We start from the raw sequence: 56,078 nt of genomic DNA, 5'->3' as shown, positions 1-56,078 counted from the left end.
GAGCGGCGCGAATCCTCAATTCGATCGCCGACCGCCAGGCGTTCTCCCTGCAGTCGCACAGCGCCTTCACCACATTCGGCGTCCATTCCTGATCGTTTTCTCCTTTGGAGGGTTGCATGACCTTGTTCGTACCGGCCGAGCTGAACGAGGAGAACTGGCGCGTCGCCGGCCGTGAGCTGCTGGCGAAGTCGCTCGGCGAGTTGTCCTACGAACAGCTCCTCGAACCCGAGGAAGTCGAACCGGGCAGGTACCGCGTCGGTTTCCCGGGACCGGTGACCTACACGTTCGGAGCTCGCCGCGGGAAGTTCCTGGACTGGCGAGTCGACCCGAACTCGATCCGGCGCGAAGAGTCCGATGTGGACATAGCTGCGAACGATCCGGTGAGGTTCTTCCTCGACGCCTACGAGTCGTTGGGTATGAGCGGCGAAACGTGTGGACACCTCATTCGCGAACTGACGGCGACCCTGGCGGCCGATGCGCGGCTCCTCGAAACCGGTAGTACCGCCGCCGAACTGGCGGATGCGTCCTACGCGGAACTGGAGGGGCACCAGACCGGGCATCCGTGGCTGATCCCGAACAAGGGCCGAATGGGCTTTTCGGCCTCGGACGCGGCTGAGTACGCGCCGGAATCGCGGCGGACCCACCGCCTGCCCTGGATGGCGGTGCACCACACGCTCGCCGACTACCGCGCGGTCGACGGGCTGCCCGCGGCGCGACTACTGGCGACCGAGCTGGGCGAGCGCGAGCGGGCCGAATTCACCAGGATCCTCGTCGACCAGGGGCTCGATCCGGAGTCCTACGTGTGGATGCCGGTGCACCCGTGGCAGTGGGACGAGATCGTGCTACCGGTGTTCGCGCCCGACGTGGCCGCGCGCCGGATCGTGCCGCTCGGCGAGGGACCGGACCTGTACTCCGCCCAGCAGTCGATCCGCACCTTCGCCAACGTCGACGATCACCAACGGCATTACGTGAAGCTTCCGCTGTCGATCCTGAACACCCTGGTGTGGCGAGGACTGCCCACCGAGCGGACTGTGGCGGCTCCGGACGTGACCGCGTGGATGCTCGGTATCGCCGAATCCGACCCGTTCCTCCGGGACGAGATCTCGGCCGTGCTGCTCGGTGAAGTCGCCTCGGTCACCGTGCGCCACCAGGCGCTCGAGTCGGTCAAGGGGGTGCCCTACCAGTACAAGGAGCTGCTGGGGGCGATCTGGCGAGAGCCGCTGAGCAGCAAGCTGCGCCCGAACGAGCGGGCCCGAACACTGGCTTCGCTGCTGCACGTCGATCGCAACGGGGACGCGTTCGTCGCCGAGCTCGTCCGGCGTTCGGGGCTCGATCCGGAGGTGTGGTTGCAGCGGTTGTTCAACGCGCTGCTCCCCGGACTCCTGCACTTCCTGTATCAGTACGGCGTGGTGTTCTCCCCGCACGGCGAGAACACCATCGTCGTGTTCGACGAGCACGACGTGCCCACCCGGTTGGCGGTCAAGGACTTCGTGGACGACGTCAACATCAGCGAAGCGTCGTTGCCCGAACTGGATGGGTTGTCACCGGAGGTGGATGACGCGCTACTGCGGGAGCCTCCTGAGTTCTTGCGCCAGTTCATCCAGACCGGACTGTTCGTCTGCCACTTCCGCTACCTCGCCCCGTTGGTGGCAGAGCAACTGGGAGTGCCGGAGGACACCTTCTGGTCATTGGTGCGGGACGAGGTGTTGGCGTACCAGAAACGCTTCCCCGAACTTTCCGAGCGGTTCGAGCTCTTCGACCTGTTCACCCCGGAGATCGAGCGGTTGTGCCTGAACCGCAACCGGCTGCTGTTGGATGCGTACCGGGATCGACCGGAACGGCCGCACGCGGCGGTTCACGGGACCGTCCCGAACCCACTCCACGCGGGCTGAGGAGCCGACGTCCCGTCTCCTTCCGGGCTCCGCGCGGATGCGCCCGGAAGGCGACGGGATCGTGCCGCGGCGAAGTTGAACACGAGTGAGCCGATCAGCAGCACGAACGGTGTGAGGAACTCCAGTCGCCAGGGTTCGAACGCGAACCACCGGAACTTCTCGGGGACCTGGGACGTCCGGTCGCTGCGGATCCGCACGTCAGCGTTCATGCTTTCGAACACCTGGCCGTAGATGCTCGCGGTGTAGAGCAGTGCTCCGAGGAGATAACAGGCTTCCGCGAACAGCGACATCCGGTGGTGTCCCCCGAAGAGCTGTGGCATCAGTGAGCCCGCCACTCCGGCGATGAACAGCGCGGATCGATCACGAACACCACGGCGACCCACCAGGCGAGCCTGTCCGGTGCCCAAAACCGGAGCCAGGGGCTTTTCCCGGATTCCGGGATGCCCCGTTCGGACGGCTCGGTGGCCGCTCAGGACGGCGTTGTGGGTCCACGGACCGGAGCGCTTGTGCTGACGGCGGGATTCCCAGACGTAACGCGACCGGTCCGGAAGCAGGTAGGAAGCCCACGACGTGAAGGGAGACGGTCCACCGGTTCCGGTGAGTTCCCATTCCTGGGGTACCTCGGGTCCGGCTCGTGTGCGGTTGTTCCTCCGGTGCAAGGGCTCCTCCAACCGGACCTGTGCCACCTGCCCTGGTATCACTCGTGCGCGTCGCCGACGAGTGTGCACCGCATTCCTCCGGTCGCCTGCGAGCCGGGCGGTGGTGCGCCATGTTGGTGGGGTGGCCGTGCGACGGCTCCGCTTTCCGCACCGAATCCGCCGGAGGTGTTATGTCCGAAATCGAGCTCGTGACCGTGGGCCACGGCACGCTCTCGTCGGCGGACCTGCTCACCCTGCTCGACGATGCCGGCGTCAAGGTCGTGGTCGACGTTCGCACCGTACCGGGCAGCCGCCGCAACCCGCAGTTCGGCCACAGCGCGCTCCGACGAACGTTCCATGCGCATGGGACGGACTATCGCTGGGACGAGAGGTTGGGCGGGTTTCGGAAGCTGCCCGCCGATTCGCCCGATACGAGCTGGCGGAACGCATCGTTTCGCGCCTACGCCGCACACATGCGGACCGACGAATTCCTGGCGGGCATCGAAGACCTGCTGGCCGATGCCGGGCGGTGCACGACCGCAGTCATGTGCGGAGAAGCCGTCTGGTGGCGTTGCCACCGAAGGATGATCGCCGACTTCGCGGAGATCGCCAGAGGAGTCCGGGTGTCACACCTGATGCACAACGGAAAGCTCGTCCCGAACCGTCCGATCGAAGGCCTCCGGCTCGGTAACGACGGGTTGCTCGTCTACGACGGTGGTCAACAGCAGCTCGCATGAGTCGGCGCGGTAGTTCGGCCCTGGACGGGCGCCGACCCAGCGAGCGGCGTCCTCAGTTGTAACCGAGTGCGATGGCGCTGTCGTCGTCGGCCTCGACCTCGACGGTTTCCTCATCCGCCACGTTCTCGTCCCGGACGAGATCGGTGGCTTCTTCTGCATCGGATGTTGGCCGCGTACTGGGCGCGCACATCGGTGATCACTCCTTCGGCTGTGGGCGCGGGCTGCACACCAAGCGGATTCCCGAAGTGACATACGGCAAACGTGCCAAGCACGCAGCGAAGTTCTCCCCGCGCAACTGATCCGGCACGGCGCGCGAGGGCTTGCCCCGTTCTCCAGCAGCGCTCCCGGAGAAGAATCGCACCAGGCACCGTCGCTACCGTGTTCGACGGTGAGATCGTCCTGGCGACGGATCCGCCCGGAATCCTCGATCAGGCGCGAAACGGATTCGCGGGTCGGTCGTGGTGCTCAATCCTGAGCGCTCAGCTGCGGGAGCAGCGTGGCACAAGCGTCCTCGCACCTCCGGCAGGCGTTCGCGCAGGCGCTGCAATGCTCGTGGTGTTCGGCGTGGCGTTCGCACTCGGCGGCGCACGCGCGGCAAGCTTCCCGGCACGCTTCGACAGCGGCGCGCACGGTCGTCAGGTTGTTCCCGGTGTGCCGGGACAGAAGCCGTCCCGCCGTCTCGCACAGATCCGCGCAGTCCAGGTTCTTCCGGATGCACGCCGTGAGCGCGGCCACCCCGTCTTCGGCCAAGCACGCGTCCGCACACGCCACGCAGGCCTGCGCGCACACGAGACATTCCTCGATGCACGCCGTCAGGTCTTCGCGGTCCATGGTCCCGACCGAACGCGGGTACGTTTCGAGCATGCGCATCGCCTGCGTCATATCGTTTCCTCTCGTGGTGGGCCAATCGCTTCCGGTACCAACAGGTTCCCAGCCGAACGCTCCGGCAATCGGACGCGAGCCGGTATGTGGGGCGAACGGGTGATGGCTCCGTGCTCGAGTTGTTCGGACGTTTTCCCCGGACGTGGGCGGGTATGCCCAACGAGTCACAGCCAGGGAGTTCGAGGGGGATGCGTTGTTCCACGAGGTTGCCGGTCAATCGCATGACGAATTCGGCGGTGCGCGCGGAACCGGACGTACTCCGGGCGCGGTCCTGTTTATCGGTTCGTCGCGGCCCCTTCTCGTGCTTCGATCGTTGGCGCGGGAGCGGGGTTTCGCGATCGTGGACGAGCCGGCTGCCGAGGTGTCCGTGGCGGTCGCCGACGAGGACGTGCTCGATGGGTTGTGCACGGCGGAGCAGGGCAGGATGCTGGCGGCGTGCTGGGCGCTCGGGATCACCTGCCTGCCTCCGGATCTCGCCCGCACCTGGATGAGTGAACGATCCGGCACAGCGCTGTTCTCCGAGACCGGGGCGTTTCGGGTGGAGTCCCACGCGGAGTCCGTGCATGCGCCGACGGATTCGTGACGGCGACGGCTCGCCTGGGGACGGGTCGTCGTCGGGACGGATGCTACTGGCGACCCTGCGTAGCGGGTCCGTCGGAGGTTTCAGCAGCACGGTGGATGGGCAATTTCAACTGTGGGAGCTCGGCATGGCACGGAGGTTTCCGCGATGAGTGGAACGCGTGTGCACTGGGTACATCGAGTTCAACGAATCAGTGCGGCAGTACTGGGCGCCGGACTGCTGGTCTTCGCGGCGCTCGGGTTCAGTGGCAGGCCACCGTTCTTCTCGACAACCGGGCAGACCGTCCTGGGCCTGTCGAACAACGGCGCTTTGTCCGCGTTGTCGGTGGCGGCCGGGATTCTTCTGCTCGCAGGCGCCGCGGTGGGCGGCAAGCCGGCCTCGACGGTCAGCATCGGTATGGGCGCCGCCTTCCTGGTTTCGGGGTTGGTCCACCTCGCGATCCTGCACACCAGCTGGAACATCTTCGCTTTCCGGTTGTCGAACGTGTTCTTCAGCCTTGTTGCCGGACTTCTGTTGCTCATCTTCGGTTTCTACGGACGCGTTACCGGTGGACTACCACCGGACAACCCGTATCGCCGCGCTCATCCGGTGCGCCACGACCGGCCCGACCCGGACGAGCAGTTGCGTGCTAACGGGTCTCAGAGCTACCCGGAGGACCAATCGCTCCTGGATGCCGAGTTGGCGATGGGCGAGGGGCGCGCGACACCGGGCCAGGAAGCCATGGTGCGTCGTGACCACGCTCGGAAGCAGGCCGAGGAGCGTTCTCGTGCCTACCGGGCGGTCCAGCGGCGAGTACGCGAAGAGCCGGAATAGGAAGAGCCGGAGTAGCGGGGCTCCGCAGCACACGGGGGCAGCACACGGGGGCAGCAAACGGGCCGACCCGATGGCGGGTGCGGAGCTCGTAGCCGTGGTGATCGAAATCCGGCCGCTCTCACTGCAGCAACAGCGTCCACTGCAGCAACAGCGTCCCCCTGCAGAAGAATAGCGTCCCCACGGCGGCAACGGTCGTCATCACGGCAGCAAGCCGGCCATCGATGCGAAGAACAGCGCGACGAGCAGGACCACGACGAAGATCGCTGCCAGCCAGATGTACTTCGCCGGACGTGCGGTCGCGCGTTGTCGGTGCGCGAGCCCCTCGGTGGCAGAGGCCGCCTCGGGCGGAGTTTCCCCAGGAGGTACCGACCCGCCTGGTTCCAGGCCGGGAGTGCGGTCCGGGTCGGGGCCGGGAGAGTCCTCGGGTTCGCGGCTGGTCATCATGTTCGGAGTAGCCCGGTTCGCTCGGTTCCAAACACCCCGGCGTGACCGGGTGCGCGGTCGGCGAAGCGCGCCGAGGGGGTGATGAGTTCCGCGTTCGCTCCGGAACGCCCCGTCGAGGAAATCCCGTTGATCGGATTGATCCATTGAGGACGTCAAGTCTTTCGCCAAGTGGAGCCGATTCGGCCAAGGGCAAAATCGTGGTGAGCTGATATGGGTCGCACCTGACTGATCGCACCCGTTGCCATCACGGTGTTTCAGGTGCGTAATCCATCCATATTGGATTTCCATTGCATGTGGCAACCGAATGGGTTCATTGCTGAGGCCAGACGATCTCCATAGTGTGGGGAAGTGGCCGGTGCGGACCGGTCGACACACGGTTCGTGCCCGAGCTGATGGCCGCATGAGGTGCCCACCTTGACGGTTGGTACCCGGGTCATGCGCCGAACCGTTCGGCGGTGAACTTTCGAGGAGGGCAGCAATGACCCAACAGCAAGTGAGTTCCCCCCGCTCGCCCCAGTTCTCCGGGGGGGCCTGCACGCGAGCGCCGGCAACGGTTCCTCCCGAGTCCGTTGCGGCCTCGCCCCTCGAACTGGGCGTATCCCGCACCCGCAACGACACCGTGGTGATCCGCGTCGTGGGCGAGGTTGACCTCCTGACCGCCGCGCGGCTCGACGACGAACTCCGGAACCAGCTGGACTCCGATGCGGAGGTGGTCGTCGACCTCTCCTCGGTGGAGTTCATCGCGGTCACCGGGCTCGAAGTGCTCGCCCGCGCGGCGCGGCAGCCCGGATCCGCTGATCTGCGACTGGTGGCGGACTCCCATCCCGTGATCCGAGCCCTCCGGATCGGTGGGCTCGACGAGACCGTCGAGTGTTTCCGCACGGTGGGTGAGGCGGTCGATCGTGCTGTTACGCAGACCGCCTGACCGCGAACCGGCGCACGCGTTCCGCACCGGAGGCGCGGACGCTCGTGGCCGCGAACGGTAGTTGATCGCGGTTCGGTCACCTCGCCCGGGATTCGAAGTCCACCCGCGCAGGTACCCGAGGAGGGACGGGGATCCGGCGGGGGAGAAGACGGTGGAACGGTCCGAGGCGTTCGCGGGGGTGGATGTCGGCGGCACTTTCACGGATGTCGTGGTGCATGCGGGCGAGCGCGGACCGCGCACGCTCAAGGTCCCGACTACGCGCGAGAACCAAGCCGTGGGGGTCGAGCGCGGAGTGGTCGAGGGGTTGCGGTCGGCGACCCCGCGGCTGCTCGCGCATGGCAGCACCACCGCCACGAACGCGGTCCTGGAACGCCACTTGGCGCGATCGGTCCTGGTCACCACCGAAGGGTTCACCGATGTGCTGCAGATCGGGCGACAGGATCGTCCGGCGCTCTACGACCTTTCGGTGACCCGCCCGGAACAGCTGGTGCCGAGCGAGCTCGTGGTGACGGTGCGGGAACGGATCGATTCGAGCGGGAAGGTCGTCGTCCGGCTGACGGACGCGGAGATCGAGGAGGTCGTCCGGCGGGTCGCCGACCTCCGTCCGGAGTCCGTCGCGGTCAGCCTGCTGTTCGCCTACGCGGGACCTGGCCACGAACAGCGCATCTGTGCAGCGCTGGGCGATCTCGGCGTACCGGTCACGCGTTCTTCGGCACTGCTCCCCGAGTTCCGGGAGTACGAGCGGGCCTCGACCTGCGTGCTCAACGCGGCGATCGAACCGGTCATGCGCCGGTACCTGGCCGACCTGACCACCCGACTACCTGGGCCGGCTATCACCGTGATGACCTCCAGCGGAGGAACGGCCGGCGTGGACTTCGCCGCGTCCGCCCCCGTGCACACCCTGTTGTCGGGGCCCGCGGCGGGTGTGGTCGCCGCCGGCGCGGTCGCACGGTCCGCCGGGTTCAGCGATGCCATCGCGTTCGACATGGGCGGTACATCGACCGATGTCTGCCTGATCAGAGGTGGCCATCCCGAGGTGTCGACATCCTCGGAGATCGCGGGGTTGCCGTTCCGGACCCCGGCAGTCGGCATCCACACCGTTGGGGCCGGTGGAGGCTCGCTGGCCTGGGTCGACAGGGGAGGGGCGTTGCGGGTGGGCCCGGCATCGGCCGGTGCCGAACCGGGACCTGCCTGCTACGGGCTGGGAGGCGACGAACCGACCGTGACCGACGCGCACTGCGCGCTGGGACACCTCGATCCGGGACGTGAACTGGGTGGAGGACTCCGGCTCGACATCCAGGCTGCCCGGCAGGCGCTGGACAGGCTGCCACCCGCCGCTGGCGGGGCGTGCGGAGTACTTGCCGTGGTCCGGGCGACCATGACGCGCGCTCTGCGCCGGGTCAGCACGGAGCGAGGCGTCGACCCGTCCGGACTGGCTCTGGTGGCCTACGGAGGCGCGGGACCGCTGCACGCGACCGCCCTCGCTCGGGAACTCGGTTGCTCGGCGGTGGTGGTGCCACCGGTTCCCGGGGTGCTCAGCGCACTGGGGTTGCTGCTCGCTCCCGCTCGGCACGAGGCGTCGAGGACGGTCATGGCTCGCGCCGGCGAGGATCTTGCAGGCGCGTGGGCGGAGCTCGAGGTGGCGGCCCGCCGAGAGCTGGAAGCGCAGGGATTCCCGGGCGAGGTAGTGCTCTCGCGGGTGGTGGATGCCCGGTACGCGGGGCAAGCCCACGAACTGCGGATCGCGGTGAGCGGGGACGCGGACGTCGCCGAATTGCTGCACCAAGCGCATCGTGAATCCTACGGCTACGCCATGTTGGACGAGACGGTCGAAGTGGTCACCCTCCGCGTCATCGCCAGGGCGCAGCCGATCCTGCCGGCGGTCCCCGTCGAGTGGGAGCGGGGAGAACCGGCGGAAGAAAGCTCCAGGAAGATCGACTTGGGCGACGGCGAGGTCACGGCACGGGTGATACCGCGCGCAGCGTTGCACGTGGGCCAGGAAATCGTCGGTCCTGCGCTCGTCGAGCAACCCGACACCACGGTGCTGCTGGGGCCACGGGAAGTGGCGGTCATGGACGACTCGGGCAATCTGGTGGTGCGCCTGCATGGTTGAGCACGAACTCTCGGCAGTGGAGCTGGAAGTATTCCGGCACGCCTTGGCCGGTGTCGCCGAGGAGATGGGCACCGCGCTGCGGCGGGCCGCGTACTCGCCCAATATCAAGGAACGGGCCGACTGCTCCGCGGCCGTCTTCGACCGGGACGGGGAGATGGTCGCCCAGGCCGAGCACATCCCGGTACACCTCGGGGCCATGCCCGCCAGCGTTCGCGCGGTGCTCGACTCCCGCGGAGAACTGGCACCCGGCGAGCAGGTGTGCCTCAACGATCCTTACCTGGGCGGTACCCACCTGCCGGACCTCACGCTGGTAGCGGGTGTCGGCTACGGCGACCGCCTCCTGGGCTACGTGGCCAACCGCGCACACCACGCCGATGTGGGAGGCGCCGCTCCGGGGTCGATGCCCGCCGACGCCACCGAGATCGCGATGGAAGGCCTCCGCATCCCTCCCGTTCTGATCGCGACCGCCAGCGGGATACGTCACGACCTGGTCCACCTCATCGCCGCGAACTCGCGCACGCCGGGAGAACGCCGTGGTGATCTGCGGGCGCAATTCGCGGCCAACCACGTCGGTGCCGTCCGCCTCCGCGAGATCGCCGGACGGTTCTGCTCCGCCCGATTGCGGCGGGCGATGGCGGCGGTGTGCGACTATTCGGACCGCCGGGTTCGGGCAGCGGTGCGGGAAATGCCCGATGGGTGTTATCGCAACTCGGACGAGCTGGAGATCGGTGACGGTGTGACCATCCGGGCGGCTGTGACGATCGCGGGCGACGAAGTGGTGATCGACTTCGACGGGAGTGATCCGCAGATACCGGTGAACTGCAACGCGGTGTACGCGGTGACGCTGTCGGCTTCGATGTTCGCCTTCCGCATGCTGACCGATCCGGGAGCGCCGCCGAACGCGGGCTGCTACCGGTCGCTCCGGGTGTCGGCGCCACCAGGCACGGTCGTCAACCCGGTGTTTCCGGCACCCACTGCCGCGGGCAACGTGGAGACCAGCCAGCGAGTGGTCGACGTCGTGCTGGGGGCATTCGCGAAGGCGGTTCCGGAGCGAGTGCCCGCCTCGAGCCAGGGAACGATGAACAACGTGCTCATCGGATCCGGGCGCGAAGCCGCGTTCAGCTATTACGAGACGTTGGGTGGCGGTGAAGGCGGAACTCCCGAGCGAGCCGGGATGTCCGGGGTGCACACCGGCATGACGAACACGCGCAACACTCCGGCCGAGGCCGTGGAACTCGATTACCCGCTGCGGGTGTGGCGCTACGAGCTGCGCCCCTGTTCGGGAGGTGCTGGACTACACCCGGGTGGTGACGGGCTCGTGCGCGAGATCGAGGTCCTTGCCGAGTGCACGCTCACCGTGCAGTCCGAGCGACGCAGCCACCCCCCGGCCGGGGTCGGGGGTGGGGAGGCCGGAGCGGTCGGTCGCAACACGGTCGTCCGCGCCGACGGAACCGTGGAGAACCTGCCGGGCAAGGGAACCTGGCACCTTCGTCGTGGGGACAGGGTGCGAATCGAAACGCCCGGTGGCGGCGGTTGGGGTTCCCGACCGGCCGACGCCACGCGCAGCTGACGGTGATTCCGGGCAGCTGTTGTGGGGCCGCACCGGCCGGGAAACAGCCTGCTGGACCGATCAGCACCGGTCCTTCATACCCCGGTCAGCGAGCCGACTCGGCACCCGTGGCGTAGAACAGCGCCATGGCGAGCGCCCCCGGATCGGCGACGCCGCGACCGACCTCGCCGACGTAACTGGCCCGGCCCTTGCTGGCGAGGATCCCGGAGGTGGCCTCGGCAGCGGACTGCGCCCGTTCTGCAGCCCGTTCGAACGCCGTGGTGACCGGCAAACCGTCTCGAACCGCTTCCTCCAGAGCTTGGCGGGCGGGATCCAGCGCGTCCACCAGCGTCTTGTCACCGACCTGGGCGCCCCCGAGGGATTGGATCTTGGCCATCCCGTCGGTCGTCGCGGCGAGCAGCTCCCGAGTACCCAACGGCAGGTCCGGGGTGGTGGCACGGGCGAAATGTCGGAACCACATCCCGAACAGCGCACCGCTGGTTCCGCCGGAATGGCCGAGGAAGGACTCGGAGACGACCGTGAACACCTCGGAGGGTGTGTTCGGCTCGGAAGTGTCCAATGCCGAGCGTGCGTGGTCGAGGGCGCCGATGATGTTGTCGCCGAAGTCGCCGTCACCCGCAGCCCGGTCAAGTTCGGTGAACTCGTCGACCCGGTCACCGATCCTGCCGTGGTAGCGGTCGATCCAGGACAGCGTGTCCTTGGTGGTGAGTGCGTCCACCTGGCTCATCGGGATTCCTTTCGGAGAGACTAGCGCGGGACGTGCCCGCGAGTGGATCGGACTCGGTGTGGTCGCGGCGAATTCGTCACCGGGAACCGAGCTGACTCGGCCATCCCGGTGCCGTCGCCGGGGCGTCCCAGTACCGGAGCATCTCGTCGTCGGCGCGGACCAGGGTGATCGAGACGCCCGCCATGTCCAGGGCGCTCACCATCGTGCCGACGAGATTGCGTTCCACGTCGATCCCGTGTCCGCCGAGTAGCGCCTGCAGCTGACCGAACAACAGGTTCAGTTCGAGCTGGTGCGTCGAGCCGAGGCCGTTGACGATGGCGATGACCCGCTCACCCCCGGTAAGGCCGAGCGATTCGATCACCGGAGCGCTCAGCTGTTCCACGAGTTCGCTCGCGGGTGCCATCGGGATGCGTTTGCGTCCACGCTCCCCGTGGATGCCGACACCGAACTCGACCTCGCCATCGGGCAAGTCGAAGGAGGGGCGGTCCCGTCCGGGGTGGGTGCAGGCATGCAGCGCGAGCGCCATGCTCCGGGAGGACTCGGCCACCCGCTGACCGAGCGCGGCGAGCTCGGTCAGCTCCATCCCGGCCTCGGCGGCCGCACCACAGATCTTCTCGACGGCGACCACGGCGCCGGTTCCGCGACGACCAGGCCCCTGATCACCGGTGTCGGTAGCCACGTCGTCGGCCACGAGCACCGATTCGACCGGAATGCCGTCTTCGGACACCAGGTCGGCGGCGATCCGGAAGTTCAGGACGTCGCCGGTGTAGTTCTTCACCACGTGCAGGACACCCGCGTCCGAGTGCACGGCACGAGTGGCGCCCCGGATCTGCAGTGCGTTCGGGGAGGCGAAGACGGCTCCGGGGCAGGCCGCGTCCAACAGCCCGCTGCCGACGAAGCCCGTGTGCAGTGGTTCGTGGCCGCTGCCCCCGCCGGAGACGAGTCCGACCTTGCCGGACGTGGGGGCGTCCGTCCGAACCAGGTAACCCGGAGACGGGACCCAGCGGAGGTGTCGGGGATGCGCGGCGGCCATGCCTTCCAATGCCTCGGCCACCAGCGTTTTCGGCTGGTTGAAGAACTGTTGCGCTGCCAAAGCGGTCCCTCTCCTGTGGGGTGGCGGGGCCAGGCAACTCTAGGTGACGCGAACGACCTACCGCGGTCGGGGAGGGCACCACCGGTAGCGACGTTTGGCACCAACACGCCCGGTGTGGGTAAGAACGGCTGTTTGAAACCGGCTGGTGCCGGGTACCGAGAGCGTAGGCCCGATGTCGGCTCGCCGGGCAGCGCTGCAGGCGGCCCACCGGCCTCTGCGCCGGGGCCTCCGGCCTGCCGACCAGGGAGAACAGCAACATGGTCGCCACGACGACGTAAGGTGACGTCTGAGATGAAACTCGATTTCCTACAGGACCTCTACGGACAGCCAGGCCCTTTCGCGACCGTGTACCTCGACACCTCGGGTGATGCGGAGGACGCGGCCAAGGCGATCGAGCTCCGCTGGAGGTCCGCAAGGGAGCAACTGAGCGGTCAGGGCGCCGACGCCGCCACCCTGCAGGCGATCGAAGACAGGATCGGCGAGCACGACTGGAGGACGGGACGTCACGGCCAGGTGATCGTGGCAACCCGGGGAGAGGTGGTCTTCTCGGACGAGCTGCCCCAACCGCCGACCGAGTTCTCGGACGACGAACTCGCCCAGTACGGCCCGTTGCCGCACCTGATGCCTTACCTGCGGCTCCGGAAGGCCCACGTGCCGTACGTGGTAGCCGTGATCGATCGCATCGGCGCCGACATCCGAGTGGCCAACGTGTCCGGCGAGACCGGTGCCACCAGCGTCGAAGGCGACGACCACCCCGTGCACAAGGCCCGCACCGGCCCAGAGGGCAGCGAGCAGCGGCACCGCAACATCGTCGAGGAGAAGCGGGAGGAGAACGCGAGTGAGGTAGCCCAGGAATTGGGCAAGCAGGCTTCGCGGGTCGGCGCCGACATGGTGGTGTTGGCAGGTGACGTGCAACAGCGGCAGCTCGTTCGCAAGCAGTTGAGCAAGGGCTGGCAGGACCGGGTCGTCGAGATCGAAGCGGGACATCGGGACAGCAACGCCTCCAAGGACACCTTCGAAGCGGAGCTCGGGGAACAGATCCGCGCCGCGATCGATGGCCGGGTGCGGGAGACGATGCAGACGTTCCAGCGCGAACGCGGGCAGCACGACCGCGCCGTCGAGGGATGGCGCGGAACCATCGGAGCCTTCCAGCGCGAGCAGGCGCAGACCGTGCTGTGGACGGTCTTTCCCGGGCGAGCCGAGACAGAGGTGCCGGTGGGTCCCTCGGGCGGCCAGATCGCCCTGGACGAGCAGGAACTGTCCGATATGGGGGTCGAGCAGGTGTCCCGGGTAGCCGCCAGCGACGCCGTCGTGCGAGCGGCGGCCACGAGCAATGCCGATCTCGTGCTCGTCGACGCGGACAGCATGGAACTCTCCGAAGGGGTCGGTGCGGTGTTGCGCTACACCGACTCCTGAGCGTCGTGGCACCCATACCGAGCGGAGTTCCACCGGATCCGGGGGACGCGCTCGGGTGGGTATCGCGCCGATCAAACCGCGGTAACGGAGGAATTATGTCCACCGATCGGGAAACTCTGAAGGCTTCGCTGTCCGGGATGGATTTTCCGGCGAGCAAGGAACAAATCGTTTCCTACGCGGAGAACCACGGTGTCGACCAGGCGACCGTCCGTGCCCTGCGGGCGATGCCACCGGCGGATTACGAGAACGTCGCGGAAGTCCAGCGTTCGGTTCCGATGGACAAGGGCACCGAGGAAGGGCAGTCGGATTCGGACAAGGCGCAGCAGCAACGCCAGGACACGAAGGCCGGACTTGCCGAGCACCAGACCCGGACCCCGGACAACCCGATCGTTGAGGAATTGGGAGAGAACAGGGGGAGCTGATCGCACGCCGACCGCCCGTGCCCAGCGCCCGGGCGGTAGGCACAGACGCGGGGACAGCACGCACGGCCGGGCCACGAGGCCGGGCTCGTGGTCGGCCGGTGGCAACATGTGCACCTGATGCTCTCCGTCCCCGAACTTCCCGACCTGCCGGTGCGTGCGGTCCTCGGCGATGTCACCGACGCCCTGGCCGAACACGGCAACGCTGTCTTGGTCGCACCCCCGGGTACCGGGAAAACGACCCTCCTCCCCCTGGATCTCGCCGCGCGCGGATCACGCGTCGTCGTGGCCGAACCGCGTAGGCTCGCCGCCCGCGCCGCGGCCGAACGGATGGCCGAACTCCTCGGCGAAGAGGTCGGTCGTAGCGTCGGCTATTCGGTACGTGGCGAACGCCGTCGTAGCCGGGGAACGGTGGTCGAAGTCGTGACCTCGGGGCTGCTCGTGCGGCGACTGCAGTCCGATCCCGAGCTCGCGGGCGTGGATGCGGTCATCGTCGACGAATGCCACGAACGGCAGCTCGACGCCGACCTCCTGCTGGCGTTGCTGCTGGACGCGAAGGAAGGCCTGCGCCCGGACCTGCGGGTACTGGCCACTTCCGCGACCGTGGCGGCGGACCGGGCCGCCGAACTGCTCGGTGACGCACCGGTGCTGCGCGCAGAGGTTCGGTCTCATCCCGTCCGGACCGAACACGTGCCCCCGGCCCGGGGCGAGCGGGTCGAAGCGTGCGTGGCGCGAGCGGTCTCGAAGGCGCTGTCCGACCAGGACGGGGACGTGTTGGCATTCCTGCCCGGAGCCGCGGAGATCCGGCGGGTCACCGAACGTCTGAACGGGCTGGACGAGATCGACGTGCTGCCACTGCACGGCAGGCTTCCCGCCCGGCAGCAGGATTCGGCCCTGCGCCGGGGTGAACCGCGCAGGGGTGACCGGCGTCGGGTGGTGCTGGCGACCGCGGTGGCCGAATCCAGCTTGACTGTTCCCGGCGTGCATGCGGTGGTCGATTCGGGGTTGTCCAGGATCTCGCGCGTGGACAACCGGAGAGGGCTTTCCGGGCTGGCCACGGTCCGTTCTTCCGCTGCGGTCGCCGAGCAGCGGTCCGGGCGAGCAGGCAGGCAGGGCCCCGGCATCGCCTACCGCTGCTGGCCGGAACACGAGCACAGCACCCTTCCGGCCTTCCCTGAACCGGAGATCCGGACTGCCGAGCTGACCCGGCTCGCACTGGAGCTCGCATGCTGGGGGACCCCGGATGGCTCGTCCCTTACCTGGTGGGACGTCCCACCGGAAGGTGCGTTGTCCGCAGGGCACGCGGTCTTGCGGGGCCTGGGAGCGCTGGACTCGGCGGGCGGAGTGACCGACCGCGGACGTGAGATGGCCCGGACGGGACTGCACCCGCGACTCGGCCGAGCGATGCTCGACGGTTCCGCTGCGGTCGGTGCCGGTCCCGCTGCCGAGGTGATCGGTCTGCTCGACGACGACACCCTGACGACGGAGAGCGACGTGTCCACCGCGCTGACCCGGCTCCGCGACGGCGCTGCCGGTAGTCAACGCTGGAAGTGGGAGGTGCGCAGGTTGCGGGCGTTGCTTCCTGAGCTGGACGGGGCCGGCGTAACCGTCGAACCCGATGTCGCGCTTGTCGTTGCCCTGGCTCACCCCGAACGGTTGGCGCGCCGGCGGGCGGACGGCTCCCCGGTCTACCTGATGGCTTCCGGGACCGCCGTCGAGGTACCGACCACGTCCGGGTTGGCACGGTCGGAATGGCTCGCCGTTGCGGTCGCCGACCGCTCACCCGGGCGCACGCACGGCGTCGTCCGGCTGGCGACACCGGCAGACGAGGAACTCGCCAGACGTGCTGCCCCGGCGCTGCTGTCCACGGCTCGGGAAGTCGGATGGTTCGAGGGCGACGTGCGGGCGAGTGAAGTGGAGCGGCTGGGAGCGATCGTCCTGTCGGAACGACCGATCCTCGAACCCGCTCCGAACGCGCTTCGCCGGGCACTGCTGGACGGTCTGCAGCGAGAAGGACCCGGATTGCTGTGCTGGGACGAAGACGCGCGTCGGCTGCGGCAACGCCTCGGGTTCCTGCATCGGACGCTCGGTGACCCGTGGCCCGATGTGGCGACGCCCGCTCTGCTATCGGCGGCCGACCAGTGGCTCGAACCGGAGCTCTCGCGAGCCGAAAGACGCGCGGACCTCGGAAAGATCCAGGCGGGCCGTGCGCTGGAGCGCCTCCTACCGTGGCCGCAAGCGCGACACGTGGACGAACTCGCTCCGGACCGGATCGAGGTGCCATCCGGCTCTCGTATTCGGGTCGACTACTCCGAGGAGCACCCCGCGCTGCCGGTGAAGTTGCAGGAGGTCTTCGGCTGGCAACACGTACCGCTGGTCGCCGAAGGACGGGTACCGGTGCGATTGCACCTGCTTTCTCCTGCCGGGCGCCCGGCGGCGGTCACTTCTGACCTCGCCTCGTTCTGGCGGAACGGCTACCCGGATGTGCGCGCGGAACTCCGCGGTCGCTACCCGAAGCATCCGTGGCCGGCCGACCCCGTGACGGCGCCCCCGACCCGCCGGCCGACAGGAGCTCGCGGATCACCGGGTCATCGCGGCCGCCCCTGACCCGGGTACGTCCAGTCCGGCGGTGGCGGCTCGTCTTCCTGCCAGACCAGGTCGGCACCACCCGGAATGGTGATATTCAACCCTCTGGCGGCCACCACGCGGCTGATGTCGGAGGGTGAAACCACGCCGACCACTCGTTCCGGACCGTGCACGACGAGTCTTCCTCCGGCAGCACCGGACAGGCGGGGAAGCACTTCCGCAAGCTGGTCATCGGGGTCGGCGGTAGGAACGTCCGTCGCCGGGCAGGCGACATCGATCAAGGCGGTCCGATCCCGCACCTGCTGCGGAACCGCCCGGAGTTGCCCGAGCGTCACGAGCCCCGAGAACTCTCCCGCGGGGTTCAACAAGGGGAACGAAGAATGATTCCGATCGAGGGCCTCGAAGCGCAGGAAGTGCTCGACCGAGAGCCGCCCGTCCACGGTAGAAACCGGCCCGGACATCACGTCGCGCACGCGAATTCCCGTCAGCTTCGCCCCGACTCGTGCCTGCCGTTCCTCGGCGGAGGCCACGCTCACGACGAACAAGCCCAGCAGGATCCACCACAGACCCTCGTTGTTCTGGTTGAACAGCAGGAGAACGCCGCCCGCGATCAGCACGAAACCGAGTCCACGGCCCGCTCGGGAACTCCACACCGCCGCCCGGTATCGATCACCGTTCCACGACCACAGCACCGCCCGCAGTACTCGGCCACCGTCCAGTGGAGCCGCGGGCAGTAGATTGAACACGGCCAGGACCGTGTTGAGCAGGGCGAGGTAACCCAGTACCACCACCACGAGCTGGTTCATGTTCAGTGCGCCCGCCCCCACGGCCAGGCCACCGAAAGCGATCGCGATGACGAAGCTCGCCGCCGGGCCGACCACCGCGATTCGGAACTCGGCCGCGGGAGTACGAGCTTCCCCACGCAGTCTCGCCACTCCACCCAGCAGCCACAGCGTGATTCCGTCGACGGCGACCCCGTTTCGCCTGGCCACGATCGCGTGCGCCAGTTCGTGGCCGAGCAGCGATACGACCAGCAACCCGGCGGCGGTCAACCCGCTGAGCACGTATCCGATGTGCGAATGCCCGGGAAGGACGGTCGGCAGCTGGTAGACGGCCAGTCCCACCGAAATGAGCAGCACGATACCGAGGAGGCTCCAGTGCACCCCCACTCGCACGCCGGCGATCCGTCCCAGCCGAACCGATTCGTTCAATGCGCCTGCCTATCGTGGCCGCGTGGTTCCCGCAGGGGGTGACTTCAGTCCACCTGCAAGTCGAATCCGCACTTCCGGATCGTGATCAGAATAGCCGTGAGCATCCCAGCTAGGGCGAAACCGGCGCCTTCGGCGAGAATCAGGCACAAACCGGCGGTACCTCCGGTGGCCACCTCGAGCATCACGCGCGGGGGCATGGTGCGCAGCGACCACCACCGGTTCGCGCTCGTGTCGGTCAACCGGCGGGCGAACTCGGGGTCATCGTTCAGGAGCCGGTCCTCGATCTTCTCGAGGCGGCGTCGTTCGTGTCTTGGCAACATGGGAGACCTCCGGGGGCGGTGGCCGGTTGAAGCGCCACAGGGGAAGACTCACTCAACGGAGTACCCCACCAGAAGAACCGAAATACCCTGAATCCCCGTTTTTCCGCTGCCGCTTCCCCGGCGCCGCCCCGTGGGTCCGCCACGGGGCGGATGGTCACTGTTCGGAAGCGCGTACCACCATCACCGGACACCGCGCGTGGTGTACGCAGTGTTGACTGACCGAGCCCAGCAGTGCCCGGGTGAATCCGCCGTGGCCGCGGTTGCCCACCACCAACAAGCGGGCCTCGGTCGCTTCGGCGGCGTCCAGCAGCGCTCTCGCCGGGTGGCCTTGGGCGACTTCCTTGCGCACCTCGACGGGACCGCCCTCGCCGACGACTTCGTCGAGCACCGTGTTGAGCGCTTTGGCTGTCGTGTTCGCGAAGTCTTCGAGACCGGGGACTTTCCAGTCGTAGATCAACGGGCTGTCCCAGGCCATGAGCGCCGTGAGGCTCCCACCTGTGAGCGTCGCCTGCCGGTGCGCCCAGCGCAACGCCGTTCGAGAGGCGGGCGATCCATCTACGCCGACCACGATGGGGTAGGGCTGCGATCCGTCCATGTCCACCCTCCGGAGTGTTCTTGGGGGCGGTGGCGTCGACCACTGAACGGTGTGGTCGCCACCCGGTCCGCGCTGCGCTCACCATTCCGGTAGGGGCGGATCGGGCAGCGTTCACCGTGCTTCGAGCTATGATCACTTGCCGGTGCGCGCCACCGGGATCTCCCGCCCGGTCTCGACCTCCTTGCGCGGCATGTGGATCGTGAGAATGCCGGATTCGTACTCCGCCTTGATGTCGTCGGGACTGCAGCTGTTGGGCAGCATGAGCGTTCGGCTGAAGGAACCGTAGTGGAACTCGCTGTGCCGGTCGGTTCGTTCTGCGCTCCGGCGCTCCGCGGTAATCTTGAGCTGGTTTCCCTCGACGTTGATGTGGATGTCTTCGTCGGGATCCATGCCAGGAAGCTCGCAGCGGACGATGAACTCGTTGGCTTCGCTGTAGCTCTCGATCCGCATGGGGTGGCGTTCGCCGAAGGGCCACTCGTTCTCGAACCACTGAAGGAGGTCCGGGAAAGCGGAACCCGGTCGTGGGATCAAGTTGGTCATCTCGCGCTCCTCGCTTGTAGGTTCGCCGGATACCAGGAGGATTCCGCGGACGACGCAGCGCGAAACGAGTTTTCGCTCGTCGGAACCGGGAGGAACCGTTCTCCGGGGAACAGGGCGTACCCGCACGCGCCGCTGCGGTCACTCGGGAGACCTGCTGCCGAGCCGTCCGGAGCCGAAGGTGCCGTCGGAATCGGGGAGTGCGGTGATCCCTCGGGGCGGTGCTCTCGCGGCGGGACGCTCGGTTGCCCGGCGGTGCGCGGGAGCGTGGAGGCGGATATGGGATGTCGACGGGTGTACCGCGTTGTCGTGGGCGTGGACGGGTCCGAACCGTCCCGGGCGGCGCTGCGCTGGGCGGTGTGGCACGCGGGATTGCTCGACGGTGGTGTCACCGCGCTGACCGCGTGGAACTTCGAGTCCGTCCACAGTCCCGACGTGCCCCCGGGTACGGACTTTACCCACGCCGTCGAGCACGCCCTGTCCGCTGCTGTGGAGAGTTCCTTGCCCGCGGGCAGCACGACGGAGGTGTGGGAGCGGGTGGAGCGCGGGCATGCCGCGACCGCGCTGCTGGATGCCGCTCGCGACGCGGACGTGCTGGTTGTGGGAAGTCGTGGTCACGGGGGTTTCATGGGCGCGCTGCTCGGGTCGGTGAGTCAGTACTGCGTGACGCACGCGAGCTGTCCGGTGGTGGTGGTCCGTTGACGCGTTCCGGCGGCCTTTCGAGAGTGTTCCGCGCGTGGTCTCGATCGAACGGGGGTTATCGATTTGCGTGCTTGATGAACCGCATTCACTATGGCGTCGAGATGGCTTCGAGGAATCGGGTCGGGGGTGATCACCGGTGAACGACCATGTCGCCTTGCGCTCGCGCATTCACGAGGCTCGAGCAGCTTTGGTGCAGGCCGAAGAAGCGGGGCTCGAACACGAAGTCCAATTGCACAGTCTGAGAATGCAAGGATTGTTGGAACGTGCCGCCGAAATCGGGGCGGACGTTTCCGAGTGGAGTTCGTCGGGGTAGGGCGCGGTGGAGCCCTCCTCGTACAGGCGAAGGGGTGGCCCTTCGCGTTCGCTCGGCAACGGTGCTTGCTGACGGGACGGGACGGACGCGGAGCGCATCATCCGGGAGGACCGTTCGCCGCGGTAGGTTTCGACCGGGCGCTTGTGGCCGAGTCGACGATTCGATTGTCCCATTCCGGTGTGCGAGCGGAGCAGGTACGGAAAACTGTGCGGTCATGTTCAAGAAGATGATGGCCGCTGTCGGGGTCGGAGGCGCCGAGGTCGAGACGGTCCTGCACACGCCGGGTGTCCAGCCAGGTGGAGTGGTTCAGGGGGTGATCCGACTTCGCGGGGGAGACGTTCCGCAGGACATCCGTGGGGTCTACGTCGAGTTCGTGACCCGCGTGGAGCACGAGGGTGACGACGCGGAAGTGAACCTGATGCGCGGGTTCGGGCGGACCGACGTGCACCGCGATCTCGCACTTCCACCCGGGCAAGTGGTGGAGGTTCCGTTCAACCTGCCCGTACCGCTCGAAACGCCGGTCACGCACTACAAGGATCAGCCACTCCGCGGGCCGGTGGTAGCCGTGCGCACGACTTTGGAGATCAGTGGTGCGTTCGACGCGACCGATACCGACCCGATCGGGATCGGCGCGTTGCCTGCGCAGCACGTGCTGCTGGATGCTCTCGAACGTCTCGGGTTCCGGTTGAATTCGGCGGACGTGGAGGCAGGCAGCCTGCGAGGAACCAGGCAAGGGCTGCCCTACTACCAGGAGATCGAGTTCCTCGGTTCTCCGCGGTATCCGCGGCTCACGCAATTGGAAGTGACTTTCATCGCGGCCCCGGACGGCATGGACGTGGTGTTGGAGGCGGACAAGAAGGCGGGATTGCTCACCAACGGCCGGGATTTGCGCAATGTTCTCCGGATCGATTATTCCCGGGTCGGCCAGATCGACTGGGCAGCCGAATTGCACCCTCGCCTGGAGTCGATGGCAAGCGGCTGGCTGTGAGTCGTTTCGTCGGTGCGGACAATCGCGTTGACCGCACCGAGGGCCGGCCGTCGAACTCCCGCGCGCCACAGGAATTCGACGGCCGGCCCTCTGCCTTCCGTGGTCTCGCCGCGACCGGTCGACGATGTACTCGCCCGAAGGTCGTGGAGCGGGAGTAGCGGCGGTGTGCGCAACGCGGATGATCTCCGTGATGCTTGTGGGTGAGAGCACCGGGCAGCCTTGTGCTCCATTCGGCCGTGCGCGTTCGCTACAGGTGGTTCGGCGCACATCTGGGGAATGGACGCGGTTCGATCGTAGGGGTCGTGCTGCCGGGGACGGTTCATGCGTTCGCCCGCGCGAGCTGTCTGCAGTGCTACCAGGTCGAACGGATCGATCTGGTAGCACGGCTCGGTGCGATCGCCGAACTCGTTCCGGAGTTGCCTGCGATGGGGGAGGAAAGGGCGCATGGCTGAGATCCGGTTTCGTGCCGGATTTCGACGTTCCGTCGGGTGGCACGAGCACCTCGGGGGAGGTTTCACCGACATCCGCTCGAAAAGTACGAGCGGGGTTGGAAAGCCACGATCGTCGTCAACTCGGGAGAGTGGGTCCGGGTCGCGGGCGTTCGGGGAGTCCACCGGCGAGTTCACGTACCACTACACATTCTCGACCACGAAGATGAGGGGATGATGCGTCCACCTGCACCGGGACGAGAACTCGCGTCCTGCGAAAGGCGGTTACCGACCCGAGTGAGTCAACGGACGACGGCGATCGGGCAGGGTGCGTAGTGCACGACAGCGTGGCTCACGGACCCCAGCAACGCAGCCTGGATGGTGCCGCGTCCGCGGGTGCCCACCACGAGCAGATCCGCACTCTCCGCAGCGTGAATCAGTGCCTCGGCCGGGGACTGGGTGGTGGTTACCTCGTGGTGGATCACCAGCTCCGGATACCGTTCGGCCGCTCCGGCCAGTGACTCGGCCAGCTCGCGGCGGCACGTATTGGTGATGTCCGCCCAGTCGACCCGCCAGCCCTGATGAGGGGGAATGGCGTCGGTGGGCAGCTCGTTCCAGGCGAGAACAGCTTTCAACTCAGCCCCGTGCCTGGCGGCGAAGTCCAGTGCGAAGTCGATCGCCCGGACACTGTGCCGCGATCCGTCCACGCCCACGACCACATGTTCGATCGGCGAGTCGACCGACTTGTCGCGATGATCGAGCTCCTCTCGCACCACGACCAGCGGTGCCGGTGACTTTCGGACGAGCTCCGCCGCGGTGGAACCGAGCAGGACGCTCCTCGTGCGGCTCCGTGTCGGCGCACCCAGCACCAGCAGCTCCGCGTCCGCGGCGGCGCCTGCCAGCACCTGGGTGGGATGGCCCATGTGGACCTCGGTAGCCACGTCGGTGTCCGGGAACCGACGCCGGCAGTCGGTGACCAGCGAGTCCATCTCCTGCTCGGCGGTGCTGCGCAAAGTCTCCAGATCCAAGGCTTCGCTGGGGAGATGAACGCGGGTGAGCTCCTCCAGCGGGACGGAGTACGCGTGTACGACGTGTAGGGGGCGCCCCCTGCTCACTGCCTCGGCCATGGCCCACCACACCGCCCTGCGAGATTCGGGCGATCCATCGAATCCGACGACTACCGACTCGGTGCGTGGTACCGGCATTCGCGCTCTCCCCAGGGCCTGTGCCAGCGTTCGATCCAGGATGGCGTCGTTCGGCTCCTCGTGCAGTTCGGACTCGCCGACGCGGGTGAGCGGCCCCACACGGCATCGTGGGACTAAAGACCTCGCCGATATCGGCAGGTGCAGGGCATCCTGGGGTTGGTCGCGCAAGGTGACCGGGTGTGCACGTAATGAATCCGAACTATCGGGGAGAAGCGATGACGAGTGAGGCCCGTTTCGTCACGTCGACGTTGAGCGACGAGCGGCGTGTGGAAGAGCCGAGCCGGACGCGGGATGGGATTGCGATTCCCGCTGCACGTGGAACGGGAGTCGTGCCACACCCGAGGGAAACGGTCGAATCCCAGGCTTACCTGCTCGTGAGTCGCGGGCCCGAAGCAGGGCACCGCTTCGTCCTCACCCAGGAGCCCATCTCGTTCGGGCGGCACCGCGAGAGCGACGTGTTCCTCGACGATGTCACGGTATCGCGCCACCACGCCCAGATCCTTCGCGAAGAGGAACGCTACGTCCTGGTAGACGTCGGATCGCTCAACGGCACGTACCTCAACCGCGAGCCGATCGAGCGTGCCGAGCTGACCGATGGGGACGAGATCTGGATCGGAAAGGCGCGGTTCGTCTTCCGCGCCGAGGGCTGAGAAGCACCGCCGACAGTCGGCGAATCGGAGCACACACGCGGGCCCGACCCGGTCGGGCCCGCGTGTCCCGGTGCGTCCGGGCGGGTACTCCTTCAGGCACAGGCACAGGCACAGGCACAGGCACAGGCACAGGCACAGGCACAGGCACGCAGAGACGAGACGTCGAGGTGCTGTCATGAGCGGTGAGGAGTCGGTAGGGGCCACCAATGGCGGTGCCCATGCCGCGGAGAATCGAGCGTGGTCCGCCGAGGAGCGGGACACGATCGAGCGTGCCGTAGCGCAGGCACCGTCCGTGCACAGCATGCAGCCCTGGTCGCTGGAGTTGACCGGCAGAGCAGTGACGGTGCACCAACGGCGGGACCGGGAGTTGGTCCGGCACGATCCGGACGGGCGGGATCGGCGCATCTCGTGCGGTGCGGCGGTGGCGAATCTCGTCGTGTCCCTGCGTGCGATCGGGAGCCTTGCCGACGTTCGGTGGGCCGTTGGTGAGCAAACCGACGTGGTGGCCACGGTCGTCGAAGTGGGCCCGCACGAGCCGACGACGCACGATTCGTCGTTGCACCGTGCGATCGAGCAGCGCACGAGCTACCGGCGGCGATTCGCCCGGGACGGATTGAGCGATCCCGAGCGAGCCTCGTTGCAGCGGGCGACATCGTCGCCGGACGTCGACGCCCGGTGGTTGGCTGGTGCCGAGGAGGCGTTGGTGCTAGCTCGGCTACTCGATTACGCCGCGCGGATTCGTCGGGGCGACTCGCGGTACCAGCGTGAGCTGGCCATGTGGACTTCGGGATCCACGGACGGTGGCGCGGGTGGCGGGATACGGCGGGATGCGTTCGGCGAGGCAGGGCTCCCGGCAGTGGGATTGGTCTCGTCGGAGGCCAGGCTTCCCGATGAAGCGCGGTTGGCCTCGTGGATCCAGGAGGAAGCGGTCCTGGTGCTGTGCACCCCGGCCGACGATGCGCACGCGCACTTCCGGGTGGGTGAAGTGGCCGAACGGGTCTGGCTGGAAGCGGTCGCTGCGGATCTCGCCGCGTCGGTGATGACGCAACCACTGCAGCTCACGGAGGTGAGGTCGTCGCTGGTTCGCCAGCTCGAGCTTTCCGGGACGCCGCACTTGCTGATGCGGTTCGGTCGTCCCGCCGAGGCCTGACCACGAGTACCACTGAACGTGCTCGTGGAAGAGTCGGCGCTTCCGCTCCGCGGTGATGCCTCCGCAGAAGTTTTACGCGATGAGGATGACGCTGACGAAGAACGTAGCGTGCGCCCAGCAGTAGGTCCGGGGGCGAGCGCGTGGTGGCGGCGTCCGTGCTTAGCGACGCCTTTGATCGTGTTGTGGTAGCCGTGTACCTCGAGTGCTGTGTGATGTGCGCGAGCGCGTCGTCGACGACGCCACCGATGGGTAGAGCGAGCGGAACAGCCGTTGCCAGCGCTCGCGGAGGAACTGCGAGTGCTTCTCGACGCTCTCGCGTGCCGGCCGGAACCGTGCTCGGAATGCTCGAAGAGCGCAGGCCATCGGGCCGGGTTTCACGAGCCGAAAACATGATCAACCGGTACCGGAGATGCTGAACTCCGTTCGGTCCGTGCTGGTGGAGGAGGTAGATTGATCGAGGGTGGTGCTCCCCGCACGGCGCGGCGAGTGCCGGGGGCACGGACGGGCGCGGCCGGCCCTACGAGTGCGGCTGGCGAGCGTCACGACGTGCACCGACCGTGAAGCGAGAGGTTGATGATGAGCGAAGGGGAGCGACTGCGGCCCAACCCGCTGTGGTGGATCTGGTACGCCTTCGGCGGAAGCCTGCCGGATCGCCATCGCGAATGGGTGCTGCACGACATCACCACGCGAACGTGGGTCCTGCGGCACATCGCGCGCACGCTGGTGCAGATCTCCCCGGGCCTGTTGATCCTCCTCGCGCCCGGGCCGCTGTGGATCGTGCTCATGTCGCTGCTGGGCGGCGTCATCCTGTCCGTTTGGTACTCGCTCTCGTACATGGAGCACACCAGCGAATACCGGCTGGCCAAACACGGGTACGCGCTCGGCACGGGTAAAGCCGTCCGCAAGCGGAGCAAGGCCGCCTTGCACGCCGAGCAGGCGGCGCGTTATTCGGCCATCTACCGGAGCGGGGACACGACCTGAGGCATATCACGGGCATGCAGCTCACGCGCGAAACCGGGGAGCGGTGATCGGTCCGGTGGGCACGTAGCGCTGCGGACCGGCGCTGTCGCACCTCCCGAGCGGCCCCTCCCGGCGGGATGACCGCTGCGGGATCGCCGTTTCGTCCCCGAGTGCGGTTCCGCCGAAACAGCCCTTTCCGCTGGATCGCGGCTTGCCCCGGGCTTACAGTCGAGTCCTGGACGGCGGAAGGAGCGGTGTGGTGGGTGATCCGGTCGATGGCGTCACCAACGCGGAGTTCCCGCGTCTGGCCGATTCGTACCGGCGTGAACTCCTGGCCCACTGCTATCGGATGTCGGGATCGGTGCACGATGCCGAGGACCTCGTGCAGGAGACCTACCTGCGCGCCTGGCGCGCGTACGACCGGTTCGAAGGGCGGTCGACGCTGCGCACCTGGCTGTACCGAATCGCGACGACGGTATGCCTGACGGCGCTCGAGAACCGCAAGCGACGCCCGATGCCCACCGGTTTGGGCAGCTCCGGTTCCGATCCGGCCGATGATCTCGTGGAGCGGCGGGAAGTACCGTGGCTCGAGCCGATGCCGGACGTACTCGTCGATGACGACCGAACGGATCCGGCAACGATCGTCACATCTCGGGAGAGCACGCGATTGGCCTTCGTGGCCGCTCTTCAGCATCTCCCTCCCAGGCAACGCGCCGTGCTGCTCCTGCGCGAAGTCTTGAAGTGGCGCGCCTCGGAGGTCGCCGAGTTCCTCGGAACCACCGTCGCAGCGGTCAACAGCGCGATGCAGCGTGCCCGCGCGCAGATCGACGAGGCGGTACCGAACGAGGACGAGATCGTCGAACCGGCCGAGCCGGATCAGCGAGAACTGCTCGACCGCTACGTCGCCGCCTTCGAGGCCAAGAACATCCCCGCTCTCGTGGAGCTGTTCGCTGCCGACGCGGTGTGGGAAATGCCGCCGTTCGACGGCTGGTACCAGGGGCCGTCGGATATCGGGCGCCTGGTCGACACCCGGTGTCCGGCTGGGCCCGGTGATCTCCGATTGATGCCGACGAAGGCGAACGGACAACCGGCCTTCGGGGTGTACATGCGGAGCGCGGACGGTGGTTACGAACCTTTTCACCTGCAGGTGGTGACGTTGTCGCCTGCTGGCGTCGGTCACGTGGCCGCGTTCTTCGACTCGCGGTTGTTCGACAAGTGCGGCTTGCCGCCCTGGTTGGTTTCCGGTCTCCACCCGGTGCGCTGAGCTGATCGGAAGAGCGGCCGGCCCCGTGGTTCGTCTCCCGCGACTGTCGAGGCCTTCGTTCGATGTCGGTTGTCGGGATGGTTGCTGTTGGGAGGGCATGTCGCTGCCTGCCGGAGAGTCGCCGATCAACGCAGGTGACGTCCGGGCAGACAGCTGTAAGCAAGGCCACAGGTCGGGGCGCGCCGGTACGGTGTTCACCCGGCGGGGGCTGATCTAGCGTCGACAGCTGATTGCGGGCGATCAGCTGGATGGGGTCATGTCGGGAAGAACGTGGTTTCGAGTTGCGCTCGCGATGTTCGCGGTCGGCTGGGGCGCCAACCAGTTCGCGCCGTTGCTGGGCGTGTACCGGACGGAGCAGGGACTACCCGAAGCGGCGGTCACCGCGATGTTCGGCGTGTACGCGCTCGGCCTCATCCCGTCGCTGGTGGTCGCCGGGCGTTACTCGGATCGGCACGGGCGTCGGGGCGCCGTCCGGTTGTCCCTGGTGCTGTCCCTGGTCGCCTCGGTGGTGCTCGTCGCCGGTGTCGTTCGCCCGGAACTGCTGTACTTCGGGCGGCTGCTGGCCGGAGTCGCCTCCGGAGTGTCCTTCAGTGCGGGTAGCGCCTGGGTGAAGGAGCTGTCCGCCGGTGCGCCCGAGGGTGCGGGGGCGCGACGCGCGGCTCTCTCACTGTCGGGTGGTTTCGGCGGGGGACCGCTGATCGCGGGTGCCGTGGCGCAGTGGGTGCCCTTTCCGGAGGTCACTCCCTACCTCGTGCACGTTCTGCTCGTACTCGTCGTCCTTCCACTCGCGTGGTCGGCTGCCGACCCGTCCGCGCTGCGCGCGCCAGGGAGTGGCGGACCACGACAACCGCTGTTCCCGCGAGCGGCGCGGGGCGTCCGGTTCGTCTGGGGTGTGGCGATCTGGGCGCCGTGGGTGTTCGCGACCGTGACGATCGGATTCGCGGTGGTCCCTACGCTGGCGCCGGAACTCACCCCCGCCCACCCGATCGCCTTCGCTGGCGCCCTCACCGGGCTGGCACTGTTCACCGGCATGCTCGTACAGCCCCTAGCCCGGCGCATCGGCCGTGGTGGTGCGCTGGCTCCCACGGTTACCGGGTTGCTGATGACCGCCGGTGGTCTTGGCTTGGCTGCCCTGACCGGGTTGACGCGCAACTCCTGGTTCGTGCCACTGGTGTGCGTACTGCTCGGTACGGCCTACGGCATGCTCATGGTCTCGGGTCTGCGTGAGGTCGAGCGGTTGGCGGGCCCTGGAGAGTTGGGCAGCCTGGCCGCGGTCTTCTACGCTTTGATCTACGTAGGATTCGCGGCTCCTTACCTGCTGGCGGTACTCGCACCTCGATTCGGCCACGTCGAGTGCCTGCTGTGGGGATCGCTGATCGCTCTCGCCGCGGTGCTCCCGGTCGTCGCGGTATCCGGTGAGCGGGGAGGCAGGCCGGCCGAACCGGTCGGCAGCGCCGTGCACAGCTGAGTGCGCGATCCGGGCACCGGATTTGTCGCCCTCGGGGAGGGGTGGACGGTGTTCGTCGTCAGATCGAGCGCGGACCGAAGGCCGAGCTGAACACGGCCATGAGCCTGCGTGCGATCAGCGCGGCGTCTTTGCTGTCCATCCCGTACAGCCCCAGCACGGGGTCGAGTCCGGGAACGTGCCGCGCGACCGCCAGATGCGGCAGAACCAGCAGAAGCAGGGCGAGGAAGGCGTCGATATCGGCGTCGGAGCGCAGGTCGCCGCGTTGGCGTGCATCCTCCAGCAGCGGGCGGAGCACTTCGAGGTAGTACTCGTTGGCGGTCTCCCGCACGATGTGCCGTGCGGCCGGGTCGCCTTCGAGGTTGACCGCGGCCGTAATACCCAACTCGAGCGGGTGATCATCGAAGTAGTCGACCCACTCGGTGATCAGGTTTTCCAGCACGGCGAGCATCGGCCGGTGTTCCGGTTCCAGCGCTATCAATCTGCGGACCATCTCATCGCGAATGCGCCCGGCGGTCTGCGCGACGATGTGGGCGTAGAGGTCGAGCTTCTCCGGGAAGTACTCGTAGATCCGGTCCAGCGTCACATCGGCGCCGGAAGCGATGGTGCGCAGATCCGAGTTCGAGAAGCCGCGCGCGGAGAACTCGTCCTGAGCGGCCTTCTCCACTGCGGACTGCTGATCAGTGGTCAACTGATCCCATGCGGTGCTCGGCACCGAACCTCCAGGGATTCCTCGGTGGATCACTCGTCCGTGAGGATCCTATGTTGTGGGCGTGCTCGCTGTGTGTCCCGGGAGCGCCAGGATGCCGAAACCGGGTGGGAACGTGTTCGAGTGCGGATCGGTGACCAGCGGCGAAGGCAGGTGACGCGATCGAGCAACGCGCGGGTTGGAAACCTTGGGGCCGGTCGGAGCGGTGGTGTGCGTCGGAATGAGGGAACGCGGATCAGGGACGGTCCTCATGGGGTTTCCGCAACGGGTGCACGGCCGGACCTTCCAACACCTCGCCGTCCACGTCGAATCGCGACCCGTGGCAAGGGCAGTCCCAGCTGAGTTCGGCACCGTTGAACCGCAACAGACACCCGAGGTGCGTACAGCGCAGGGACACGACGTGCAGGAGTCCGTCGTGGTCGCGGTACACCCCGTTCGGCTCACTGTGCTGCCGCACGACCCGAGCTTGTCCACGGGCGACCTTTTCGACCTCAGTGGCCTGCCCGGGAGCGATCCGGTCGGCGACGAAGTCCATCCCGGCGTTGAAATTGATCCGCGCCAGCGATGCGGAAGAACTCGCCGAGAGCCGGGTGGGGGAGAAGGCCTCGCGCCACGGCGTGTCGCGCCCGCCGATCAGGTCGGCGAGCAGCATCCCCGCGAACGTTCCTCCGGTAAGTCCCCACTTCATGAACGCGGTGGCCGCGTAGACGCGTGCGGACACCGGTGTGTAACTGCCGACCATGGGAAAGTGGTCGTATGACGTGGGGTCCTGCGCCGACCAGCGATGGGTGAATTCCTCGACGTCCCAGTGCTTCCTGGTGAAATCCTCGAGCTGTTCGTAGCGCGTTTCGCTGATGCCGCGCGCGCCGGTCGCGTGCCCTTCCCCGCAGACCACGAGCAGATCACCGCAGGAACGCAGCGACCGCGTCGGATTGCCGGGATTGATCGACAATCCGCTTGGAAGCTCTCCGCGCGTTCGGGCGGCGATGCAGTACGAGCGTTTCGGTTCCAACCGCGCGAAGTAGAGGCCCCTGTCGAATATCGGATAATGGGTGGCGACCACCACCTGATCAGCGGTGACCAGACCGCGGGTGGTCTGGATCCCACAGGGAGCACCTTCGTCGAGTCCGACCGCTCGGGTGTTCTCGTAAACCGCGCAACCGTCGCCGTGCACGGCCGCCGCGAGCCCACCGGTGTACCGAACGGGGTCGAACTCCAGCTGGTCGGCCAGCGCCACCGAGCCCTTCACCGGAAACGGCAGGTCGGTGTCTTCTCGGAATTCCACCGGAAGTCCGGCTCGTTGCGCCGCTTCGACTTCACGTACCACCGCCCCTAGTTCGACGTCGTCGGTGGCGTAGGTATAGGCATTCCGATGACGCAGACCGCACTCGATGGACTCGCCGTTGGCGAGATCGACCAGCTTGCCAACGGCGGCCATTGAGGCGGCTGCGTACGTTTCGGCGGCTTCTCGGCCCCGGTGGGAGTTAATCGCCGAGTACATCGTGGACTGGAGTGCGCTCACTTTGCCGGTGTTCAACCCGGTTGCACCGGAAGCGACCCCGCCGGATTCGAGTACGGAGACCCGGCAGCCCTGTCGTTTGAGCAACAACGCGGTCGTCAATCCGGCAATACCCGCACCGATGACGACCACGTCGAAGTGCCGATTGTCGTCCAGGGCGGGGTAAGCGGGCTGTTCGCCCTCCTGCCAGAGCGAGTGCCGCGCCTGCGTCATGAGCGCCTCCGGAATCAGACGGCGCTGTGCTCGCGCACGAGTTCGAGCGCCGTCGCGGCGATGTCCTCCGCGCTGATCCCCGCTTCGTGGAGCAGTTCCTGCGGGGTCCCCGAGCCGGGCATGCCGGATACGGCGAGGGTTCGGACGGGTGTGCGCGTCGATCCGGTGGCGAGTGCGGTGAGGACCGCTTCACCCAATCCGCCCTCGGGCCAGTGGTCTTCGGCGGTGACGATGCCGGCGGTGTCGCTAGCTGCCGCTGCGAGCGCCTCGGCATCGATCGGCTTGATCGAGTACAGGTCGAGCACTCGGGCGTTGATGCCGTTGTCCTGCAGGATTCCCGCGGCGCGCAAGGACTCGTGAACCGTCACGCCCGCTCCGGCCAGCGTTACGTGGTCTCCGTCCCGGACCACCTTGGAACCGCCGATTCGGAAGGTTTCATCACGCCCGTAGAGTACCGGCGCTGCGCCACGGCTGGCGCGCAGGTACGAGATACCGGGCTGATCCGCCATCAGCTCGACGAGCGCGGCCGTCTGATTTCCGTCACACGGGTAGAGCACGGTGCTTCCGTGCACGGCGCGCAGCGCGGCGAGGTCTTCCAACGCCATCTGAGAAGGACCGTCCTCGCCGATGGCGACTCCGGCGTGCGACCCAACCAGCGACATGTTCGCTCTGCTGACGGCGGCCATGCGGATGAAGTCGTATGCGCGGGCGAGAAATGCGGCGAAGGTCGAGGCGAACGGCCGCCAACCCCGCGCCTGCATGCCGATGGCAGCGGCGAGCATCTGCTGCTCGGCGATGTACATCTCGAAATACCGTTCGGGATGGGCTTCGCGGAACATCTCGGAGTGCGTGGAGTTCGAAACCTCGCCGTCCAGGGCGACCACATCACCGCGGCGGTTGCCGAGGGCGCGCAGCGCTTGCCCGTACGCCTTCCGGGTAGCGACCTCGGTACCCGGATCGAAGCGGACGGGCTCGTCCTGCCGCAGCGGGAACTCGTGGACCGGCCGGTCGTGGCTCGGCCTGTCCGGCTGTACTCGCAGGTCCCGTTTTCCGCCCAGCTCTTCGATGGCTTCGACGGGGTTCTTCAGCGGCTTGCCGTGGGCGCCGAGGGCATCCTCGACATCGCGCACGCCCCTGCCCTTCTTGGTGCGCGCGACGATCATGGTCGGTCGACCGTGCGTCGCGGTGGCGGAGGCGAACGCGGACTCGATCTCATCGAGGTCGTGACCGTCGATCTCGATCGTGTGCCACCCCGAGGCTTCCGCGCGGGCGGAGTACGAATTCAGGTCCCAGCCGTGCATCGTTTCACCGGTTTGGCCGAGCCGGTTGACGTCGACGACCGCGACGAGGTTGTCCAATCGCTCGTGCCCTGCGTGTTCGACCGCTTCCCAGATCGAACCCTCGGCCATCTCGCTGTCGCCGCACAACACCCAGACCCGATAGGGCAATCGGTCGAGCCGCTTGCCGGTCAAGGCCAGTCCCACACCGACCGGCAGGCCCTGACCGAGTGAGCCGGTGGCGACATCCACCCACGGCAGCCGTGGGGTCGGATGGCCCTCCATCCGGCTGCCGAACTTGCGGAAGGTCAGGAGTTCCGCGTCATCGACGGCGCCGACCGCCTTGAAACACGAGTACAGCAGCGGAGAGGCGTGGCCTTTGGAGAAGATGAGGTGATCGTTCCGCGGATCACCTGCATGGTCGAAGTTCAGCCGCAGGTGCCCGTCCAGCAGCGTGGCCATCAGGTCCGCTGCGGACATCGACGACGTCGGGTGGCCGGAGCCGCCCGCGTCACTTGCTCGGACGGAATCCACCCGCAGCTGCTGGGCCAGTTCGTGCCTGAAGCTCATTCGTTCCACTTTCCTTGCTTGCCCGCGGGAGTCGGCTTCGAAACATGTCCGGCCGCGGTCACGGGTCGAACTCGAAGTGCAGCTCCCGCACGGCCCGGTCGTATCGAGCGACGAGTTCGTCCTCGTCCGGGGCACCTATGAAGATGTCGGCGAGCTCGTAGCTGTAGGCGTCCTGCCCGGGGAGCTGGGACAGGCGTTCGCCCTCGGCGGGGACGATCTTGATCTTCGTTCCCGGGATGTCCTGCTCGATGCGGTCGAGTTCGGCGCGGGTGGGGGTACGCCGCACCAATCCGTCCGAGAACCGCCGGTAGAACCACTTGCCTGCGACGGTGTGGTCGCCCGCGCGGTCGTGGCTCTCCGGTTCCTCGCCGAGCGCGAGCTGGATCATGGAGAGGTGGTTCGGGAAGCCGTCGACCGCGGTGAACAACCGGGCATGGGACTGCGAAAGCCGCGGGTTGATCTCGATGACGTTGATCGCGTCGGTCTCGGGGTTCCAGAAGTACTCGATGTTGAACGTGCTTCCCATTAGCCCCATCTGTCGGATCAGGCGCTTGGAGCTGGTGATCAAGCGCTCCTGCACCGCGTTCGGGAGCGTGGACGGGTATTGGTATCGCAGGAAGGATGAGCTGTCCGGGTAGTTGACCGAGTCGATCACCCCGTAGGTACGCACCTCGTCCGCCGTGCTGTACCCCTCGACGGTGACCTGGTAGCCCTCGACGGCTTCCTCCGCGAGGCAGGCCTTGCCGCCGACCTCGCCGATCTCCGGGGGCAGGTCGAGGAAGCTCAACACTTCTTCGAACGGTCCGCCGATCTTGCCGACACCCCGGTGGATTTCCTCGACCGCTCGGTCGAATTCCGTGCGGTTGTGGACTTTGTAGGCGAGTTCCGAGGAGAACGATTTGACCGGTTTGAGCCACATCGGCATTTCCAGCGTGGGAGGTACCTCGGGGTCCGTGGCCAGATCGACGAGGGCGAACCTGGGGAGGTCGTCGACGACCTTCTGCTGTTCGAGCCTGCTCCAGTACTTGTGCTCGCATTTGACGACCGCTTCGAGCGGGGGAGCCCGGAGGCCGAGGCGACGGCACAGGATCGGCACCAGTGAGCTCACCGGGAAGTCCCAATACCCGACGATGGCGTCGATCGGGCCGTCGAAGTTCTCCAGCTGTCGCTGTGCTCGGTCGAGCAGGGCGGTGAAGTCGAGCTCGTGGCGGCCCGTGAGCTCGTCCACGGTCAGCAAGGGCTCGAAACGGTATTCCGACAGGTGCGGGATCTGGCGGAGGATCTCGTGGTTCAGTTCGTCCAAGCCCAATACGAATACATTCCTGGCCATGCCGCACCTTCTCGGTCGCTTCTTCAGCGTGCACCTCGCGGTGTACCCACGCCGGCGCCTTTGACGCCCTCAGGTTTGACGAATGCGAACGCGGGTAGATCTCGAGGCAGAGAAGGCGAACGGACGCGGTTCGCGAATCGGGGAAGTGGGAGTATCCAATGCGGACTGTGACCGAGTTTCCGAATACGGTCACGGAGGACGAACACGTGTGGGTGCCGATGTCGGACGGCACTCGACTCGGTGCGAGGATCTGGCGGCCGGAGGGCTCATCGTCCGCGCCGGTTCCCGCGGTTCTGGAGTTCATTCCTTACCGTAAGCGCGATTTCACCGCCGGTCGGGATGCGATCCACCATCCGTATATGGCCGGACACGGGTACGCGTGCGCTCGGGTCGACCTGCGTGGTAGCGGCGAGTCGGAGGGCGTGCTCACCGACGAGTACCTCGAACAGGAATTCGAGGACTGCGAGGATGTGCTCAAGTGGTTGGCCGAGCAGCCGTGGTGCGACGGACGGGTCGGCATGATGGGCATTTCGTGGGGTGGGTTCAACGGTCTGCAGCTGGCGGCCCGACGCCCGCCCGAACTCCACGCCGTGGCCACGGTCTGCTCCAGCGACGATCGCTACGCCGACGACGTGCACTACATGGGCGGTTGCCTGCTCGGGGACAACCTCTCCTGGGCATCGACGATGTTCGCGTACAACTCGTGTCCACCCGACCCAGCGCTGGTGGGGGACGGGTGGCGCAAAATGTGGCTGGACCGGTTGAACCACAGCGGCTTGTGGTTGGACGAGTGGCTACGGCACCAGACTCGGGACGCGTATTGGCGGCACGGCTCCGTCCGGGAGGACTATTCGGCGATCCGCTGCCCGGTGTTCGCCATCAGCGGTTGGGCCGACGGTTACTCGAACAGCGTCTTCCGATTGATGGAGCACCTCGACGTGCCGCGGAAGGGGCTCATCGGGCCTTGGTCGCACAAGTACCCGCATCTCGGCCAGCCAGGGCCCGCGATCGGCTTCCTGCAGGAACTGGTCCGCTGGTGGGACCGGTGGCTCAAGGGCATCGACAACGGGATCATGGATGGTCCGATGCTGACGGCCTGGATGCAGGACAGCGTCCCGCCGTCGACGTCCTACACGAAGCGACCGGGTCGCTGGGTCGGTGAGCCGAGTTGGCCGACACCGCACGTGCGCCTGATCGAGCACCGGCTGGCGCAGCGACGGATCGCTGCCCGCGACGAAGAAGTGCCTGTGCGCGTTCGCACAGTGGAATCCCCGCTCTCGGTGGGGCAGTTCGCAGGCAAGTGGTGCTCGTACAACGCGCCACCGGATCTTCCCTACGACCAGCGTCAGGAAGATGGCGGGTCGTTGGTCTTCGACAGCGATGTGCTGACCGAGGACTGCGAAATCCTCGGTGCGGCGGCGCTCGATCTGGAGTTCGAGTCCGACCAGCCGGTGGCGATGGTGGCCGTGCGCCTGTCGGACGTGGCGCCTGGTGGTCGCGCGACCCGGGTGACCTACGGGTTGCTCAACCTCACGCACCGGAACGGGCACGAGCATCCGGAGGAGTTGCCTGCGGGCGAGCGGTGCCGCGCACGGGTCTATCTGAACGGGTGTGCGCAGACGTTCCCGGCGGGTCACCGGATTCGGCTGGCGATCTCGACTTCGTACTGGCCGCTCGCGTGGCCGCCGCCGCATCCGGTCAAGCTGACCGTCTACAGTGGACTCAGTAGTCTGCTTCTCCCGGTCCGTGACCTGGGCGAGCCGGACAACATCGTGGAACCGTTCGGAGAGCCCGAAGGTGCTCCGCCGCTGCCGGAGACGCAGCTGCTCCCGGGGAGGCAGAGCTGGACGGTGACCCACGACCTGGTCAGCGACGGGTGCGCGCTCGAAGTGCTCGGCGACAAGGGGACGGTGCGGATGGAGGACATCGACTGGGAGGTCAGCAGGCGCACCTACGAACGCTACGGCCGGATCGGCAACGATTTCGACTCGGTGAGCGGGGAAACCACCACGAAGATCCGCTTCGAGCGCGAAGGTTGGCGGGTCGAGACCGAGACCTACACGATGCTCACCTCGACCCCGACCGACTTCCACCTTCACGCCCGGCTCGATGCCTACGAGAAGGGGGAACGGCTCTTCTCGCAGAACTGGCAGCGCGTGATTCCTCGTGACCACGTCTGACAAGAACACGCGGAGGAGTGCAATGTGGACGACTCGCCCACGGAAACGCACCATCAGAATCGGCCCCCTCCGGATTCGGCGAGGACGCAACGGCTGGTCGGCGCAGTGGCGTTCGCGAGCCGTCCGCGTCCGGCGTAGACGGCGGTAGACGCGGTTCGGCCCTGGCGTCAGGTCTCCTCGTGCCGAGGCGGGAGCTGCCGCCGGTACTGACCACCCGGAGATGGCTTCGGGGCCGTCCGCCCCACACGGTTATGGCAAGGCATCGAAGGGGAAGGGCTTCTGCGGCTGGTGTGGTGTGGACGAGATTTCCTGACCGGCCACCAGCTCGCGGTAGAGGCCGCTGTTCGTGAGCAGTTCGTCGTGAGTACCGGCGGCAACGGTTCGGCCGTCGTCGAGAACGACGATGCGGTCCGCATGCCGCACGGCCGACAGCCGCTGCGTGGCGACGAGCACGCCGCACTCCGAGGCGACGTTGGTCATGACTTCGGTCAGCGAGGCCGCGCCGATGGCATCCAGGTGCGAGGTCGGTTCGTCCAGCAACAGCACCGATGGACGCGGGAGTAGAGCGCGCGCGAGGGCGACGCGCTGCCGCTCAGCGGCGGACAGCGCATCTCCTCCTGCACCGATCACGCTGTTCAACCCGTCCGGTAGCCGACGCACCACTCCGCGGAGGTCGGCGAGTTCAACGACCCGGTCCACCTCGTGGTCGGCGGCGTCGGGCATCGCGTACGCGATGTTGTTCCACAACGAATCCTCGATGATGTGGGCGTCCTGATCGACGAGGGACACCCGAGAGCGACATACGTCCCTGCTCAGCGAGTGAGCCGGTTGGCCGTCGAAGTGCAACTCGCCGGAGTCCGGCTCGTAGAACCTCGTCACCAGAGCGAAGATCGTGCTCTTGCCTGCCCCCGATCTGCCGACCAGCGCGACGATCCGACCGCGCGGCACGCCGAGCGAGACGTCGCGCAGGACCGGATGCGCCCGGTAGCCGAACCAGACGTCCCGGATTTCGAGCGCGGGCGGGTCTCGCGGCGAATCGACCGGGGCACGCTGGGGCGAATCCGCCTCCACTTCGAGACCGAGCCCCTCGTCGATGCGCTGCCATGCGGCGAAGCCGTTCCGCACACGTCCCAGGCCACGAAGTGCCGATGAGAGCGGGACCACCAGGTAGGCGGCGTAGAGCAGGAAAGCGGTCAGGTCTCCGAGTGAAGCGTCGCCGCTCACCACTCGCGCGCTGCCGATCACGAGGACCAGCAGGAATGAGCCCTTCGACACCAGCTCCACGGCCGGGTTCAGCACCGATGCGAGCCTCCCGGCACGGACGCCCGTCTGGTACACGGTGCGGATGCGGTCGTCGAGCTGTTCGAGCACGCGCCGTCCGGCGCGATTCGCGCGGATCATGCGCAGTGAGCGCAGCACTCCTTCCAATTCGGAGGCGAGCGAACCGACGGCGCTCCGGGCGCGTTCGTCCGCGATGCGGATGCCCGTGAGCAAGGGGGAGACCGACAGTGCCGCGATGCCCGCGTTGATCGCCACGAGCCCCAAGAGAAACGGGTCGATCCAGAGCATCAGCACCACCGCGCCCGCTGCGGTGAGCGCACCGGTTGCGACGTCGACGACTCCTTGCGCTACGGCCTGCCGCAACAGCGCTGTGTCCGCCGTGACCCTGGAGATCAGATCATCGGTGCGACGCCGCTCGTAGACCTGCATGTCCAGTCGCAACAGCCGGGAGGTGAGGCTGTGGCGGAGGCCGAGCACGATCCCTTCGCCCATGTTCCTCAGGAAGAGCCGGCTCAACGCCGTGCTTCCCGCCTCGGCGAGGAGCAGAACAGCCAGTCCCAGGAAGACCGGCCACAGCGCGGTCCCGTGCGTTCCGGCGTCGAGCACGTGTTTGGCGATCAGCGGCTGCACCAGACCGAACACCGCCCCCGCGAGAGTAAGCACGATCGCCACTGCGATCACGCGTTCGTGCCCGGTGGTCAGCCGCAACATCGCTCGCGCTCCCGCCCGAACCGTCGCACCCGACTGCGTCACGCTTCGCCTCGCGCATCGTGCCTCGTGCCTCGCGACGGTCGGTGACGTTCGTGATCCCATCGCTTTCCTTCCTGCGCCCGGCCGGAGTGGGAGCGGGGAGTCACCGGCCGGGAAGTTCTGCGGTCCGGGCGAGTGCCGCCGTTGCGCGTGGACTGGGCGCGAACGCGGCGGAGTCCGGGCTGTTTCGAGAGATATCAGCAGGGCACGCCCGCGCCCTGCTGCGGGACCGTTGCTCGTGCTGTTCGTTCGAGATTGCGCAACCAGACCTCGCAGGCGATCGTCGAGTGGAGGATGGCGTCGCGGAACCCGGGGCCCTCCGGTCGAAGTACCAAGGTGCGCAGTGCGTGAGCATCGACGAGACCGCGCTCGGCGAGCCGTGAGTTCTTCCACAACGCCGCGAGGTCGTCCCGATGTTCGCGGAGTCCGTCGGGGGCGTCCATGGCGGCGATGGACCTGTTCCTGCGCCGCAGGCACGAATCCGGAACGATTCCGTCCATCGCTCGTGCGAGCAGTGGTTTGTACTGCCACGGCGTGACCCGTTGACCGGGATGGACCGAGAGAAATGCCTCGACCACCCGGTCGTCCACGAACGGGGACGCCAGCGGAAGCCCGGCTCGGGCCGACAGCTGGTCCCACTGCCGCAGAACGCGAGTGCACGAACGGATCCGTGCCAGGTCGGCGTGCATGCCCCGGTCCGGGGACAGTGGTGCGGCGTGGTCGGCCGCAACACTGAGCGACTCTCGCGCGAGGTGAGCTGCTTCGGGGGTGATCCAGCCGGAAAGGCGCGGCGGTATTCCCCACCCGAGAGCGCTGCGTTCGCTCGCGGGTAGTGGTCCACGGAGGTCCCGGGCGGAATCCGAAAGCCATTCCGGGTAGCTCCGGGAGTCGGCGAGCGCGTGGTACATGCCGATCACCGGCCAGTTCCACAGGGCTCGGAATCCGCGCAATCTACGGAGTGCGAGTAGTGGCCGGGTTCGAACGAGGCGGTGGTAGTACGCCGCCGAGCCCCACGCCACATGATCGCCGCCGATCGCGGTGAGGTGCAGACGGCTTCCCTTCGCACGGAGGGTGGGCACGTGTGCGAGCGCCCGTGCCCGGTCCGGCACGCCGATGGTCGGTTCGTCCAGCGAGCTGCCGATTTCCAGCAACTCCCCGTAGACGTGCGGGGACTCCGCGGGTGACCAGACGACGTGTTCCACCTCGGGCAGGTGTTCGGCCGCGTACCGGGCCCACTGCAGATCACTGTCGGCCGGGCCGTGCCCGGGCGATGTGCTGGCCACGACCTTGGCCGAGGATCGCGCGGCCACGAAGCAGATGGTGGTGGAGTCCGAGTCGCCGGAAAGGTCGCAGCTGATCGTGCCACCGCGGTCCGCTCGGGCGCCGACCGCGTCGGCCAGTGCTTCGCGGACAGCGGGGGCACCGCTTTCGACCGAACGTGTCGGTTCGGGTGGAGACCACCAGTTGGATACCCGACTGTTCTGTCCGTCCGGCTCGATGACCAGTGCGTCTTCCGGGGCGACCGCCTCGACTCCCTGCCACATCGAGCCTTCGTCGAACGGTTTCGGTACCGGCCACAGCAGGCGAGTGGCGATCCGGTGCTGATCGGGTATCGCGCGGATGGCCGAAGCGAGCGTGTCCGCCCGGCTGGTTGCTACCACGGTGCCTTGAACGGTCGCGTGAAAAACGCGTCGGAGACCGGTTGCGGAACCATGGATGCGAATCCGCTGGTCGAGGCTCCCGATGAGGTGAAAACTTCCGGGCAAGCTTTGAGCCAGCGCGTCGAGTTCGGTGAGGTCCCGCAGTCCGCCGGCCTTGTGGGCCAGCTCCGAAACGGTCACCGGGCAGCTGCCGAGGACGATGAGGGAGGCTCGTGAGGTCCGGGCGAAAACGATGTTCGCATCGGACCAGCGGCCGATCAGCCACGGTCGGCCCGAAGGGTGTCGGACCGTTCTGGTGCGGGGCCGGGAGAAACGCTTGGCGGCGGCGAGCGCGTCATCGCAGTCGGGGAGGACGACGAAGTGTTCCTCGACGCCGCCGGGTGGTGTCGGCATTCCGGGCATGGGTGAATCGGCCTACCGGGTCTCAGTTCGTGCCGAAGGTCAGCCGGTCGCCCTCGGAGTGCTCCGGGCGGATCGCCTGTCCCCGAACGGTGCCAGGTTGATTTCGTACGGGCTTGTCGAAGTCCATCTCCATCGTTGGCTTCCCCTTCTGTCGTTCGTCATCGGCGTGCGATGCGAATTCGTCAGGCCGCCGTGACCCGCGGAAAATGTCGCCGGGCCCGCTGAAAATCACGAGCCCGGCCAGCAGAGTCATGACCGACTGGAACCTATCACCGCGTTTTGTCCGGTCAGCGCGATCCTGCTGTCGCTGTGCACTCGGACGCGAGGAGGAGCTGTTCCTGTCCTGCGGTGCTGTGGCTGGCCGGTCGGCCCGGTCGACTCGGGAGGTCGCGCGGAGATTGGTCGACCAGTGCTTCGGGAGACTATTTCACGGAAATCTTCTTCATCAGTTCTAGTGGAATATTGTTCGCCTGAAAGAATGACGACCCGGTTGTTCGGGTAGCAACTTTCGGAAATGTTGGACATGAATTGTCCGAGATGGTGAACGGGTTTTCCGGTATCGCCCTGGTTCGGCCGGAGTTTCGCCCACACCGGCCGTTCCGCCACGGCGAGGCGATGCGACCCCGTCCGTGTCGAGTTTCGCCGCGATGTTGGGTACCCGCAGGGCGCAGCCGTTCATCGGGAGTGTTGGCATGGCGAGAGGCACGACGCGCACACATGTGCGCTGGATCGTTCAGGCGCTCGACCCCAGGGCGAACCCGCTGCGACGAGCGGTCGACCGGGTGACCGCGCTCGCAACAGTGGCCCTGCTACTCGGAATCGTGCTGGCCGTCCCCGCTTCCGCGGTCGTGGGCAATCGGATCTTCGAGGATCAGGCGCGGATGGCCGAGGCGGAGGCTGCGCGGCGACATCAGGTCGTCGCGGTGGTTCGCGGCCCCGCCGAGTTCTCACCGGCCGGCAGCGGTCGGCAGCATCAGGCGCCCTCGGCGCGCGTTCCGGTCCGCTGGACCGGCTCGGACGGCAGCACGCACCTGGGCGATATCCGAGCTTCGCCGGGAAGCGAGGTTGGTGACCCGGTGCCAATCTGGGTGAACGAGGAAGAGGACATCGTGCCACCGCCGCGGACGGACGGTCAGGTGATGGCGACAGCGGTGGTGGTCGCGGCGACCATCATGCTCGGCACCCAGTTGCTGTGCGCGTTGGCCATCGCGGTCGTGCGGTGGCTGGCCGACGTCCGGGCGCGACGAGCGTGGCACCGGGAGTGGGAAATCGTCCAACCGGTGTGGACGCGCCGATCTGACCGGTGAGGTGGACATGACCGAGGCTGACCCGATCGTGGTGGGCGTCGACGGGACCCCGGCCGGAGTGCGCGCGCTGCGCTGGGCAATTGAGGAAGCACGTCTTCGGCACCTCCCGGTCCGAGCGATCACCGTTTGCCCGCCCGCCCCCGACTCGTCCCGGCAGTCGACCCTCGAACCTTACGAAGCACCCATGCGCGGTTTGAGCGGTTCTGTTCGGGCCTGCTTGGTGGGGGAGCCCCTCCCGCACCTGCGTGCGGAACTCCTGAACGGCAGGGCTGCGGACGTGCTCGTCGCCTGCTCCGACCGCGCCGCGTTGCTCGTGCTCGGTGACCACGGGAGGAACCTGTGGGATGCCGAACCGCTCGGCGGGACGGCGTGGGAGTGCATCCATCGCGCGCGGTGCCCGGTTCTCGTCGTTCCGGCCGAAACCCGCGAACGCGTGACGGCGCCCACCGTCAACGACCCGGTGCTGGATTGAATCGGGATTCCGTTCGGTCGGGTGAACCGCGGACCCGATCCGGCAACGAACGGGCAGGCTTGAGGCGAAAGCGGTCCGGAGCAACCGAGCGTGGAGGTGGCAGTGAACTTTCCGATCGTGGTAGGTGTCGACGGCTCGGAAGCGGGCCTGGAGGCGGCCCGGTGGGCCGCCCTGGATGCCGCGCTGCACCGGGTGCCGGTGCGGTTGCTCAGCGTGGTCTCACTCGGTCCGATGGCCGGGCTGACCGGCAGCGCGGTACCGGAGCACGTCTACACCGCGGTGGATGATCGTGCGCGCGAGCACCTGGCGGCCGCCGCCGAGGTGGTATTTCAGACGCAGGGGTGCCAAGAGATCGAGCAGGAGGTCCGGCACGGCCATCCGGCCTGGATACTCGTCGACGAATCGGCGCACGCGCGCCGGGTCGTCGTCGGTTCGCAGGGACTGGGTGAGCGCACCGGGCACGGGCTCGGATCGACGGCGGAGGCGCTCGTCGCACACGCGCGGTGTCCGGTTGTGGTGGCTCGCGGTTCGGGCGCGCCCCAACGGAGTGAACTCCCGGTTGTCGTCGGCGTCGATGGCTCCCGGATCGGGGACGCGGCTGTCGAGGCGGCGTTCGAAGAGGCGTCGGTGCGGGAAGTGCCGCTGGCGGCGGTGCACACCTGGAACGACGTTGCCAGCGGTGACTTGTTCGCGGCCGATACCGGCCTCGATTGGGACTCGGTGGAGCGTCACGAGAACGCCGTGCTCGCCGAGCGGCTGGCCGGTTGGCAGGAGAAATACCCGGACGTGCGGTTGTGGCGAGTTGTCGAGCGGGATCGGCCCGTTCGGTGCTTGATCGAACACGGTGGGCGGGCGCAGCTGATCGTGGTCGGTAGCCGGGGGCGTGGCGGGTTCACCGGGATGCTCCTCGGGTCGACCAGCCGGTCGCTGGTGCACTCGGCACCGTGTCCCCTGATGGTGGTGCGATACCAGGAGCACTGAGCCGGCTGCCACGACGTTCCACCCGGGACGCGGGTGGTTCCGTGCTGCCGAGAACCGACCACCGAGCGGACTGCGGAGGCGCGCGACTCTCCGGTCGCCGGATTCCAGTCCGACCGCGAGCTCGCCACGAGCCGGGGGCGAGGATCCATTGATCCACTTCGGGTGACGGGTCTCGAGGCGATCCACTGTGGATTCGTCCGGTGGTCGGAGCCCCTGGTGTTCACCGAGGCGGCCGGTAATGTGTGCGCAGCCGATCCGGTCTGCGGGAGAAACCGGTGGGCGCGGTGAATCGGTACGGCACTGTAGTGCCGGTGCGGAACAGTAGTGGAGGTGATCGGCATGGCCACGGGTGCCATCGAGAGCCCGAAGGACGGAGCTGGAAGCGCTGTCCGGGGCATCAGGCCGCGGAACCGCCGTGCCCTGATCCTGACGGCCGCGTCCGATCTGTTCTCGCGCCACGGTTACACACGAGTGTCGGTCAGCGACATCGCGGAAGCCGTCGGTATCGGTCCCTCGGCGCTGTACCGCCATTTCGCGGGCAAGCAGCAACTCCTGATGCAGGTGGTGCTCGAGCATCTCGAACCGTTCCAGGCCGTGCTCGACGACGTGGGCTCCGAAAACATGGACGCGGTTGCGCGGAAGCTGGGCGCGATCGCCGTGGACACCAGGCCGCTCGGGGTGTTGTGGCAGCGTGAGTCCCGGCATTTGCCTCGCGCTCAACGCGCTGAGTTGAAGGAGCAGCTGCGGGTGGTGGCGACCAAGCTCGCGGGGTTGACCCGTGCGCAGCGCCCCGAGTTGACCGATCAGGACGCCCGGTTTCGGGCTTGGTGCCTGTTCAGCGCGCTGACCAGCGCTTCGTACCATCACGTGGAATTGCGCAGGGGCAGGCTCGAGGAACTCCTCGGCAACATGGTGTTGAATATCGTCGCGCAGCCGCCGCTCGAGTTCAGCGATTCGAGCGAGGTCGCCGTACGATCCCGTTCTTCGATGGTGGAGCGCACGGCTTCGCGGCGGCGCCTCCTGCTCGGGGCCGCCACCAGGTTGTTCGCCGAACACGGTTATGCGGCGGTCACGACCGAGGACATCGGGGCCGCGGTGGGGATCGCGGGCCCGAGCGTGTACAACCACTTCGCGACCAAGCAGGAGCTGCTCAACACCGTGATCACCAGGGGTTCTTCCTGGTTGGAGATCGAACTGGAACGAACGTTGTCCGGGGCGTCGGACGTGCGGGACGCGCTACGGGGGTTGCTCGGCGCGTACATCGGCTTCGCGACGGGGCACGGCGAGTTCATCGACATCCTGGTCAGCGAGGTCGACCACCTGCCGGACTTCGAACGACACCGTGCCAGGCAGGTGCAACGGGAGTACATCTCCGAGTGGGTGGCGCTGCTGCGGGAGGTGCGTGCTGACCTGGATCAGTCGGAGGCGCGGGTGCTCGTGCAGGCCGCGGTGACGCTGGCCAATGACATGGCCCGCACCGGCTTGATCCGCGATCCCGACGCGGTCCTGCAGGTGGGGAACGGTCTGATGCTCACGACCCACCCAAGCCGATCCTGAAGTGGACTATTGGACGTTCACTTACCTCGTGTCGGAGGGCGATTCTCCTGGTGTTTTAATTGAGGTGGTCAGCTATCGGCCAGTCACATCCTGGTTGACGCGCGGAGTGTGGCGGCGATAGTGTCCGCGCGCCCGCCGAATGCACCGCGGCACTGGTGTCGCGGCGGGCCGTGGACAGTCGACCTCGCCACTGGGCGGACGGGGAATCAAGGACGGGATAGGACATGAGCGCGACCGAGCCGGTTGGTGAACTGCCTCCGAACGAGCCCGACATTCATACGACCGCGGGCCGGTTGGCGGACTTGTACCGGCGGAACCACGAAGCCGTGCATGCCGGCTCCGAGCGAGCTGTGGAAAAGCAGCACGCGAAGGGTAAGAAGACCGCGCGGGAACGAATCGACGCCCTGCTCGACCACGGCTCGTTCGTGGAAATCGACGAGCACGCCAGGCACCGGTCGGTCAACTTCGGCATGGAAGCCGACCGCCCGTACGGGGACGGGGTCGTCACCGGATACGGCACCGTCGACGGCCGCCGGGTGTGCGTGTTCTCGCAGGACTTCACCGTGTTCGGGGGCAGTCTGGGCGAGGTGTTCGGGGAGAAGATCGTCAAGGTCATGGACCTGGCGCTCAAGACCGGATGCCCGCTGATCGGAATCAACGACTCCGGTGGTGCCCGAATCCAGGAGGGTGTGGCGGCTCTCGGGCTGTACGCCGAGATCTTCAAGCGGAACACCCACGCTTCCGGTGTGATCCCCCAGATCTCCCTGGTGGTGGGGCCGTGTGCGGGCGGCGCCGTGTACTCGCCAGCCATCACGGACTTCACCGTGATGGTCGACAAGACCTCGCACATGTTCATCACCGGACCCGACGTGATCAAAACCGTGACCGGTGAGGACGTCACCTTCGAGGAACTGGGCGGCGCGCACACGCACAACTCGCGCTCGGGCAACGCGCACTACCTCGCCTCCGACGAGGACGACGCGATGTCCTACGTCAAGGAGCTGCTCTCGTTCCTGCCGTCCAACAACCTCTCCGAGGCTCCGATCTACGCTTCCGGTGAGGAAGACCAGGGGGCGATCGCGGACTCGGTGACCGGCGCGGACGCGGACCTGGACACCCTCATCCCGGATTCCGCGAACCAGCCCTACGACATCCACGAAGTGATCACCCGCGTGATCGATGACGGCGAGTTCCTGGAGGTCTCGTCGCTGTTCGCGCCGAACATGGTGGTCGGTTACGGCCGGATCGAGGGACACAGCGTCGGGATCGTGGCCAACCAGCCGACTCAGCTGGCCGGCACATTGGACATCGACGCCAGTGAGAAGGCCGCCCGCTTCGTGCGGACCTGCGACGCCTTCAACATCCCGGTGCTGACGCTGGTGGACGTGCCGGGTTTCCTGCCGGGAACCGGGCAGGAGTTCAACGGCATCATCCGCCGCGGCGCGAAGCTGCTGTACGCCTACGCCGAGGCCACCGTCCCGCTGGTCACCGTGATCACGCGCAAGGCCTACGGCGGCGCCTACGACGTGATGGGGTCGAAGCACCTGGGAGCCGACGTCAACCTCGCGTGGCCGACCGCGCAGATCGCGGTCATGGGTTCGCAGGGCGCGGCCAACATCCTCTACCGCAGGCAGTTGGCCGAGGCCGCCGAGAACGGCGAAGACGTCGAGGCGCTCCGGGCGAAACTTCAGCAGGAGTACGAGGACACCCTCTGCAACCCGTACGTCGCCGCTGAACGGGGCTACGTCGACTCGGTCATTCCGCCCTCGCATACTCGGGGTCACGTGGCCCGTTCCCTGCGGATGCTGCGGGAGAAGCGGGAGACGCTCCCGGCCAAGAAGCACGGGAACATCCCCCTCTGATCCCGTTCGACCGTGACCGGTGGTCGCTCCGGAACCGCGCGTTCGGCGATTCCGGAGTCCGCCGGTGACCCGGAGTTCGACCATGGCGGCCGCCTCGGGCGGCACCTGTCGCAGAAGGACACCACCATGAGCCAGCCAGACCCAGAACAGGACGAACGCCCGGTCCTGCGGATCGTGCGCGGCAATCCCGACGACACCGAGATCGCCGCGCTGACCGTCGCTCTTGCCGGTGCGGCAACGGCACGGGGCGTCGCACCCGCACCGGAAGGCCCGGCCTCGGTCTGGGCAGACCGTTCAGAGGCGTTGCGCCGCCCCGCGGGCCACCGGCCGCTGCGTCCCGGACCGCACACCTGGCGGACCTCCGCTCTGCCCCGCTGAGAATCGACCAGACTTTTTCGAGGAGCTCTGAGAACTTTGTCCACTGGAGAGACGACGATCAATAAGGTGTTGGTCGCGAATCGCGGGGAGATCGCGGTTCGGGTGGTTCGGGCGTGCAGGGATGAGGGCATCGGGTCGGTGGCGGTGTACGCCGAGCCGGACTCGGAAGCCCTGTTCGTCCGGTTGGCGGATGAAGCGTTCGCGCTGGGGGGGTCGACGGCTGCGGACAGCTACCTCGATGTGGGCAAGGTGATCGAGGCGGCACGGCGTTCCGGGGCGGATGCGGTGCACCCCGGCTACGGCTTCCTCTCCGAGAACGCGGATTTCGCGCAGGCCGTGTTGGACGCCGGACTGATCTGGATCGGTCCGACACCGCAGGCGATCCGGGACCTCGGTGACAAGGTGACCGCGCGGCAGATCGCGATGTCGGCGGGGGCTCCACTGGTGCCCGGGACGAAGGATCCGGTGGGCGACGCCGACGAGGTCGTATCGTTCGCACGTGAGCACGGCCTGCCGGTGGCGATCAAGGCCGCGTTCGGCGGTGGCGGGCGCGGGCTGAAGGTCGCACGCAGCATCGAGGAGATCCCGGAACTGTTCGACTCGGCCGTGCGGGAAGCCGAGGGTGCGTTCGGTCGGGGCGAGTGCTTCGTGGAGCGGTACCTGGACCGGCCACGTCACGTCGAGGCACAGGTGTTGGCCGACCAGCACGGCACTGTCGTCGTGGTGGGGACGCGGGACTGCTCGCTGCAGCGCAGGCACCAGAAGCTGGTCGAGGAAGCGCCCGCGCCCTTCCTGACCGACGCGCAGCACCGGGAGATCCACGAAGCCGCGCGGTCGATCTGCGCCAAGGCCGGCTACCACGGTGCCGGCACGGTGGAGTTCCTGGTCGGAGTGGACGGGACGATCTCCTTCCTGGAGGTCAACACGCGGCTGCAGGTCGAACATCCCGTCTCGGAGGAGACCACCGGAATCGACCTGGTGCGCGAACAGTTCCGCATCGCGTCCGGGGAACACCTGGACATCACCGAGGACCCCGAACCCGCGGGACATGCCATCGAGTTCCGGATCAACGGTGAGGACGCGGGCCGCGGGTTCCTGCCCGCACCCGGCACCGTCACCTCGTTCGTGCCGCCTGCGGGCCCGGGCGTCCGGGTGGACGCCGGCGTGGAGAGTGGCACGGTCATCGGCGGCCAGTTCGATTCGCTGCTGGCCAAGGTGATCGTCTCCGGGCGGGACCGCGAGCAGGTGCTGGAGCGCTCGCGGCGAGTGCTCCAGGAGATGGTCGTCGAAGGAATGGCCACGGTGCTGCCGTTCCACCAGTTGATCGTGCGGGACCCGGCCTTCGTCGGTACCGACGGGTTCTCCGTGCACACGCGATGGATCGAGACGGAGTTCGAGAACACGGTCGAGCCGTTCACCGGAGGTGCGGAGCCGACGGAGGGCGAATCTCGAGAGACCATCACCGTCGAGGTCGGCGGGCGCCGGTTGGAGGTTTCGGTGCCTGCTTCGTTCGGGGGCGGGGGCGCGGCTCAGCCCGCTCGCTCGGCGCCACCTCGCCGACGTTCGACCGGCGGCGGCGCGGGAGCGGTGTCCGGGGACAGCGTGACCGCGCCGATGCAGGGCACGTTGGTCAAGCTCGCCGTCGAAGAAGGCCAGCAGGTCAGCGCCGGTGACCTCATCGGGGTACTCGAAGCGATGAAGATGGAAAACCCGGTCAACGCGCACAAGGACGGCACCGTCGGCGGATTGCAGGCCAAGCCGGGCGATGCGCTCACGCAGGGCACGACGATCTGCAACATCGCCGATTAAGGGACTGACCCGGTGCGGGCGCTGCACGCTCGCACCGGGGGGTGTGTGAGCACCGCTGCCCGGGGTCCATCACACCGGATCGGCCGGCCCGGGCAGCGGACGAGCACGATCAACACCCGCATCCGGGAGGATCCATGCACTCGATGTGCACGTGCCTGTGCAGTCAGGCGGGGCACCACGGGGTTTGTCGGGAAACCGCGGAATCGGGATTGAGGCTGTTGGCCCCGCCGTTGACCATGTCCTCGACCGGTGAGGTGTGCAGGCCGTGCTATCTGGCGACCGCCTCGCCCGAGATGTATCCGGGCGAGAGCTGGAGCGCGCAGCACGCGCTCCGCGGTGACCTGCGATCGAGTCGCTGAGAAGTGCTCCGTCACGGCCACGACTGTGGTGGGGATTCAGCCCGTCGCCAGGCTTTCGAGAATCTCGCGCTGTGCGGGAACGGGAAGCATGTGCAGGATGCCGCGGACGCGCTGATGCCTGCGCCGGAGGGCCTTTCGTTCGGGAATTCCGGGACCGGTCTCCAACTGCGGGACGATCCGGTTCATGACGTCCTCGTTCGAGGCGGGTCCGGCCATGGCCTGCTCGGCGGCGTCCTTCTCCTCGCTCATCCCGATCGGCCCGTGCCGCTTCCCGTTGAGGGACTGGGCGACCACGGGCTGATCACTGGTCAGCAGTACTTCCCGCGGGCCGAACATGACGAGCTCGCGCCGGAACAACATGCCGAGGTTGTCCGAACCGTCCGCGCGAGATTGATGTGTTGTGCTCTTGGTGCCCGGAGAAGCCGCATGAAATCGCGACTGAGCTGAGGTGCCCCGCCGATAAGCTGGAACCGCTTCGGTCGGCGTCGATGACGTGGGCCGCTGGACACGGCCCGACCCCGTCGTGGTGACCTCGTCCCGGAGGTGCTCACCAGTGCTCGATCCGTCCAGCGCCCCAACCGTCGTCGCGGGCGTTCCAAATTCAGTCGGTGAGAGGAAGAACGAGGTGCGAGGCATGAAGCGTTTCGCTCGTCTTGAGCAGATCTTGTCCCTGGATCCCGACCGGGACTACGAGCAGATCTACCGCATGCTCGCCGAGCACGAGTTCCCGTGGGACATCGCGCGGGCGTTGGAACTCGCGTTGTTCCGCACCTACGCGGTTCCGAGTATCGGAAAGCTGCTCGACCGCACCGGGGAGTTCACCGGATGTCCGCAGCAGCGCTACGACGACACCGCGCTGGTCCTCTACGAGATCTTCCATTCCGGCGGCATCGACGAGGCCAAGCGTGCTGCGGCCGTCGATCACCTCAACCGGATCCACGGGCTCTACAAGATCAGCAATGCCGACTACCTCTACACGCTGGCGACTTTCGTCGTGATCCCGGTGCGCTGGCTGGAGTTGTACGGGTGGCGTTCGCTGCACGAACGGGAGATCAGGGCCATTACCAACACCATGCGGCGGATGGGCGAAGGGATGCACATCGGCGGGATTCCCGAAACCTACGCCGGATTCGAGCGACTGCTCGACGAGTACGAACGCGACCACTTCGACTTCGACCCGGGGGCGCAGCGTGTGGCGCACGCGACGCTCAAGACGATGGGCTCGTGGTTCCCGTATCCGCTCTCCGAGGTGGCGCGGCGGGTTCCACTGCTGTTGATGGACGAGCACCTCCTGCGGGCGCTTCACCTGCCGGAACCGCCGGAGTGGATGCGAGCGGTGGCGAGACTGGGCTTGAAGGCGCGGGGGAAGGTCGTGCGGTACATGTCGCCACGTCCGGATTCCGCCCCGGCCGTACCGGCGCCGCGCAGTTACCCGGACGGGTACGTCCTCGAACAGCTCGGCCCGCGTAAGTTCCACAAGCTGCGGGAGGGGCCCGCGGAACGGGATGGTTCGCCGGTCTCCTGACCCGTGTCGCCTGCGACGGCTGAACCGGTCGGTTCGGCCGTCGCTTTGGTGTGCTCGCGCATCGTCACGGTTGGTGGATATCGGTGGGTCCGCTTTATTGACAGCGCGACAACAACGGGTGAGACTCGTCGTCGAACCGCACATCTGAGAGGAAGACACCTCCATGCCACGAGTCCTGACCGAGCGAGATCCAGCGAGACATCACCGGCAAGGAGCTACGGGTTGTGACTGATCTCCGCGGGCTCACCCGAACGAAGTACGGTGACGGAGCCTGGGAAGGCTTGAAGTGGAGAACCGAAGGAGTGCGTCGATGCTGACGACGAGATTCTGCGAGACGTTCGGGGTGGATCACCCGATCGCTCAGGGCGGGATGCAGTGGGTGGGGCGAGCCGAACTCGTCTCGGCGGTAGCCAACGCTGGGGCGCTGGGGTTCCTCACCGCGCTGACTCAGCCGACACCCGAAGACCTGGTCAAGGAAATCGCACGGTGCCGGGAGATGACCGACAAGCCGTTCGGGGTCAACCTGACCATTCTGCCCTCGATCAATCCGCCTCCGTACGAGGAGTACCGCCAGGCGATCATCGAGTCGGGCATCGGTGTCGTGGAAACGGCGGGTTTCAACCCCGCCGACCACATGCCGGAGTTCAAGGCCGCGGGAATCAAGGTCCTGCACAAGTGCACCAGCGTGCGCCACGCAGTGAAGGCGCAGGCCATCGGCGTGGACGGGGTGAGCATCGACGGGTTCGAGTGTGCCGGTCACCCCGGTGAGGACGACATTCCGGGCCTGGTGCTGATCCCCGCGGCCGCCGACCAGATCACGATCCCCATGATCGCCTCGGGCGGGTTCGCCGACGCGCGCGGTCTCGTCGCCGCGCTCGCACTCGGGGCCGACGGCGTCAACATGGGAACCCGCTTCCTGTGCACAGCGGAGTCGCCCGTGCACGAGAAGGTCAAGGAACAGATCGTCGCGGCCAGTGAGCGGGACACCGAACTGATCTTCCGTCCGCTGCGGAACACCGCTCGTGTCGCCAGCAACAGCGTGAGCCGCGAGGTCGTGGAAATCCTCGAAGGTGGCGGGCAGTTCGAGGACGTCCGCGAACTGGTCGCGGGTGCCCGCGGCCGGAGGGTCTACGAGGAAGGCGATCCGGAGCTGGGCATCTGGAGCGCGGGAATGGTGCAGGGCCTCATCCGCGACGTTCCGGCCGTGGACGACCTCGTGCGGCAGCTGGTGAGCGAAGCCGGCGAGCTCATCAACGCTCGCCTCGGTGGCCTGCTGCGCTGAAGATCACGTCTCGAGCGCGTCGGCCTTGCGCACTGCGGGAAAGACCGTGTTCAACAGGTGCAACACGGACTGGGTGAGCATGATGTGCAGGTCGGCGCGGTTGAGCGTGCCACGCACCAGCCATTCGCGGGATGCGGCCTTGAGCAGGCTGCCGTAGGCGCGGATCATGGCTCGCAGCTCCTCCCGCCCGTCGACGACATCGGTCATCATGGCGGCTTCGAGCACGCGGTCCGTCGTGATTTCGTCGGACTCGAGCATGATCTGCTCGATGTCGGTGTCGCGGCCGATGGCTTCAGAGCCGATGGCCGAGAGCCACATGTCCTTGTTTCGATCCACGACGTCGAGCCAGCGGTCGACGGAGATCGAGATGCGTTCCTGGACCGTCGTGCGCGGAAGGTTCTCGGCGACGGATGCGGGAACTATCAGCATCTGCCGGACGACCTGCAGGTACAGACCGCGCTTGCTGCCGAAGTAGTGGTTGATCAGTGCCCTCGCGACACCGGCCTCTCGTGCGATGTCCGAGGTGGAGACAGACGTGTAGCTGCCCGCGCCGAAGAGTCGGCGCGCGACACTGAGGATCTCCGCGCGTCGCGCGTCGGGTTCCAGGCGGCGGCGAGGAGTTGTGGGCTGCGCTTCCATGGCACTACTGTTCCGGCCTGTTGTCGCCGTGTCAATAAAGCCGCACTGGTGTGCGGCGAACGTTTCCGAACGAGGCCCGGACTGCTGTGCCGATGAGTCGGCGAACCCCACAAGCCCGCCCTCTCTCGTGCCCGCGTCACCCCGGCCTGCCCGGCACGAAGAACCCGGTGCACTGGTGACCACGGCGCTCGCCGCTGATACTGCCAGCATCGGCCATTCGCGCGCATGCACGGGGGATAGGGGGCGTTGGCGTGCTGGGGTATGTCGAATCAGATGGGTGAGCGGTCGGGCGTGGACGGCCTCCCGGCCGCTGCGGCCGGCCCGACTGCCGTCCGAGCACGCTCACCGGCACCCGACCTGGCGCGTGGCTACGTGCTGCTGGTCATCGCACTCGCGAACGCGCACGTGTTCCTGTTCGGCGGGGACCTCGGGGTTCGCAGATACCCGCTGGTCGAGACGCTGCCCGACCGGTTGGTCACGCTGCTGCAGATGATGTTGGTGGACGGCCGGGCTTACCCGATGTTCGCAGCGCTGTTCGGTTACAGCCTCGTCCAGCTCATTCGGCGCCAGACCAGCGAGGGTGTGCGGACGGTGACTCTGCGGCGGCTGATCCTGTGCCGGGCGGCGGCGCTCCTGCTGTTCGGCTTCGTGCACGGGTTACTGCTGTTCTCCGGTGACATCATCGGCGCCTACGGGCTGCTGGCCTTCCTACTGGGCGGAATGCTGTGCCGAGCGCGCGATCGGACACTGCTGCTGGTCGCCGGCCTGTGGTTGATTCCCGTGACGATCTTGGGCGCGCTCCAGGGATTGCCCGTACACGATGCGGCACAATCACTGGTGTCGTCGATGTCGACGTCGAATCCGCTGGACGCGGCCGCCCTTCGAATGGAGGAATGGTTCAAAGGCACTCTTCGACAGGTGCTGCTCAGTCTCGTTCCCGCGGTCCTGTTCGGTGCGTGGACTGCCCGGCGTCGGGTGCTCGACGAACCCGAGCTGTACCGGACGTGGCTCGGGTTCGCTGCGGTGGCGGGGTCCGCGCTGGCCGTCGCGGGTGGTCTGCCGATGGCGTTGAAGGCCGCGTCGTTCTGGCCCGAGCCGGACGTGGTCCCGAACGTGCTCGCAGGGGTGCTGCACACGCTGACCGGCTACGCGGGTGGTATCGGTTATGCCGCGATCGCGGGCCTGGTCGCGGTGCGCTGCCGTGATCGGCCCGGCCGGGTTAGCGGGGCGTTGATCGCGTGCGGTCAACGGTCCATGACCTGCTACGTCGCGCAGTCCGTCGTATTCGTCGCGGTCCTGGCGGCCTACGGTGGTGGACTGGGGGATGACGTCGGCGTTTCCGCCGCGTCGTGCGTGGCACTGGGGGCTTGGCTGGGTAGCACGGTCCTGGCACTGGGGCTGCGCAGGCTGGGGCGCCGCGGCCCGCTGGAGATCCTGCTGCGGCGACTGACCTACGGCGCCGCGGGATTGTGGCGGTGAGCCCACCCCGAAACCTTGTCCAGGGCGATTCGGTTACCGGTGTTCGGGGCGCGTCACGGTTTCGGGAAGCGTCGTCCACGAGTCACACTTGGCCGCGTTGACCTGGGCCTGGGTGAGGAACAGAACCCCGGTGAGATCGGCACCGGCCAGGTTGGCGTCCCGGAAGTCCGTCCCGATGAGATCGGCCCATCGAAGATCGGCCCCGGTGAGATCGGCGGCGATCAGGTAGGCGCCGCGAAAGGTCGCCCCGCGCAGGTCGGCGCCTCGCATGTCGGCACCGATGAGATCTGCCGAGCGGTGGTTCTTCGGGCGGCCCGAGACCTGTGCCCGCACCAGCTCGCTGGTCCGTAGCAGCAGTGGGTTGATCTCGCCACGGATCGCCGCGACGTCGAGTTCCGCGAGTGTGTTCGCGTCCTCGTGGGTGAGGCGCTCGATGTCGCCAAGCGCCTCTCGGAGGTCGTCGTGCACGGAACGAGCGCGGGGCTGGTCGAGCGCTTCGGTGAGGTACCAGAGCAGTTCGTGCAGTTGCCGCACAACGGGAAAAACCTCGAACATCCGAGCTGCCGTGCCCGGTTCCTGCCGCCAGTCGCGACCGCCGAACGTGACCTGGGAGACCTGCTGGCCCGCACCGAAGCAGTCGAAAACGGTACATCCGGGGAAGCCCCGCTCACGCAGCTGCGAGTGGATACCGCACCGGAAATCCGAGAGTAGGTTGGTGCACGGTTGCCCGGCTTCCTTGTCGATCGCGAAATCCGCCGAGGCGGTGAACGGAAGTGCCACGCAGCACAGTCCGAAACAGTTCGCGCAGTCGGCTCGCAGGCCGCTCCGGTCCGCTTCGGCAGCGGAGTGCTCGTTCGGGGACAAGGTCGGCCTTCCTCGACGCGGGTGAGCACCGGATCGGATGCTCCGTGCAGGCCGCCATCGTCCCACCCGAACGGCCGGGAGTGGGAGTGGCCGGGAGTGGGAGTGGCCGGGCATTCAAGTCGACCGCCCCGGTCGCTGTGGGTGGCGCCCGAACGGCGGCAGGCCACTACGGATCAAGCCTACATCTGCTCGCTCTGCTCGGCGTAGCGTTCGCGCTTCTGCGCGGGCGTGGCGACTCCGACCGGGATCGAGTCTTCGCAACAGTCCCGCACAGCTCCGTACCCCCAGTGAGCGCAGCTGTGCGCAGGACTCGATCCCGGCCTCCCGCACCACTTCCCGCCGCGGTCGTCCGAGGTGCATGACCTCCCGGCGTCCTGTGGTCCGGCCACGTTGAACACGTTAACCGGAGTCGACTGCCATGGCTGGCGGGAAGAACTTCGTCGACGAACTCCCCGTCACCGCGTACGGGAGAACATGACACGGGCGAGCGCACCGGGCGGACGGAGGAGCGAACGGTGTCGCCACGAGTGACCGTCGTTCGGATTGCACAGTGCCCCTGCGAGCGCACGTCCGTGCACAGTGCCCGTGGGTCGAGCGCCCGCAGGGCTTCCGGCGGTGCCTGCCTGTCCGGTCAGCCGGGGAGTTCGTCGGGATGGGGGAGTTGTTCGCCTGCCTCGGCGACGCGGCTCAGCAGGCCCAGTAGCTGATCGCGTTCGTCGCCTTCCAACGGCGCGAGCAGGATTTCGATCATGTGCTCGGTTCGGTGGACCAGTTCGTCGTGCACCTGCGCCCCGGCTTCGGTCAGGCGGAGGACGTTCCGCCGGCCGTCGCTCGAATCCCGCTCGCGTTGCACGAGATCCCGCTTGACGAGCCGGGATATGACGTCGGCGGCCGTGGAACGGTCCAAGGCGACGGCCCTGGCCAGCGAGCGTTGGTCGATTCCCGGATCGGCGGCAAGACCGTTGAGCACGGCGAACTGGGGAGGGGTCACGTCCTGCGAGGTGAGGGACGTCCACAACAGGGTGTGTACTTGTTGCACTCGGCGGAAC

At 67.3% G+C, this 56,078-nt stretch carries 53 protein-coding genes (2 of these 53 cut by a window edge); 31 read left to right on the top strand and 22 right to left on the bottom strand.

Features of this window, described 5'->3' with window-relative positions:
• Positions 1 to 92, top strand: the final stretch of a protein-coding gene (locus tag ACYVAN_RS03325) for a lysine N(6)-hydroxylase/L-ornithine N(5)-oxygenase family protein (RefSeq protein WP_460955485.1). It extends 1,222 nt beyond the left edge of the window; 92 of the gene's 1,314 nt are visible here — the last part of the coding sequence; the start codon falls outside the window, past its left edge; the stop codon is at positions 90 to 92.
• Between the two features lie 24 nt (positions 93 to 116).
• The gene (locus tag ACYVAN_RS03320) at positions 117 to 1,892 is read left to right on the top strand and encodes an IucA/IucC family protein (protein WP_460955483.1); all 1,776 of its coding nucleotides are present in this window, start codon (positions 117 to 119) and stop codon (positions 1,890 to 1,892) included.
• Here the strand turns inward: ACYVAN_RS03320 and ACYVAN_RS03315 are convergent.
• Positions 1,856 to 2,275 carry a hypothetical protein gene (locus ACYVAN_RS03315; protein ID WP_460955480.1) on the bottom strand — a complete coding sequence of 140 codons (420 nt, stop codon included), beginning with the start codon at positions 2,273 to 2,275 and terminating at the stop codon, positions 1,856 to 1,858. The two genes, ACYVAN_RS03320 and ACYVAN_RS03315, sit on opposite strands and share 37 nt — an antisense overlap.
• Positions 2,276 to 2,721: 446 nt before the next feature.
• Here ACYVAN_RS03315 and ACYVAN_RS03310 point away from each other — a divergent pair, with 446 nt between their 5' ends.
• The gene (locus tag ACYVAN_RS03310; RefSeq protein ID WP_460955478.1) at positions 2,722 to 3,267 is read left to right on the top strand and encodes a DUF488 domain-containing protein; all 546 of its coding nucleotides are present in this window, start codon (positions 2,722 to 2,724) and stop codon (positions 3,265 to 3,267) included.
• Between the two features lie 52 nt (positions 3,268 to 3,319).
• Here the strand turns inward: ACYVAN_RS03310 and ACYVAN_RS03305 are convergent, their stop codons facing one another.
• Complete coding sequence (locus ACYVAN_RS03305; RefSeq protein ID WP_460955476.1) at positions 3,320 to 3,457, bottom strand: hypothetical protein; 138 nt, start codon at positions 3,455 to 3,457, stop codon at positions 3,320 to 3,322.
• A gap of 275 nt (positions 3,458 to 3,732) precedes the next feature.
• Positions 3,733 to 4,149: a four-helix bundle copper-binding protein gene (locus ACYVAN_RS03300; protein WP_460955475.1), complete on the bottom strand. Its 417-nt coding sequence runs from the start codon at positions 4,147 to 4,149 to the stop codon at positions 3,733 to 3,735.
• A 340-nt stretch (positions 4,150 to 4,489) separates the two neighbouring features.
• Here ACYVAN_RS03300 and ACYVAN_RS03295 point away from each other — a divergent pair, with 340 nt between their 5' ends.
• Positions 4,490 to 4,732: a hypothetical protein gene (locus ACYVAN_RS03295; RefSeq protein WP_460955473.1), complete on the top strand. Its 243-nt coding sequence runs from the start codon at positions 4,490 to 4,492 to the stop codon at positions 4,730 to 4,732.
• 144 nt (positions 4,733 to 4,876) lie between these two features.
• The gene (locus ACYVAN_RS03290) at positions 4,877 to 5,542 is read left to right on the top strand and encodes a DUF4383 domain-containing protein (protein WP_460955471.1); all 666 of its coding nucleotides are present in this window, start codon (positions 4,877 to 4,879) and stop codon (positions 5,540 to 5,542) included.
• A 198-nt stretch (positions 5,543 to 5,740) separates the two neighbouring features.
• Here ACYVAN_RS03290 and ACYVAN_RS03285 read toward each other — a convergent pair whose 3' ends face one another.
• Entirely contained in the window at positions 5,741 to 5,986 is a 246-nt protein-coding gene (locus ACYVAN_RS03285; protein WP_460955469.1) for a DUF6480 family protein, read from the bottom strand.
• A 478-nt stretch (positions 5,987 to 6,464) separates the two neighbouring features.
• On the opposite strand from ACYVAN_RS03285, the gene ACYVAN_RS03280 reads away from it, so the two are divergent.
• The 3 genes from ACYVAN_RS03280 (at position 6,465) to ACYVAN_RS03270 (ending at position 10,594) form a co-directional block, all read left to right on the top strand.
• A complete protein-coding gene (locus tag ACYVAN_RS03280) occupies positions 6,465 to 6,911 on the top strand; it encodes an STAS domain-containing protein (RefSeq protein ID WP_460955467.1) in 447 nt (148 codons plus the stop codon).
• A 151-nt stretch (positions 6,912 to 7,062) separates the two neighbouring features.
• A complete protein-coding gene (locus ACYVAN_RS03275; protein WP_460955465.1) occupies positions 7,063 to 9,024 on the top strand; it encodes a hydantoinase/oxoprolinase family protein in 1,962 nt (653 codons plus the stop codon).
• Complete coding sequence (locus ACYVAN_RS03270) at positions 9,017 to 10,594, top strand: hydantoinase B/oxoprolinase family protein (protein ID WP_460955463.1); 1,578 nt, start codon at positions 9,017 to 9,019, stop codon at positions 10,592 to 10,594. Before ACYVAN_RS03275 ends, ACYVAN_RS03270 begins: the two co-directional genes overlap by 8 nt.
• A gap of 85 nt (positions 10,595 to 10,679) precedes the next feature.
• Here the strand turns inward: ACYVAN_RS03270 and dhaL are convergent, their stop codons facing one another.
• Positions 10,680 to 11,321 carry a dihydroxyacetone kinase subunit DhaL gene (gene dhaL, locus ACYVAN_RS03265; RefSeq protein ID WP_460955461.1) on the bottom strand — a complete coding sequence of 214 codons (642 nt, stop codon included), beginning with the start codon at positions 11,319 to 11,321 and terminating at the stop codon, positions 10,680 to 10,682.
• 76 nt (positions 11,322 to 11,397) lie between these two features.
• Complete coding sequence (locus ACYVAN_RS03260) at positions 11,398 to 12,414, bottom strand: dihydroxyacetone kinase subunit DhaK (RefSeq protein WP_460955459.1); 1,017 nt, start codon at positions 12,412 to 12,414, stop codon at positions 11,398 to 11,400.
• Positions 12,415 to 12,705: 291 nt separating this feature from the next.
• On the opposite strand from ACYVAN_RS03260, the gene ACYVAN_RS03255 reads away from it, so the two are divergent.
• The 3 genes from ACYVAN_RS03255 (at position 12,706) to hrpB (ending at position 16,856) form a co-directional block, all read left to right on the top strand.
• Positions 12,706 to 13,830 (top strand): baeRF2 domain-containing protein, encoded by a 1,125-nt coding sequence (locus tag ACYVAN_RS03255; RefSeq protein WP_460955457.1) that lies wholly within the window; start codon positions 12,706 to 12,708, stop codon positions 13,828 to 13,830.
• Positions 13,831 to 13,925: 95 nt separating this feature from the next.
• Positions 13,926 to 14,252, top strand: coding sequence for a DUF2795 domain-containing protein (locus ACYVAN_RS03250; protein WP_460955455.1), 327 nt, complete (start codon positions 13,926 to 13,928; stop codon positions 14,250 to 14,252).
• Positions 14,253 to 14,369: 117 nt separating this feature from the next.
• Positions 14,370 to 16,856, top strand: a complete 2,487-nt coding sequence (hrpB, locus tag ACYVAN_RS03245; RefSeq protein ID WP_460955453.1) for an ATP-dependent helicase HrpB — start codon at positions 14,370 to 14,372, stop codon at positions 16,854 to 16,856.
• Here the strand turns inward: hrpB and ACYVAN_RS03240 are convergent.
• The 4 genes from ACYVAN_RS03240 to ACYVAN_RS03225 all read right to left on the bottom strand — a co-directional run bounded on the left by ACYVAN_RS03240 (position 16,838) and on the right by ACYVAN_RS03225 (position 19,501).
• The gene (locus ACYVAN_RS03240) at positions 16,838 to 18,046 is read right to left on the bottom strand and encodes a site-2 protease family protein (protein ID WP_460955451.1); all 1,209 of its coding nucleotides are present in this window, start codon (positions 18,044 to 18,046) and stop codon (positions 16,838 to 16,840) included. The two genes, hrpB and ACYVAN_RS03240, sit on opposite strands and share 19 nt — an antisense overlap.
• 44 nt (positions 18,047 to 18,090) lie before the next feature.
• The gene (locus tag ACYVAN_RS03235; RefSeq protein WP_460955449.1) at positions 18,091 to 18,366 is read right to left on the bottom strand and encodes a DUF3040 domain-containing protein; all 276 of its coding nucleotides are present in this window, start codon (positions 18,364 to 18,366) and stop codon (positions 18,091 to 18,093) included.
• 154 nt (positions 18,367 to 18,520) lie between these two features.
• Entirely contained in the window at positions 18,521 to 18,961 is a 441-nt protein-coding gene (locus tag ACYVAN_RS03230) for a universal stress protein (RefSeq protein ID WP_460955447.1), read from the bottom strand.
• Between the two features lie 132 nt (positions 18,962 to 19,093).
• Positions 19,094 to 19,501, bottom strand: a complete 408-nt coding sequence (locus ACYVAN_RS03225) for an Hsp20/alpha crystallin family protein (RefSeq protein ID WP_460955446.1) — start codon at positions 19,499 to 19,501, stop codon at positions 19,094 to 19,096.
• A 276-nt stretch (positions 19,502 to 19,777) separates the two neighbouring features.
• On the opposite strand from ACYVAN_RS03225, the gene ACYVAN_RS03220 reads away from it, so the two are divergent.
• The 3 genes from ACYVAN_RS03220 (at position 19,778) to ACYVAN_RS03210 (ending at position 21,953) form a co-directional block, all read left to right on the top strand.
• Positions 19,778 to 20,200 carry a universal stress protein gene (locus ACYVAN_RS03220; RefSeq protein ID WP_460955443.1) on the top strand — a complete coding sequence of 141 codons (423 nt, stop codon included), beginning with the start codon at positions 19,778 to 19,780 and terminating at the stop codon, positions 20,198 to 20,200.
• Between the two features lie 527 nt (positions 20,201 to 20,727).
• The gene (locus ACYVAN_RS03215; protein ID WP_460955441.1) at positions 20,728 to 21,501 is read left to right on the top strand and encodes a sporulation protein; all 774 of its coding nucleotides are present in this window, start codon (positions 20,728 to 20,730) and stop codon (positions 21,499 to 21,501) included.
• Positions 21,502 to 21,803: 302 nt separating this feature from the next.
• Positions 21,804 to 21,953, top strand: coding sequence for a hypothetical protein (locus ACYVAN_RS03210; protein WP_460955439.1), 150 nt, complete (start codon positions 21,804 to 21,806; stop codon positions 21,951 to 21,953).
• A gap of 278 nt (positions 21,954 to 22,231) precedes the next feature.
• On the opposite strand, the gene ACYVAN_RS03205 is transcribed toward ACYVAN_RS03210, so the two are convergent.
• Positions 22,232 to 23,134 carry a universal stress protein gene (locus ACYVAN_RS03205; protein WP_460955437.1) on the bottom strand — a complete coding sequence of 301 codons (903 nt, stop codon included), beginning with the start codon at positions 23,132 to 23,134 and terminating at the stop codon, positions 22,232 to 22,234.
• A 215-nt stretch (positions 23,135 to 23,349) separates the two neighbouring features.
• Between ACYVAN_RS03205 and ACYVAN_RS03200 the strand changes: the two genes are divergently transcribed.
• From ACYVAN_RS03200 to ACYVAN_RS03180, 5 genes are all read left to right on the top strand, one after another.
• Entirely contained in the window at positions 23,350 to 23,784 is a 435-nt protein-coding gene (locus ACYVAN_RS03200; protein ID WP_460955435.1) for an FHA domain-containing protein, read from the top strand.
• 175 nt (positions 23,785 to 23,959) lie between these two features.
• A complete protein-coding gene (locus tag ACYVAN_RS03195; RefSeq protein ID WP_460955433.1) occupies positions 23,960 to 24,934 on the top strand; it encodes a nitroreductase family protein in 975 nt (324 codons plus the stop codon).
• Positions 24,935 to 25,510: 576 nt separating this feature from the next.
• Positions 25,511 to 25,915: a DUF5313 family protein gene (locus ACYVAN_RS03190; RefSeq protein WP_460955431.1), complete on the top strand. Its 405-nt coding sequence runs from the start codon at positions 25,511 to 25,513 to the stop codon at positions 25,913 to 25,915.
• A 238-nt stretch (positions 25,916 to 26,153) separates the two neighbouring features.
• Positions 26,154 to 27,158 (top strand): sigma-70 family RNA polymerase sigma factor, encoded by a 1,005-nt coding sequence (locus ACYVAN_RS03185; RefSeq protein WP_460955428.1) that lies wholly within the window; start codon positions 26,154 to 26,156, stop codon positions 27,156 to 27,158.
• A gap of 256 nt (positions 27,159 to 27,414) precedes the next feature.
• A complete protein-coding gene (locus ACYVAN_RS03180) occupies positions 27,415 to 28,626 on the top strand; it encodes an MFS transporter (RefSeq protein ID WP_460955426.1) in 1,212 nt (403 codons plus the stop codon).
• A 58-nt stretch (positions 28,627 to 28,684) separates the two neighbouring features.
• Here the strand turns inward: ACYVAN_RS03180 and ACYVAN_RS03175 are convergent, their stop codons facing one another.
• The 4 genes from ACYVAN_RS03175 to ACYVAN_RS03160 all read right to left on the bottom strand — a co-directional run bounded on the left by ACYVAN_RS03175 (position 28,685) and on the right by ACYVAN_RS03160 (position 34,241).
• Complete coding sequence (locus ACYVAN_RS03175) at positions 28,685 to 29,338, bottom strand: TetR/AcrR family transcriptional regulator (RefSeq protein ID WP_460955424.1); 654 nt, start codon at positions 29,336 to 29,338, stop codon at positions 28,685 to 28,687.
• Positions 29,339 to 29,567: 229 nt separating this feature from the next.
• The gene (locus tag ACYVAN_RS03170) at positions 29,568 to 31,064 is read right to left on the bottom strand and encodes an FAD-dependent oxidoreductase (RefSeq protein WP_460955422.1); all 1,497 of its coding nucleotides are present in this window, start codon (positions 31,062 to 31,064) and stop codon (positions 29,568 to 29,570) included.
• Between the two features lie 14 nt (positions 31,065 to 31,078).
• Complete coding sequence (locus ACYVAN_RS03165) at positions 31,079 to 32,920, bottom strand: transketolase (RefSeq protein WP_460955420.1); 1,842 nt, start codon at positions 32,918 to 32,920, stop codon at positions 31,079 to 31,081.
• A 49-nt stretch (positions 32,921 to 32,969) separates the two neighbouring features.
• Positions 32,970 to 34,241 (bottom strand): ATP-grasp domain-containing protein, encoded by a 1,272-nt coding sequence (locus ACYVAN_RS03160; RefSeq protein WP_460955418.1) that lies wholly within the window; start codon positions 34,239 to 34,241, stop codon positions 32,970 to 32,972.
• A 167-nt stretch (positions 34,242 to 34,408) separates the two neighbouring features.
• Between ACYVAN_RS03160 and ACYVAN_RS03155 the strand changes: the two genes are divergently transcribed.
• Positions 34,409 to 36,421 carry a CocE/NonD family hydrolase gene (locus ACYVAN_RS03155; protein ID WP_460955416.1) on the top strand — a complete coding sequence of 671 codons (2,013 nt, stop codon included), beginning with the start codon at positions 34,409 to 34,411 and terminating at the stop codon, positions 36,419 to 36,421.
• Between the two features lie 249 nt (positions 36,422 to 36,670).
• On the opposite strand, the gene ACYVAN_RS03150 is transcribed toward ACYVAN_RS03155, so the two are convergent.
• From ACYVAN_RS03150 to ACYVAN_RS03140, 3 genes are all read right to left on the bottom strand, one after another.
• Positions 36,671 to 38,455, bottom strand: coding sequence for an ABC transporter ATP-binding protein (locus ACYVAN_RS03150; RefSeq protein ID WP_460955414.1), 1,785 nt, complete (start codon positions 38,453 to 38,455; stop codon positions 36,671 to 36,673).
• Between the two features lie 194 nt (positions 38,456 to 38,649).
• Complete coding sequence (locus ACYVAN_RS03145; protein WP_460955412.1) at positions 38,650 to 40,515, bottom strand: lasso peptide isopeptide bond-forming cyclase; 1,866 nt, start codon at positions 40,513 to 40,515, stop codon at positions 38,650 to 38,652.
• A 22-nt stretch (positions 40,516 to 40,537) separates the two neighbouring features.
• A complete protein-coding gene (locus ACYVAN_RS03140; RefSeq protein ID WP_460955410.1) occupies positions 40,538 to 40,768 on the bottom strand; it encodes a hypothetical protein in 231 nt (76 codons plus the stop codon).
• Between the two features lie 439 nt (positions 40,769 to 41,207).
• On the opposite strand from ACYVAN_RS03140, the gene ACYVAN_RS03135 reads away from it, so the two are divergent.
• The 8 genes from ACYVAN_RS03135 (at position 41,208) to ACYVAN_RS03100 (ending at position 49,240) form a co-directional block, all read left to right on the top strand.
• Entirely contained in the window at positions 41,208 to 41,822 is a 615-nt protein-coding gene (locus ACYVAN_RS03135) for an Rv1733c family protein (RefSeq protein ID WP_460955408.1), read from the top strand.
• Between the two features lie 7 nt (positions 41,823 to 41,829).
• Complete coding sequence (locus ACYVAN_RS03130) at positions 41,830 to 42,294, top strand: universal stress protein (protein WP_460955406.1); 465 nt, start codon at positions 41,830 to 41,832, stop codon at positions 42,292 to 42,294.
• 102 nt (positions 42,295 to 42,396) lie between these two features.
• Positions 42,397 to 43,275, top strand: coding sequence for a universal stress protein (locus tag ACYVAN_RS03125; protein ID WP_460955403.1), 879 nt, complete (start codon positions 42,397 to 42,399; stop codon positions 43,273 to 43,275).
• 339 nt (positions 43,276 to 43,614) lie between these two features.
• Complete coding sequence (locus ACYVAN_RS03120) at positions 43,615 to 44,832, top strand: TetR/AcrR family transcriptional regulator (protein WP_460955401.1); 1,218 nt, start codon at positions 43,615 to 43,617, stop codon at positions 44,830 to 44,832.
• 224 nt (positions 44,833 to 45,056) lie between these two features.
• Positions 45,057 to 46,694, top strand: coding sequence for an acyl-CoA carboxylase subunit beta (locus ACYVAN_RS03115; protein ID WP_460955399.1), 1,638 nt, complete (start codon positions 45,057 to 45,059; stop codon positions 46,692 to 46,694).
• Positions 46,695 to 46,706: 12 nt separating this feature from the next.
• On the top strand, positions 46,707 to 47,072 hold the full coding sequence (locus tag ACYVAN_RS03110) for an acyl-CoA carboxylase subunit epsilon (protein ID WP_460955397.1): 366 nt from the start codon (positions 46,707 to 46,709) through the stop codon (positions 47,070 to 47,072).
• Between the two features lie 66 nt (positions 47,073 to 47,138).
• On the top strand, positions 47,139 to 48,881 hold the full coding sequence (locus tag ACYVAN_RS03105; protein WP_460955395.1) for an acetyl-CoA carboxylase biotin carboxylase subunit: 1,743 nt from the start codon (positions 47,139 to 47,141) through the stop codon (positions 48,879 to 48,881).
• A gap of 209 nt (positions 48,882 to 49,090) precedes the next feature.
• Positions 49,091 to 49,240, top strand: a complete 150-nt coding sequence (locus tag ACYVAN_RS03100; RefSeq protein WP_460955393.1) for a hypothetical protein — start codon at positions 49,091 to 49,093, stop codon at positions 49,238 to 49,240.
• Between the two features lie 36 nt (positions 49,241 to 49,276).
• Here ACYVAN_RS03100 and ACYVAN_RS03095 read toward each other — a convergent pair whose 3' ends face one another.
• Positions 49,277 to 49,600, bottom strand: coding sequence for a hypothetical protein (locus ACYVAN_RS03095; RefSeq protein ID WP_460955391.1), 324 nt, complete (start codon positions 49,598 to 49,600; stop codon positions 49,277 to 49,279).
• Positions 49,601 to 49,874: 274 nt separating this feature from the next.
• Between ACYVAN_RS03095 and ACYVAN_RS03090 the strand changes: the two genes are divergently transcribed.
• Together ACYVAN_RS03090 and ACYVAN_RS03085 are read left to right on the top strand one after the other, a co-directional pair.
• Complete coding sequence (locus ACYVAN_RS03090; RefSeq protein WP_460955389.1) at positions 49,875 to 50,765, top strand: oxygenase MpaB family protein; 891 nt, start codon at positions 49,875 to 49,877, stop codon at positions 50,763 to 50,765.
• Between the two features lie 310 nt (positions 50,766 to 51,075).
• Positions 51,076 to 52,047: an NAD(P)H-dependent flavin oxidoreductase gene (locus ACYVAN_RS03085; protein WP_460955387.1), complete on the top strand. Its 972-nt coding sequence runs from the start codon at positions 51,076 to 51,078 to the stop codon at positions 52,045 to 52,047.
• Between the two features lie 3 nt (positions 52,048 to 52,050).
• On the opposite strand, the gene ACYVAN_RS03080 is transcribed toward ACYVAN_RS03085, so the two are convergent.
• Positions 52,051 to 52,686 (bottom strand): TetR/AcrR family transcriptional regulator, encoded by a 636-nt coding sequence (locus ACYVAN_RS03080; RefSeq protein WP_460955385.1) that lies wholly within the window; start codon positions 52,684 to 52,686, stop codon positions 52,051 to 52,053.
• A 261-nt stretch (positions 52,687 to 52,947) separates the two neighbouring features.
• On the opposite strand from ACYVAN_RS03080, the gene ACYVAN_RS03075 reads away from it, so the two are divergent.
• Positions 52,948 to 54,165: a DUF418 domain-containing protein gene (locus ACYVAN_RS03075; RefSeq protein ID WP_460955383.1), complete on the top strand. Its 1,218-nt coding sequence runs from the start codon at positions 52,948 to 52,950 to the stop codon at positions 54,163 to 54,165.
• Between the two features lie 33 nt (positions 54,166 to 54,198).
• Here the strand turns inward: ACYVAN_RS03075 and ACYVAN_RS03070 are convergent, their stop codons facing one another.
• On the bottom strand, positions 54,199 to 55,029 hold the full coding sequence (locus ACYVAN_RS03070; RefSeq protein WP_460955381.1) for a pentapeptide repeat-containing protein: 831 nt from the start codon (positions 55,027 to 55,029) through the stop codon (positions 54,199 to 54,201).
• Between the two features lie 631 nt (positions 55,030 to 55,660).
• A protein-coding gene (locus ACYVAN_RS03065; protein WP_460955379.1) for a MarR family winged helix-turn-helix transcriptional regulator crosses the window boundary here: on the bottom strand, positions 55,661 to 56,078 show its 3' portion. It continues 38 nt past the right edge of the window; the window shows 418 of its 456 coding nt (coding positions 39–456); its start codon lies off the right edge, out of view; the stop codon is at positions 55,661 to 55,663.

It is taken from the genome of Parasphingorhabdus pacifica, from assembly GCF_054779195.1.
Note: the sequence above shows the minus strand (reverse complement) of the source record. Positions and strands in the feature narration are given on the sequence as shown.

What these genes read in the sequence shown, in the direction of transcription:
- ACYVAN_RS03320 (WP_460955483.1), top strand. Translation starts at nt 117, where the DNA reads ATGACCTTGTTCGTACCGGCCGAGCTGAACGAGGAGAACTGGCGCGTC.
- ACYVAN_RS03310 (WP_460955478.1), top strand. Translation starts at nt 2,722, where the DNA reads ATGTCCGAAATCGAGCTCGTGACCGTGGGCCACGGCACGCTCTCGTCG.
- ACYVAN_RS03305 (WP_460955476.1), bottom strand. Translation starts at nt 3,457, where the DNA reads ATGTGCGCGCCCAGTACGCGGCCAACATCCGATGCAGAAGAAGCCACC.
- ACYVAN_RS03300 (WP_460955475.1), bottom strand. Translation starts at nt 4,149, where the DNA reads ATGACGCAGGCGATGCGCATGCTCGAAACGTACCCGCGTTCGGTCGGG.
- ACYVAN_RS03290 (WP_460955471.1), top strand. Translation starts at nt 4,877, where the DNA reads ATGAGTGGAACGCGTGTGCACTGGGTACATCGAGTTCAACGAATCAGT.
- ACYVAN_RS03285 (WP_460955469.1), bottom strand. Translation starts at nt 5,986, where the DNA reads ATGATGACCAGCCGCGAACCCGAGGACTCTCCCGGCCCCGACCCGGAC.
- ACYVAN_RS03280 (WP_460955467.1), top strand. Translation starts at nt 6,465, where the DNA reads ATGACCCAACAGCAAGTGAGTTCCCCCCGCTCGCCCCAGTTCTCCGGG.
- ACYVAN_RS03270 (WP_460955463.1), top strand. Translation starts at nt 9,017, where the DNA reads ATGGTTGAGCACGAACTCTCGGCAGTGGAGCTGGAAGTATTCCGGCAC.
- dhaL (WP_460955461.1), bottom strand. Translation starts at nt 11,321, where the DNA reads ATGAGCCAGGTGGACGCACTCACCACCAAGGACACGCTGTCCTGGATC.
- ACYVAN_RS03255 (WP_460955457.1), top strand. Translation starts at nt 12,706, where the DNA reads ATGAAACTCGATTTCCTACAGGACCTCTACGGACAGCCAGGCCCTTTC.
- ACYVAN_RS03250 (WP_460955455.1), top strand. Translation starts at nt 13,926, where the DNA reads ATGTCCACCGATCGGGAAACTCTGAAGGCTTCGCTGTCCGGGATGGAT.
- hrpB (WP_460955453.1), top strand. Translation starts at nt 14,370, where the DNA reads ATGCTCTCCGTCCCCGAACTTCCCGACCTGCCGGTGCGTGCGGTCCTC.
- ACYVAN_RS03235 (WP_460955449.1), bottom strand. Translation starts at nt 18,366, where the DNA reads ATGTTGCCAAGACACGAACGACGCCGCCTCGAGAAGATCGAGGACCGG.
- ACYVAN_RS03230 (WP_460955447.1), bottom strand. Translation starts at nt 18,961, where the DNA reads ATGGACGGATCGCAGCCCTACCCCATCGTGGTCGGCGTAGATGGATCG.
- ACYVAN_RS03225 (WP_460955446.1), bottom strand. Translation starts at nt 19,501, where the DNA reads ATGACCAACTTGATCCCACGACCGGGTTCCGCTTTCCCGGACCTCCTT.
- ACYVAN_RS03220 (WP_460955443.1), top strand. Translation starts at nt 19,778, where the DNA reads ATGGGATGTCGACGGGTGTACCGCGTTGTCGTGGGCGTGGACGGGTCC.
- ACYVAN_RS03215 (WP_460955441.1), top strand. Translation starts at nt 20,728, where the DNA reads ATGTTCAAGAAGATGATGGCCGCTGTCGGGGTCGGAGGCGCCGAGGTC.
- ACYVAN_RS03205 (WP_460955437.1), bottom strand. Translation starts at nt 23,134, where the DNA reads ATGCCGGTACCACGCACCGAGTCGGTAGTCGTCGGATTCGATGGATCG.
- ACYVAN_RS03200 (WP_460955435.1), top strand. Translation starts at nt 23,350, where the DNA reads ATGACGAGTGAGGCCCGTTTCGTCACGTCGACGTTGAGCGACGAGCGG.
- ACYVAN_RS03195 (WP_460955433.1), top strand. Translation starts at nt 23,960, where the DNA reads ATGAGCGGTGAGGAGTCGGTAGGGGCCACCAATGGCGGTGCCCATGCC.
- ACYVAN_RS03190 (WP_460955431.1), top strand. Translation starts at nt 25,511, where the DNA reads ATGAGCGAAGGGGAGCGACTGCGGCCCAACCCGCTGTGGTGGATCTGG.
- ACYVAN_RS03180 (WP_460955426.1), top strand. Translation starts at nt 27,415, where the DNA reads ATGTCGGGAAGAACGTGGTTTCGAGTTGCGCTCGCGATGTTCGCGGTC.
- ACYVAN_RS03170 (WP_460955422.1), bottom strand. Translation starts at nt 31,064, where the DNA reads ATGACGCAGGCGCGGCACTCGCTCTGGCAGGAGGGCGAACAGCCCGCT.
- ACYVAN_RS03160 (WP_460955418.1), bottom strand. Translation starts at nt 34,241, where the DNA reads ATGGCCAGGAATGTATTCGTATTGGGCTTGGACGAACTGAACCACGAG.
- ACYVAN_RS03145 (WP_460955412.1), bottom strand. Translation starts at nt 40,515, where the DNA reads ATGCCCGGAATGCCGACACCACCCGGCGGCGTCGAGGAACACTTCGTC.
- ACYVAN_RS03140 (WP_460955410.1), bottom strand. Translation starts at nt 40,768, where the DNA reads ATGACTCTGCTGGCCGGGCTCGTGATTTTCAGCGGGCCCGGCGACATT.
- ACYVAN_RS03135 (WP_460955408.1), top strand. Translation starts at nt 41,208, where the DNA reads ATGGCGAGAGGCACGACGCGCACACATGTGCGCTGGATCGTTCAGGCG.
- ACYVAN_RS03130 (WP_460955406.1), top strand. Translation starts at nt 41,830, where the DNA reads ATGACCGAGGCTGACCCGATCGTGGTGGGCGTCGACGGGACCCCGGCC.
- ACYVAN_RS03120 (WP_460955401.1), top strand. Translation starts at nt 43,615, where the DNA reads ATGGCCACGGGTGCCATCGAGAGCCCGAAGGACGGAGCTGGAAGCGCT.
- ACYVAN_RS03115 (WP_460955399.1), top strand. Translation starts at nt 45,057, where the DNA reads ATGAGCGCGACCGAGCCGGTTGGTGAACTGCCTCCGAACGAGCCCGAC.
- ACYVAN_RS03095 (WP_460955391.1), bottom strand. Translation starts at nt 49,600, where the DNA reads ATGTTGTTCCGGCGCGAGCTCGTCATGTTCGGCCCGCGGGAAGTACTG.
- ACYVAN_RS03090 (WP_460955389.1), top strand. Translation starts at nt 49,875, where the DNA reads ATGAAGCGTTTCGCTCGTCTTGAGCAGATCTTGTCCCTGGATCCCGAC.
- ACYVAN_RS03085 (WP_460955387.1), top strand. Translation starts at nt 51,076, where the DNA reads ATGCTGACGACGAGATTCTGCGAGACGTTCGGGGTGGATCACCCGATC.
- ACYVAN_RS03080 (WP_460955385.1), bottom strand. Translation starts at nt 52,686, where the DNA reads ATGGAAGCGCAGCCCACAACTCCTCGCCGCCGCCTGGAACCCGACGCG.
- ACYVAN_RS03075 (WP_460955383.1), top strand. Translation starts at nt 52,948, where the DNA reads ATGTCGAATCAGATGGGTGAGCGGTCGGGCGTGGACGGCCTCCCGGCC.